At 62.8% G+C, this 55038-nt stretch carries 60 protein-coding genes, 3 tRNA genes and 4 pseudogenes (2 of these 67 cut by a window edge); 20 read left to right on the top strand and 47 right to left on the bottom strand.

What is annotated here, in order from left to right; all coding sequences use genetic code 11:
• The 16 genes from queE to L6D77_RS03800 all read right to left on the bottom strand — a co-directional run.
• Positions 1-274: the start of a 7-carboxy-7-deazaguanine synthase QueE gene (queE, locus tag L6D77_RS03725; RefSeq protein ID WP_232880578.1), read on the bottom strand. The gene continues 374 nt to the left of window position 1, outside the view; the window shows 274 of its 648 coding nt (coding positions 1-274); its start codon is at positions 272-274; its stop codon lies off the left edge, out of view.
• Between the two features lie 160 nt (positions 275-434).
• Complete coding sequence (ybgF, locus tag L6D77_RS03730; RefSeq protein WP_232880575.1) at positions 435-1247, bottom strand: tol-pal system protein YbgF; 813 nt, start codon at positions 1245-1247, stop codon at positions 435-437.
• A gap of 6 nt (positions 1248-1253) precedes the next feature.
• A complete protein-coding gene (gene pal / locus L6D77_RS03735; RefSeq protein WP_008090230.1) occupies positions 1254-1751 on the bottom strand; it encodes a peptidoglycan-associated lipoprotein Pal in 498 nt (165 codons plus the stop codon).
• Positions 1752-1805: 54 nt separating this feature from the next.
• Positions 1806-3056 (bottom strand): Tol-Pal system beta propeller repeat protein TolB, encoded by a 1251-nt coding sequence (tolB, locus tag L6D77_RS03740; protein ID WP_232881056.1) that lies wholly within the window; start codon positions 3054-3056, stop codon positions 1806-1808.
• 47 nt (positions 3057-3103) lie between these two features.
• A complete protein-coding gene (gene tolA / locus L6D77_RS03745; RefSeq protein WP_232880570.1) occupies positions 3104-4180 on the bottom strand; it encodes a cell envelope integrity protein TolA in 1077 nt (358 codons plus the stop codon).
• Positions 4180-4632, bottom strand: a complete 453-nt coding sequence (gene tolR, locus L6D77_RS03750; RefSeq protein WP_110992339.1) for a protein TolR — start codon at positions 4630-4632, stop codon at positions 4180-4182. The genes tolA and tolR overlap by 1 nt, the downstream gene beginning before the upstream one ends.
• A gap of 14 nt (positions 4633-4646) precedes the next feature.
• Positions 4647-5342, bottom strand: coding sequence for a protein TolQ (tolQ, locus tag L6D77_RS03755; RefSeq protein ID WP_110992340.1), 696 nt, complete (start codon positions 5340-5342; stop codon positions 4647-4649).
• A 2-nt stretch (positions 5343-5344) separates the two neighbouring features.
• Complete coding sequence (ybgC, locus tag L6D77_RS03760) at positions 5345-5797, bottom strand: tol-pal system-associated acyl-CoA thioesterase (protein ID WP_110992341.1); 453 nt, start codon at positions 5795-5797, stop codon at positions 5345-5347.
• A 125-nt stretch (positions 5798-5922) separates the two neighbouring features.
• Positions 5923-6969: a Holliday junction branch migration DNA helicase RuvB gene (gene ruvB / locus L6D77_RS03765; protein WP_232880567.1), complete on the bottom strand. Its 1047-nt coding sequence runs from the start codon at positions 6967-6969 to the stop codon at positions 5923-5925.
• The gene (ruvA, locus tag L6D77_RS03770) at positions 6966-7583 is read right to left on the bottom strand and encodes a Holliday junction branch migration protein RuvA (protein WP_232880565.1); all 618 of its coding nucleotides are present in this window, start codon (positions 7581-7583) and stop codon (positions 6966-6968) included. Before ruvA ends, ruvB begins: the two co-directional genes overlap by 4 nt.
• Positions 7584-7691: 108 nt before the next feature.
• A complete protein-coding gene (gene ruvC / locus L6D77_RS03775) occupies positions 7692-8216 on the bottom strand; it encodes a crossover junction endodeoxyribonuclease RuvC (RefSeq protein WP_125465144.1) in 525 nt (174 codons plus the stop codon).
• Positions 8217-8356: 140 nt separating this feature from the next.
• Complete coding sequence (locus tag L6D77_RS03780) at positions 8357-9109, bottom strand: YebC/PmpR family DNA-binding transcriptional regulator (protein WP_153789074.1); 753 nt, start codon at positions 9107-9109, stop codon at positions 8357-8359.
• A 99-nt stretch (positions 9110-9208) separates the two neighbouring features.
• Positions 9209-10984, bottom strand: coding sequence for an aspartate--tRNA ligase (gene aspS, locus L6D77_RS03785; protein ID WP_232880562.1), 1776 nt, complete (start codon positions 10982-10984; stop codon positions 9209-9211).
• Between the two features lie 94 nt (positions 10985-11078).
• Entirely contained in the window at positions 11079-11300 is a 222-nt protein-coding gene (locus L6D77_RS03790) for an FmdB family zinc ribbon protein (protein WP_003254776.1), read from the bottom strand.
• Between the two features lie 92 nt (positions 11301-11392).
• Positions 11393-11719 (bottom strand): ribbon-helix-helix domain-containing protein, encoded by a 327-nt coding sequence (locus tag L6D77_RS03795; protein ID WP_232881054.1) that lies wholly within the window; start codon positions 11717-11719, stop codon positions 11393-11395.
• 196 nt (positions 11720-11915) lie between these two features.
• Entirely contained in the window at positions 11916-12389 is a 474-nt protein-coding gene (locus tag L6D77_RS03800; protein WP_016392255.1) for a Dps family protein, read from the bottom strand.
• 301 nt (positions 12390-12690) lie between these two features.
• Here L6D77_RS03800 and L6D77_RS27270 point away from each other — a divergent pair, with 301 nt between their 5' ends.
• Entirely contained in the window at positions 12691-13281 is a 591-nt protein-coding gene (locus L6D77_RS27270) for a cold-shock protein (protein WP_269807350.1), read from the top strand.
• A gap of 18 nt (positions 13282-13299) precedes the next feature.
• Here the strand turns inward: L6D77_RS27270 and L6D77_RS03810 are convergent, their stop codons facing one another.
• Both L6D77_RS03810 and L6D77_RS03815 read right to left on the bottom strand, forming a co-directional pair.
• Positions 13300-13506, bottom strand: coding sequence for a SlyX family protein (locus tag L6D77_RS03810; protein ID WP_232880561.1), 207 nt, complete (start codon positions 13504-13506; stop codon positions 13300-13302).
• A gap of 3 nt (positions 13507-13509) precedes the next feature.
• Positions 13510-13929, bottom strand: a complete 420-nt coding sequence (locus L6D77_RS03815; protein ID WP_232880560.1) for an HIT family protein — start codon at positions 13927-13929, stop codon at positions 13510-13512.
• A 748-nt stretch (positions 13930-14677) separates the two neighbouring features.
• Here L6D77_RS03815 and L6D77_RS03820 point away from each other — a divergent pair.
• The 3 genes from L6D77_RS03820 to L6D77_RS03830 all read left to right on the top strand — a co-directional run bounded on the left by L6D77_RS03820 (position 14678) and on the right by L6D77_RS03830 (position 18806).
• On the top strand, positions 14678-15958 hold the full coding sequence (locus L6D77_RS03820) for an OprD family porin (RefSeq protein WP_232880558.1): 1281 nt from the start codon (positions 14678-14680) through the stop codon (positions 15956-15958).
• A gap of 157 nt (positions 15959-16115) precedes the next feature.
• The gene (locus L6D77_RS03825; protein WP_232880555.1) at positions 16116-17831 is read left to right on the top strand and encodes a proline--tRNA ligase; all 1716 of its coding nucleotides are present in this window, start codon (positions 16116-16118) and stop codon (positions 17829-17831) included.
• A gap of 21 nt (positions 17832-17852) precedes the next feature.
• Positions 17853-18806, top strand: coding sequence for a YceB family lipoprotein (locus L6D77_RS03830; protein WP_232880554.1), 954 nt, complete (start codon positions 17853-17855; stop codon positions 18804-18806).
• A gap of 49 nt (positions 18807-18855) precedes the next feature.
• On the opposite strand, the gene dinB is transcribed toward L6D77_RS03830, so the two are convergent.
• Positions 18856-19914, bottom strand: coding sequence for a DNA polymerase IV (dinB, locus tag L6D77_RS03835; protein ID WP_232881052.1), 1059 nt, complete (start codon positions 19912-19914; stop codon positions 18856-18858).
• A 210-nt stretch (positions 19915-20124) separates the two neighbouring features.
• Here dinB and L6D77_RS03840 point away from each other — a divergent pair.
• The 5 genes from L6D77_RS03840 (at position 20125) to L6D77_RS03860 (ending at position 24823) form a co-directional block, all read left to right on the top strand.
• Positions 20125-20201 (top strand) — tRNA-Met (locus L6D77_RS03840).
• 139 nt (positions 20202-20340) lie between these two features.
• Positions 20341-20417: transfer RNA gene (locus L6D77_RS03845), tRNA-Met, on the top strand.
• Positions 20418-20548: 131 nt separating this feature from the next.
• Positions 20549-20625, top strand: a tRNA-Met gene (locus L6D77_RS03850).
• 263 nt (positions 20626-20888) lie between these two features.
• Entirely contained in the window at positions 20889-23531 is a 2643-nt protein-coding gene (mprF, locus tag L6D77_RS03855) for a bifunctional lysylphosphatidylglycerol flippase/synthetase MprF (RefSeq protein WP_232880553.1), read from the top strand.
• Positions 23531-24823 (top strand): virulence factor family protein, encoded by a 1293-nt coding sequence (locus tag L6D77_RS03860; RefSeq protein WP_232880548.1) that lies wholly within the window; start codon positions 23531-23533, stop codon positions 24821-24823. The genes mprF and L6D77_RS03860 overlap by 1 nt, the downstream gene beginning before the upstream one ends.
• 37 nt (positions 24824-24860) lie before the next feature.
• Here L6D77_RS03860 and L6D77_RS03865 read toward each other — a convergent pair whose 3' ends face one another.
• Positions 24861-26771 carry a potassium transporter Kup gene (locus L6D77_RS03865; protein WP_232880546.1) on the bottom strand — a complete coding sequence of 637 codons (1911 nt, stop codon included), beginning with the start codon at positions 26769-26771 and terminating at the stop codon, positions 24861-24863.
• Positions 26772-27006: 235 nt separating this feature from the next.
• Here L6D77_RS03865 and rimO point away from each other — a divergent pair, with 235 nt between their 5' ends.
• The 5 genes from rimO (at position 27007) to tsaA (ending at position 30928) form a co-directional block, all read left to right on the top strand.
• On the top strand, positions 27007-28338 hold the full coding sequence (gene rimO, locus L6D77_RS03870; RefSeq protein WP_232880544.1) for a 30S ribosomal protein S12 methylthiotransferase RimO: 1332 nt from the start codon (positions 27007-27009) through the stop codon (positions 28336-28338).
• A 94-nt stretch (positions 28339-28432) separates the two neighbouring features.
• Positions 28433-28891 (top strand): GNAT family N-acetyltransferase, encoded by a 459-nt coding sequence (locus tag L6D77_RS03875; protein ID WP_232880541.1) that lies wholly within the window; start codon positions 28433-28435, stop codon positions 28889-28891.
• Positions 28892-29012: 121 nt separating this feature from the next.
• Positions 29013-29723: an rRNA pseudouridine synthase gene (locus tag L6D77_RS03880; protein WP_232880537.1), complete on the top strand. Its 711-nt coding sequence runs from the start codon at positions 29013-29015 to the stop codon at positions 29721-29723.
• Positions 29724-29771: 48 nt separating this feature from the next.
• Positions 29772-30233: a YehS family protein gene (locus tag L6D77_RS03885; protein WP_110992360.1), complete on the top strand. Its 462-nt coding sequence runs from the start codon at positions 29772-29774 to the stop codon at positions 30231-30233.
• Positions 30233-30928, top strand: a complete 696-nt coding sequence (tsaA, locus tag L6D77_RS03890) for a tRNA (N6-threonylcarbamoyladenosine(37)-N6)-methyltransferase TrmO (protein WP_232880536.1) — start codon at positions 30233-30235, stop codon at positions 30926-30928. Before L6D77_RS03885 ends, tsaA begins: the two co-directional genes overlap by 1 nt.
• A gap of 77 nt (positions 30929-31005) precedes the next feature.
• Here tsaA and fpr read toward each other — a convergent pair whose 3' ends face one another.
• Entirely contained in the window at positions 31006-31785 is a 780-nt protein-coding gene (fpr, locus tag L6D77_RS03895; RefSeq protein ID WP_110738446.1) for a ferredoxin-NADP reductase, read from the bottom strand.
• Between the two features lie 120 nt (positions 31786-31905).
• On the opposite strand from fpr, the gene finR reads away from it, so the two are divergent.
• Positions 31906-32832, top strand: coding sequence for a LysR family transcriptional regulator FinR (gene finR, locus L6D77_RS03900; protein WP_232880531.1), 927 nt, complete (start codon positions 31906-31908; stop codon positions 32830-32832).
• 3 nt (positions 32833-32835) lie between these two features.
• Here the strand turns inward: finR and L6D77_RS03905 are convergent, their stop codons facing one another.
• The 3 genes from L6D77_RS03905 to L6D77_RS03915 form a co-directional block, all read right to left on the bottom strand.
• Complete coding sequence (locus L6D77_RS03905; protein ID WP_011535182.1) at positions 32836-33201, bottom strand: diacylglycerol kinase; 366 nt, start codon at positions 33199-33201, stop codon at positions 32836-32838.
• Positions 33202-33276: 75 nt separating this feature from the next.
• Positions 33277-33927 carry a response regulator transcription factor ErdR gene (erdR, locus tag L6D77_RS03910; protein WP_125465164.1) on the bottom strand — a complete coding sequence of 217 codons (651 nt, stop codon included), beginning with the start codon at positions 33925-33927 and terminating at the stop codon, positions 33277-33279.
• A gap of 254 nt (positions 33928-34181) precedes the next feature.
• Positions 34182-34892, bottom strand: coding sequence for a tRNA-uridine aminocarboxypropyltransferase (locus L6D77_RS03915; RefSeq protein ID WP_232880527.1), 711 nt, complete (start codon positions 34890-34892; stop codon positions 34182-34184).
• Positions 34893-35104: 212 nt separating this feature from the next.
• Between L6D77_RS03915 and L6D77_RS03920 the strand changes: the two genes are divergently transcribed.
• The gene (locus tag L6D77_RS03920) at positions 35105-35530 is read left to right on the top strand and encodes a quorum-sensing-regulated virulence factor family protein (protein WP_232880526.1); all 426 of its coding nucleotides are present in this window, start codon (positions 35105-35107) and stop codon (positions 35528-35530) included.
• 1 nt (position 35531) lies between these two features.
• Here L6D77_RS03920 and L6D77_RS03925 read toward each other — a convergent pair whose 3' ends face one another.
• Entirely contained in the window at positions 35532-35732 is a 201-nt protein-coding gene (locus tag L6D77_RS03925; RefSeq protein ID WP_153787611.1) for a hypothetical protein, read from the bottom strand.
• A 306-nt stretch (positions 35733-36038) separates the two neighbouring features.
• Here L6D77_RS03925 and L6D77_RS03930 point away from each other — a divergent pair, with 306 nt between their 5' ends.
• The gene (locus L6D77_RS03930) at positions 36039-37157 is read left to right on the top strand and encodes an LOG family protein (protein WP_232880525.1); all 1119 of its coding nucleotides are present in this window, start codon (positions 36039-36041) and stop codon (positions 37155-37157) included.
• A 48-nt stretch (positions 37158-37205) separates the two neighbouring features.
• Here the strand turns inward: L6D77_RS03930 and recX are convergent, their stop codons facing one another.
• The 22 genes and pseudogenes from recX to L6D77_RS04040 form a co-directional block, all read right to left on the bottom strand.
• A complete protein-coding gene (gene recX / locus L6D77_RS03935) occupies positions 37206-37676 on the bottom strand; it encodes a recombination regulator RecX (RefSeq protein WP_232880524.1) in 471 nt (156 codons plus the stop codon).
• Between the two features lie 8 nt (positions 37677-37684).
• On the bottom strand, positions 37685-38752 hold the full coding sequence (gene recA / locus L6D77_RS03940; RefSeq protein WP_153787608.1) for a recombinase RecA: 1068 nt from the start codon (positions 38750-38752) through the stop codon (positions 37685-37687).
• A 104-nt stretch (positions 38753-38856) separates the two neighbouring features.
• A complete protein-coding gene (locus tag L6D77_RS03945; RefSeq protein ID WP_232880523.1) occupies positions 38857-39339 on the bottom strand; it encodes a CinA family protein in 483 nt (160 codons plus the stop codon).
• Positions 39340-39387: 48 nt separating this feature from the next.
• Positions 39388-39885 (bottom strand): lysis system spanin subunit, encoded by a 498-nt coding sequence (locus L6D77_RS03950; RefSeq protein WP_232880521.1) that lies wholly within the window; start codon positions 39883-39885, stop codon positions 39388-39390.
• The gene (locus tag L6D77_RS03955) at positions 39882-40433 is read right to left on the bottom strand and encodes a glycoside hydrolase family 19 protein (RefSeq protein WP_232880518.1); all 552 of its coding nucleotides are present in this window, start codon (positions 40431-40433) and stop codon (positions 39882-39884) included. The genes L6D77_RS03950 and L6D77_RS03955 overlap by 4 nt, the downstream gene beginning before the upstream one ends.
• Positions 40434-40467: 34 nt before the next feature.
• Positions 40468-40629: pseudogene (locus L6D77_RS03960) on the bottom strand (zinc finger domain-containing protein); the annotation flags it as partial.
• Positions 40630-40776: 147 nt separating this feature from the next.
• A complete protein-coding gene (locus tag L6D77_RS03965) occupies positions 40777-41811 on the bottom strand; it encodes a phage late control D family protein (protein ID WP_232880517.1) in 1035 nt (344 codons plus the stop codon).
• Positions 41812-41898: 87 nt separating this feature from the next.
• Complete coding sequence (locus tag L6D77_RS03970; protein ID WP_232880516.1) at positions 41899-42105, bottom strand: tail protein X; 207 nt, start codon at positions 42103-42105, stop codon at positions 41899-41901.
• On the bottom strand, positions 42080-42922 hold the full coding sequence (locus L6D77_RS03975; protein ID WP_232880515.1) for a phage tail protein: 843 nt from the start codon (positions 42920-42922) through the stop codon (positions 42080-42082). The genes L6D77_RS03970 and L6D77_RS03975 overlap by 26 nt, the downstream gene beginning before the upstream one ends.
• Positions 42923-42936: 14 nt before the next feature.
• Entirely contained in the window at positions 42937-44589 is a 1653-nt protein-coding gene (locus L6D77_RS03980; protein ID WP_236169970.1) for a hypothetical protein, read from the bottom strand.
• A 251-nt stretch (positions 44590-44840) separates the two neighbouring features.
• On the bottom strand, positions 44841-45143 hold the full coding sequence (locus tag L6D77_RS03985; protein WP_232880511.1) for a phage tail assembly protein: 303 nt from the start codon (positions 45141-45143) through the stop codon (positions 44841-44843).
• Positions 45144-45155: 12 nt separating this feature from the next.
• Positions 45156-45665 carry a phage major tail tube protein gene (locus L6D77_RS03990; RefSeq protein ID WP_232880509.1) on the bottom strand — a complete coding sequence of 170 codons (510 nt, stop codon included), beginning with the start codon at positions 45663-45665 and terminating at the stop codon, positions 45156-45158.
• A 13-nt stretch (positions 45666-45678) separates the two neighbouring features.
• Complete coding sequence (locus L6D77_RS03995; protein ID WP_232880506.1) at positions 45679-46845, bottom strand: phage tail sheath C-terminal domain-containing protein; 1167 nt, start codon at positions 46843-46845, stop codon at positions 45679-45681.
• An 86-nt stretch (positions 46846-46931) separates the two neighbouring features.
• Complete coding sequence (locus L6D77_RS04000; RefSeq protein WP_232880504.1) at positions 46932-47615, bottom strand: tail fiber assembly protein; 684 nt, start codon at positions 47613-47615, stop codon at positions 46932-46934.
• A 9-nt stretch (positions 47616-47624) separates the two neighbouring features.
• Positions 47625-49154 carry a phage tail-collar fiber domain-containing protein gene (locus tag L6D77_RS04005; RefSeq protein ID WP_232880503.1) on the bottom strand — a complete coding sequence of 510 codons (1530 nt, stop codon included), beginning with the start codon at positions 49152-49154 and terminating at the stop codon, positions 47625-47627.
• A pseudogene (locus L6D77_RS04010) lies at positions 49114-49761 on the bottom strand (baseplate assembly protein); the annotation flags it as partial. The pseudogene L6D77_RS04010 and the gene L6D77_RS04005, both read right to left, overlap by 41 nt.
• Positions 49758-50084, bottom strand: coding sequence for a GPW/gp25 family protein (locus L6D77_RS04015; RefSeq protein WP_232880500.1), 327 nt, complete (start codon positions 50082-50084; stop codon positions 49758-49760). The pseudogene L6D77_RS04010 and the gene L6D77_RS04015, both read right to left, overlap by 4 nt.
• Positions 50085-50197: 113 nt before the next feature.
• Entirely contained in the window at positions 50198-50383 is a 186-nt protein-coding gene (locus tag L6D77_RS04020; protein ID WP_232880499.1) for a Com family DNA-binding transcriptional regulator, read from the bottom strand.
• Positions 50384-50416: 33 nt separating this feature from the next.
• Positions 50417-50773 (bottom strand): annotated as a pseudogene (locus L6D77_RS04025) (phage baseplate assembly protein V); the annotation flags it as partial.
• A gap of 63 nt (positions 50774-50836) precedes the next feature.
• Positions 50837-52003 (bottom strand): phage tail sheath subtilisin-like domain-containing protein, encoded by a 1167-nt coding sequence (locus L6D77_RS04030; protein ID WP_232880494.1) that lies wholly within the window; start codon positions 52001-52003, stop codon positions 50837-50839.
• Positions 52004-52097: 94 nt separating this feature from the next.
• Positions 52098-52337: a hypothetical protein gene (locus L6D77_RS04035; RefSeq protein WP_232880491.1), complete on the bottom strand. Its 240-nt coding sequence runs from the start codon at positions 52335-52337 to the stop codon at positions 52098-52100.
• A pseudogene (locus L6D77_RS04040) lies at positions 52294-52608 on the bottom strand (head maturation protease, ClpP-related); the annotation flags it as partial. The pseudogene L6D77_RS04040 and the gene L6D77_RS04035, both read right to left, overlap by 44 nt.
• On the opposite strand from L6D77_RS04040, the gene L6D77_RS04045 reads away from it, so the two are divergent.
• The 3 genes in view from L6D77_RS04045 to L6D77_RS04055 are tightly spaced (each overlapping or abutting the next) and all read left to right on the top strand, a layout consistent with a single transcriptional unit that may run on beyond the window.
• Positions 52589-54193 (top strand): DNA cytosine methyltransferase, encoded by a 1605-nt coding sequence (locus L6D77_RS04045; protein ID WP_232880489.1) that lies wholly within the window; start codon positions 52589-52591, stop codon positions 54191-54193. The pseudogene L6D77_RS04040 and the gene L6D77_RS04045 overlap by 20 nt on opposite strands.
• Positions 54190-54711: a hypothetical protein gene (locus L6D77_RS04050; RefSeq protein WP_232880486.1), complete on the top strand. Its 522-nt coding sequence runs from the start codon at positions 54190-54192 to the stop codon at positions 54709-54711. Before L6D77_RS04045 ends, L6D77_RS04050 begins: the two co-directional genes overlap by 4 nt.
• Positions 54708-55038 carry the 5' portion of a hypothetical protein gene (locus L6D77_RS04055; protein ID WP_232880484.1) on the top strand. 212 nt of this gene lie beyond the right edge of the window, so 331 of the gene's 543 nt are visible here — the first part of the coding sequence; the start codon lies at positions 54708-54710; its stop codon lies off the right edge, out of view. Before L6D77_RS04050 ends, L6D77_RS04055 begins: the two co-directional genes overlap by 4 nt.

A 55038-nucleotide genomic window follows, 5' to 3' on the forward strand; every position in this document is an offset into this window, starting at 1 on the left:
CATCGCACAGGCTGCGCAGCAGCGGCAGCGCATTCGGCTGAGCCAAAGGCTCGCCGCCGGTGACGCACACGTAGCGCGGCTTGAAGCCGGCCACCTGCTCGAGGATCGAATCGAGGCTACGGATGGTGCCACCGGTGAAGGCATAGGCACTGTCGCAGTACTGGCAGCGCAGGGGGCAACCGGTCAGGCGCACGAATACCGTGGGCAGCCCAGCCGTTCGCGTTTCACCCTGCAACGAGTAAAAGACTTCGGTGATGCGTAATGTGTCTTGCATGATCGCCACGGGCGTGACAGCTGAACAGGCTGTCCGCCTCCGTCAGGCACTGTCGCGGACTCGACATGGCGTTATCCGCAGCAGCGTGTTTACGAAAAAAGGGCAGTGATTCTAACGAAAAAACCCGCGACAGGCGCGGGTTTCTTCATGAAGCATTGGCTCAGAGCTTTTGCAGGTCACGCTCGGCCAGTTTGGCGGCGGTGGTTTTCGGGTAGTCAGTGACTACTTTCTGCAGGATGCCCTTGACCTTGTCGGTGTGGCCCAGGCGGCGTTCGACGTCGGCCAGCTTGTACAGTGAATCCGGCACCTTGCTGTGCTCTGGATACAGCTGGCTGACCTTGGCAAAGGCCTGGCTGGCACCCTGCAAGTCGCCTTTGGCGAGGTTCACCTCACCCAACCAGTATTGCGCGTTACCGGCGTACTGGCTGTTGGGGTATTTGCGCAGGAAGGCGTTGAAGGCCTGGCTGGCCTTGTCGAAGTCCTTCTGCTTGATCAGGTCGAAAGCGGCATCGTAATAGAGCTTTTCTTTCGCCGGATCACCCGGCTCGCTGCTGTTGGCGGCCGGTGGCTGCGCGGCGCTGGCGCCGGCGGCGGCACCCGTGGCTGCGTTGTTCGCACCACCGGTGGAGGAATTATCGGGAGTCGCGGCAGGTGCCGTTCCGCTGCCAATGCGGCGGTCCAGGTCCTGATAGCGCTCGAGGTTTTCCTGCTTCATGCGCGACACATCGTTCTGCAGCTCTTCGATGATGCCTTGCTGGCGGGAAAGCTGGTCCTGCATCTGCTGCAGCTGCATGAACAGCTGGCCGTTTGCAGAAGCAGGGGCCGAAGCCCCTGCTCCGGCATAGGCGCCGCTCGTGCCATAACCCGCAGGTGGCAAACCACCTGCGTTGTCATCTACTACGGGAACCGCAGCCCACGCCGAAAGGGGCAGGCTGAGTGCGAGGACGGTTACTACACGGCGGCACATACGCATAGGAACTTACTTACGCAGTTCTACGCGACGGTTCTGAGCCCAGGACTGCTCGTCGTTGCCGGTGGCAACTGGACGCTCTTCGCCGTAGGAGACCAGTTCCAGCTGAGCAGGGGAAACGCCCTGCAGAACCAGGTAGCGCTGAACGGCCTTGGCACGACGCTCACCCAGAGCCATGTTGTACTCGCGGGTGCCGCGCTCGTCGGTGTTGCCTTCCAGGACAACGCGGTTGCCGTTGGACTTCAGGTCCTTGGCGTGAACGTCCAGAGCGCGCATGGCTTCTGGCTTCAGGTCCGAGCTGTCGTATTCGAAGTAGAAGGTGGTGATTGCGCGCAGGGCGGCTTCTTCGCTCAGGGAGCCGTCAACAGCGCCAGTGTTGGCACCGTAGCCAGCGTTCGGATCAACAGCGCCTTCACCAGCGTTGTCACCGCCTTTCGAGGAGCAACCTACAGCTACGGCCATGGCCAGAGCCAGCGCAGCGAATTTACCAAACTTCAGCATTTCCATCTTGAAACTCCTAATGAAACCCCAATGTGTTAAGCAAAACGTGTTACGCCGCAATCAGTTCAGGTAAGGGGACCAGGACGGTTCTCTGACTTCGCCTTGAGCGGTAGGAAGTGGGAGCCTCACGCGGCCGTTAAGCGACACGAGCATCAAGACTCCCCGGCCCTGCTGGCGGGTGGCGTAGATTAGCATGGTGCCGTTTGGCGCAACAGTGGGAGACTCATCAAGACTGGTCTCGGTGAGAATCTTTACACTTCCGCGCTGCAGATCCTGGGCAGCCACTTTGAAGTTGGTGAAACCCTGTTGGCGATGGATCATCACCAGGGTCTTTTCATCCGCCGACAGTTTCGGGTTGGCGTTGTAGTTACCCACGAAAGTTACTCGCTCGGCACCACCGCCACCGACCGACTGTTTGTAGATCTGCGGCTTGCCGCCACGGTCGGAGGTGAAGTACAGGGTGTTGCCATCCTTGCCCCAGAACGGCTCGGTATTGATACCGGGGCCGGCGGTGACACGGCTGATCTGACGCGAGGCGACGTTCATCACATAGATGTCCGGGTTGCCGTCCTTGGACAGCACGAACGCCAGGCGAGTACCGTCAGGCGACCAGGCAGGCGCGCCGTTCAGGCCTTCGAAGTTGGTGATCTGCTCGCGACGGCCAGTGTCGATGTGCTGGATGAAGATGCGCGGGCGCTTCTGCTCGAACGACACATAGGCGATGCGCTTGCCATCGGGTGCGAAACGTGGCGACAGGATCGGCTCACGCGACTGCAGCAGGGTCACTGCCCGAGCGCCGTCGTAGTCCGAACGCTGCAGGGTGTAACGGGTGTTGTTGGTCGAGAAACGCTCGGCGGTCACGTACAGCATGCGGGTGGAGAACGCACCCTTGATGCCGGTGAGCTTCTCGAACGACTGGTCGGCAATATAGTGGGACATGTCACGCAGCTGATCCACGCCGCCCGCGACGCTACCGGTCAGCACTTGCTGCTCGGTGGCGACGTTGAACAAGGCGTAGCTGACCTGCAGGCGGCCACCGGCCGGCACGATGCTGCCGACCATGACGTACTGCGCACCCAGCGCTTTCCAGTCGCGGAAGATGACTTCGCTGGCCTGGGTAGGCTGGCTGATCATGTTCTGCTTGGGAATGGGCGAGTAGTAGCCGGAGTTGCGCAGGTCATTGCCGATGATGTCGGCCATGTCTTCGGGCAGCACACTGCCGCCCTGCACGCCGAAGGGCACTACCGCGATTGGGGTTGCCCGGTCGCTACCGCTGGTGACCAGGATGTTCTTTTCCTCTGCCATGGCCATGCCTGCCACGCAGCAGAGCAAGACCAGGAGTCCTCTCAGACGTTTAATCACAACGCTAGATCCTCAGGTGTAAATGTCATCTTGAATGAACGATACGGATTGAATTCGTTCGGCTTCAAGCCCTGCATCTCGGTCAACCGGCCAATGTTCTTCACCGCGGCCACGGCCGAGCTGTCGAACGGACCGTCGCCGCTGGATTTGGCCACGTTCACGTTAGTGATGGTGCCGTCCGGCAACATGTTGATCTGCAGAACTACCGTCATGCCCTTGCGCGCAGAAGGCGGACGCGCCCAGCCTTCGGCTGCTCGCATACGAATCAGGTCGTCGAAATCACCGGCCACCTGATCACCCTGCTCATCGGCCAGTGCCTGCTGGCGCTCAGTGGTATCGGACAACAGCTCGGCCAGTGCCTGAGCCTTTTTGTCCTCCGCCGACTTGCGAGCCGCTTCCTGTGCCTTTTTCTTCTGGGCGTCTGCAGCGGCCTTTTTCTTGGCCTCTTCAGCTGCCTTCTTCTTCGCTTCCTCGGCCGCCGCTTTTTTCTTGGCGTCCTCGGCTGCTTTTTTCTTGGCGTCTTCGGCGGCTTTCTTCTTCGCCTCTTCCGCAGCCTGTTTCTTGGCCTCTTCTTCGGCCTGCTTTTTCGCTTCTTCCTCAGCCTTCTTCTTGGCGATGTCAGCCTGCTGCTTTTCAGCCGCCTTCTTCGCTTCTTCGGCCTTCTTGGCTTCTGCGGCTTTCTTCTGCTCGGTCGCCTTGGCGGCCTCTTCGGCCTTCTTGGCCTCGGCAGCTTCGCGGGCTTCCTCAGCTTTTTGAGCTGCGTCGGCTTTCTTTTGTTCCGCAGCCTTCACGGCTTCCTGCTCGACCTTCTTCTGCTCCAGCTGCTCGACTTCGGTCTGGCGAGACGCGGTCTTCTTCGCTTCCCCGGCAATCTTCTGATTGGTCTGGGTAGTCGCCTGGCTCTTGGACTTGAGCTGGTAGAGCGTGGCCTGGACGATCGGCTTGGAGGGCGGCAGCTCAGGCGTCATGGCAAAGCTGACGAACAACATGCCGAACACCAGCACATGCAGGCCGATGGCCCAGACACTGGGCCAGAAGTAGCTTTCCGAGGCGGATGGCTCTCGCTGCTGCATCAGGGCGCCTCGGTAATCAGGCCAACGTTACCGACACCGGCCTTCTGCAACCCGCCCATGGCACCCATGACCGCGCCGTAGTCGACGGACTTGTCACCACGAATGAAGACCTGGGTCTGCTTGCCCTGGTCGCGACCGGCGGCGATGATCTTGGTCACCGCACTGGTCATTTCCGGCAAGGTCATGGCCTTGTCCATCTGCTTGTCGGTGTCGACTTCGCTTCCGAGGTTCCAGAAGTAAGTCTTGTCGGCCTTGATCGAGATGGTCAGGATCTGCACGTTGTTGTCCTGCGGCAGCGCTTCGCTGGACACCTTGGGCAGGTCTACTTTCACGCCCTGGTTGAGCATGGGGGCGGTCACCATGAAGATGACCAGCAGCACCAGCATCACGTCGATGTAGGGCACCACGTTCATCTCGGCGACCGGCTTGCGTTTGTGGCGAACTCGGGCCATGGGTTTCTACCTGATCACTCTTCGCTGGTGTGTACTTTGCGGTGCAGGATCGCCTGGAACTCGTCGGCGAAGGTGTAGTAACGACCGATCAGTACTTCACTGCGCGCGGCAAAGCGGTTGTAGGCGATGACCGCCGGGATCGCGGCGAACAGGCCGATCGCGGTGGCAATCAGGGCCTCGGCGATGCCGGGGGCCACGGTGGCGAGGGTCGCCTGCTGGGCGCTGGCCAGGCCGCGGAAGGAGTTCATGATGCCCCAGACGGTACCGAACAGGCCGATGTACGGGCTGGTGGAACCGACGGTGGCCAGGAACGGCAGGCTCTGCTCGAGCTTTTCTTCCTCACGGGAGATGGCAACGCGCATGGCCCGACCAACACCTTCCATCACCGCGTCCGGGTCGACACCCGGTTGCTGGCGCAGGCGGGAGAACTCCTTGAAGCCGGCGCGGAACACCTGCTCGACACCCGAATCCGGGTCCGGGTTGCTGCCGGCCTGGCGGTACAGCTTGGACAGGTCGATACCCGACCAGAAGCGCTCCTCGAAGGCATCCAGGGCACGACGACCGGCACGCAGCATGGTGCTGCGCTGGAAGATCATGATCCAGGACATGACCGAGGCGGCCACCAGGGTGAGCATCACCAGCTGAACCACGACGCTGGCATTGGCGACCAGGCTCCACATGGAGGTATGGTCGACGACGTTTGCTTCCACGCTTATTCTCCTGCGTTGGATTGAGTACCCGTGCCGTCCGCCAGGAACGCGTCGCGCAGTTCTGGGGGAATGGCCCGGGGCTTGAAAGTGTCGGCACGCACCGCGGCCACAAGGAACTGCCCTTCACAGAGCAGCACTTCATCCTTTATTCGCCATACCTGCTGCACGAAGCGCAGGCTGGCGCGATTCAATTCAAGCACTTGCGCGGTGACCCGCAATTCGTCGTCCAGCCGCGCCGGCGCGTGGTAGCGCGCTTCGCTGGAGTGCACGACGAACAGAAGATTGTCACCCGCCAGTTGCGCCTGGGAAAAGCCCAGGTGGCGCAGGCGCTCGGTACGCGCTCGCTCCATGAACTTGAGGTAGTTGACGTAGTACACCACCCCACCCGCGTCGGTATCCTCGTAATAGACGCGACAGCGGTGTGCGAACGGTTCCAGCCCATTTTGCGCGCGCATACTCTAGTGCTTACTCCTGAACTTGCCAATCCGCCCAGGCAACTGTTTTTGCCGGGTTAATGTCGTATTGCCAGCGTTTGGTGGGCATGCCTGCGGTAGGACCACGAAATCGCCGGTTCGATCTGTCATTCGTCGTCCTGCGCGGAATATTCCCCACCTTCGCAGAAGCGCCCGGGAATGTTCAGGCCGAAATGCAGGTAGGCGTGGCGGGTGACCACCCGGCCTCGCGGGGTACGCATGATGTAGCCTTGCTGGATGAGGTAAGGTTCCAGCACGTCCTCGATGGTGTGCCGCTCTTCGCTGATCGCTGCGGCCAGGTTGTCCACGCCCACCGGGCCACCGTCGAATTTTTCGATCATGGTCAGCAGCAGGCGCCGGTCGGAATGGTCGAAACCACGCTCGTCGACGTCCAGCAGGTTGAGTGCCATGTCCGCCACGGCCTTGGTGATTTCGCCCTTGCCACGCACCTCGGCGTAGTCACGCACTCGGCGCAGCAGGCGGTTGGCGATACGTGGAGTTCCGCGCGCACGGCGGGCAATCTCGAAGGCGCCGCTGTCTTCGATCGTCAAGCCGAGAATGCCGGCCGAACGGCTGACGATGGTCGCCAGGTCGCGATCGCTGTAGAACTCCAGGCGCTGGACGATGCCGAAGCGATCACGCAGAGGGTTGGTGAGCATGCCCGCGCGGGTGGTGGCACCGACCAGGGTGAACGGCGGCAGATCGAGCTTGATCGAGCGCGCGGCCGGCCCCTCACCGATCATGATGTCCAGCTGGAAGTCTTCCATGGCCGGATACAGCACTTCCTCGACCACCGGCGACAAGCGGTGAATTTCGTCGATGAACAGCACATCGTGCGGTTCCAGGTTGGTGAGCATCGCCGCCAGATCACCCGGGCGCTCGAGGATCGGCCCCGAGGTGCTCTTGACCGATACGCCCATTTCATGGGCGATGATGTTGGCCAGCGTGGTCTTGCCCAGGCCGGGCGGGCCGAAGATCAGGGTGTGGTCGAGAGACTCGCTGCGACCGCGCGCTGCCTGGATGAACAACGCCATCTGCTCACGCACCACCGGCTGGCCGATGTATTCCTCCAGCCGCAGCGGACGGATTGCGCGATCCTGGACCTCTTCGCGGTCGCGTCCGGAGGCGGCAATCAGGCGGTCGGTCTCGATCACTTGGTAATCATCCCTTTAAGGCTGCGACGGATCAGTTCTTCACTGCTGAGGCTGGCCTTGCCTTCGATGGCAGAAATCGCCTTGCTGGCTTCCTGCGGCTTGTAGCCCAGCGATACCAGCGCGCTCACCGCGTCGGCCTCGGCCGTATTGACGCTGGCCACCGGTAGCGGGCCGTCGGACACCAGGGCGAACATCGCCGGCGAGGTTTCCCAGGCCTTGAAGCGGTCCTTGAGTTCGACCAGCAGGCGTTCGGCGGTCTTTTTGCCAACTCCCGGCACGCGTACCAGCACGGCAGCATCCTGGGCCTGCACACAACGCACCAGGTCGTCGACTTCAAGCCCGGACATCAGCGCCAGCGCAAGCTTGGGGCCAACGCCATTGAGCCGGATCAGCTCACGGAACAGTTCACGCTCGCGTTTTTCAGCAAAGCCATAGAGCAGATGGGCATCTTCACGCACCACCTGGTGGGTATGCAGGGTGACGACCTCCCCCACCTTGGGCAGGCGATAGAGCGTGGTCATCGGCACTTCGAGCTCATAGCCCAGGCCATTGACATCGACAATCAGGTGCGGCGGCTGTTTTTCCGCCAGGGTGCCGCGCAAACGTCCAATCACGTTCCGATCCTTTCTCTGGGGCGCCGGTCAGAAACCGCACAACCCTATCAGCTAATGCGTCCGGTGAACGGGCCACCCGGACAAAATGTGTATCAGCGCATGAAGCGGTTACAGACGCAAGCGCCCGCCGCGCCGACGCGCCGTGGTCAAGCCATGTGGAATCAGGCTGGAGCGGGTATGGGCATGACACAGGGCGATGGCCAGGGCATCGGAGGCGTCGACTTGCGGTTTCTGGGTGAGCTTGAGCAGGTGCATGACCATCAGCATCACCTGGTCCTTGTTGGCCCCGCCGGTCCCTGCCACCGCCTGTTTGACCTGGCTGGCGGTATATTCGGCGATCTCCAGGCCCGCTTCTGCGGCGGCAACGATGGCGGCACCACGCGCCTGCCCCAGTTTGAGCGCCGAATCGGCATTGCGTGCCATGAACACCCGCTCGATGCCCATGGTCACCGGGCCGTGCTGGCGAATGATCTCGCTGACGCCGCGAAAGACGACGAGCAGCCGATCGTGCAGTTCGCCATCACCGGTGCGGATACAGCCCGAGGTGACGTACTCGCAGCCGCGCGCGGTCTGACGGACCACACCGAAGCCGGTGATGCGCGAACCGGGGTCGATACCAAGAATCAGAGTCATAACGCCTGCATCAATTGCATTTCATATCGGTCTATTCGCGGGCAAGCCCGCTCCCACAGGTACAGCGCCATCCGGACGTACTGCGCACTACCTGTGGGAGCGGGCTTGCCCGCGAATAGGCCTGACGGTTACCGCCAACCTTAACCCAGCGCTTCCATGATCTCGTCGGAGATCTGTGCATTGGAGTAGACGTTCTGTACGTCGTCCAGATCCTCGAGCATGTCGATCAGCTTGAGCACTTTCTCCGCGCCCTCCTGATCCAGCTCGGCACTGGTGGTCGGCTGCATCACGATCTCGGCATCAGAGGCCTTGAAGCCCGCCTCTTCCAGCGCATTACGCACCGCGTAGAAGCTGTTGAACGAGGTGAACACATCGAAGGAGCCGTCGTCGTTGGCCACCACGTCGTCGGCATCGGCCTCCATCGCGGCTTCCATCAGCGCATCTTCGTCAACGGCCAGTTCGGCGGCGAAGCTGATCTGCCCCTTGCGCTCGAACAGGTAGGCCACCGAACCGTCGGTGCCCAGGTTGCCACCGCACTTGGTGAAGGCATGGCGCACGGCTGCGGCGGTACGGTTGCGGTTGTCGGTCATGGCTTCGACCATGATCGCCACGCCACCTGGGCCGTAACCCTCGTAGCTGAGCTCTTCGACGTTGTCGCTTTCGTTGGTGCCAGCACCCCGGGCCACGGCGCGATCGATGATGTCGCGGCTCATGTTGGCACCCAGGGCCTTGTCCAGCGCCAGGCGCAGACGCGGGTTGGACGCCGGGTCACCACCGCCTTGCTTGGCGGCGACGGTCAGCTCGCGGATCCACTTGGTGAAGATCTTGCCCCTTTTGGCATCCTGGCGCTCTTTGCGGTGCTTGATGTTCGCCCACTTGGAATGACCAGCCATAACGACTCCAAATCCTTGAAACAGAAACAGGTTCCGCCCCGAAGGGCGGAACGCGAAAAATACGTGGGCGCAGCGCTACCGTTGCGCCCAGGGTCGCTATTACTCGACCTTGGTCTGCTCGCGCAGACGAATGTGCAGCTCGCGCAGGGCCTTGGCGTCGACCAGGCCAGGGGCCTGGGTCATCACGCACGCGGCGCTCTGGGTTTTCGGGAAGGCAATCACTTCACGGATCGACTGGGCGCCGGTCATCAGCATGACCAGGCGGTCCAGGCCGAAGGCCAGGCCACCGTGGGGCGGCGCACCGAACTTCAGGGCGTCGAGCAGGAAGCCGAACTTCTCTTCCTGTTCCGCCGCTTCGATACCCAGCAGACGGAAGACCGCCTGTTGCATCTCTTTGCGGTGGATACGGATCGAGCCGCCACCCAGTTCGGTGCCGTTGAGCACCATGTCGTAGGCACGGGACAGTGCGGTGGCCGGGTTGGCCTCCAGCTCTTCGGGGGTGCACTTCGGCGCGGTGAACGGGTGGTGCAGCGCGGTGAAGCTGCCGTCTTCGTTCTCTTCGAACATCGGGAAGTCGACGACCCACATCGGAGCCCACTCGCAGGTCAGCAATTCGAAGTCGTGGCCCAGGCGGATACGCAGCGCGCCCAGGGCTTCGCTGACGACCTTGAACTTGTCGGCGCCGAAGAACACGATGTCGCCGTCTACCGCACCCACGCGATCGAGGATGTTGTTGAGGTTGGCCTCGGGGATGTTCTTGACGATCGGCGACTGCAGACCCTCGACACCCTTGGCGCGCTCGTTGACCTTGATGTAGGCCAGGCCCTTGGCACCGTAGATACCGACGAACTTGGTGTACTCGTCGATCTTGCTGCGCGGCATGCTTGCACCACCTGGCAGGCGCAGGGCGGTGACGCGGCATTTAGGATCGTTGGCAGGGCCGGCGAAGACCTTGAAGTCCACGTCCTTCAGCTGGTCGGCAACGTCTACCAGCTCCAGTGGGTTGCGCAGGTCGGGCTTGTCGGAACCGTAGCGACGCATGGCCTCTTCGAAGGTCATGTGCGGGAATTCGCCGAACTCCAGGTCCAGCACTTCCTTGAACAGCTTGCGGATCATGCTCTCGGTGAGGCCCATGATCTCGCTTTCGTCGAGGAAGCTGGTCTCGATGTCGATCTGGGTGAATTCCGGCTGGCGGTCGGCACGCAGGTCTTCGTCACGGAAGCACTTGGCGATCTGGTAGTAGCGGTCGAAGCCCGCGACCATCAACAGCTGCTTGAACAGCTGTGGCGACTGCGGCAGGGCGAAGAAGCTGCCGGCGTGGGTGCGGCTCGGCACCAGGTAGTCGCGCGCGCCTTCCGGGGTGGCGCGGGTCAGGATCGGCGTCTCGACGTCGAGGAAGCCATTTTCGTCAAGGAAGCGGCGGATGCTGGTGGTGATGCGCGAACGCAGGCGCAGCTTCTCGGCCATTTCTGGGCGACGCAGGTCGATGAAGCGGTAACGCAGGCGGGTTTCCTCGCCAACGTCGGAGAATTCGTTCAGCGGGAACGGCGGCGTCTCGGCTTCGTTGAGCACGGTCAGCTGGTAGCCGAGGATTTCGATGGCACCGGAGGCCATGTTGGCGTTGACCGCGCCATCCGGACGCTTGCGCACCTTGCCGGTGATCTGCACCACGTATTCGCTGCGCACGCGGTCGGCGGCGGCGAAGGTTTCGGCGCGATCCGGGTCGAATACGACCTGGGCCATGCCTTCGCGATCACGGATATCGAGGAAGATCACCCCGCCGTGGTCGCGGCGACGATGGACCCAGCCGCAAAGGGTGACTTCCTGGCCGTCCAGGCTCTCGTTCAGTTGGCCGCAATAATGGCTGCGCATCATGGTCGTGGTTTCGCTTCTCGTGATTCGTGTATTCGGTGGAGGTCTTCGCCGCCCAAGGGGCTAATACTGCAAGACCCGGTCGGTGCAATTCAACTCAGTCGGCCTTGTCGCCGCCTGCCAGATTCTTTTTTGCCCCGGTCTTGAAGTCGGTCTCGTACCAGCCGTTGCCGCTCAGGCGAAAACCGGGGACCGACAGCAGCTTCTTCAATGCCGGGGCCTGGCATGCCGGGCAATCGGTCAGCGGCGCGGCACTGATCTTCTGCAACACCTCCATGCGGTGTTCGCAGGATGCACATTGATAGTCGTAAAGGGGCATGGTGTCTCTCGTCAACCACATTGCAGGCTGCCCACGGCAGCAAAGAGCGGGATTATATATGGTTAACCGGAGCAGTGCAGCCCGCCCGGCGATCAGTGCGTATCCGGCGCATCCTGCAGCCATGCCACGCAGATCACCCGGATCAGGCCACTGAAGTTCCTCACACCGCCATGGCGCAGGTGCACCTCACGGTCCACGTAGGACAGCACGGCGCTCACCGAGCACCGATTGGCCCGGGCAATCCGCTCCAGGATCCGCCAGTAAACCGCCTCCAGGCGCAAACAGGTTGCAAAGCCATTAAGCCGCACCGATCGCGACACAGGCCCGGCCTGCTGCATGTCGAAATCCACCTTGAACGGGTCGATGCGCGGCCTGACGGCCCCCTGCCCTTGCCTGACACCCGTATTCACACTTTGCATAACACCGTGCATCGCATCGCTCCACCGTCACGAAGTTCTCCCCGTTGGTCGCAATAAACGGGGCCCGTGACGTCAATGAAGCGCTGGCACGCGTGCCGATAGCAGCGGCAAGGCTTTCCCCTCAAACGAACAAGGCCCGACACCCACAATGGCGCCGAGCCTTGCCTTCAATGCTTGCAGCATGATCAAGCGGCAATCACTTCCCGTCGAGCAACACCCGCAGCATCCATGCTGTTTTTTCATGCACCTGCATGCGCTGAGTGAGCAAGTCGGCGGTCGGCTCGTCGCTGACCTTGTCCACCACCGGGAAAATGCTGCGTGCGGTGCGCACCACCGCCTCCTGCCCCTGCACCAGTTGCCTGATCATTTCATCGGCGACGGGCACACCCTCTTCCTCCTTGATCGACGAATGGCGCGCATAAAAGGCATAGGAACCCGGCGCGGGAAAGCCCAGCGCCCGAATACGCTCCGCAATGGAATCCACCGCCAGCGCCAACTCGTTGTACTGCTCCTCGAACATCAGGTGCAGGGTGCGAAACGAAGGCCCAGTGACATTCCAGTGGAAGTTGTGGGTTTTCAGGTACAGCACGTAGGTATCCGACAGCAACCGGGACAACCCTTCGACGATGGACTTGCGATCCTCTTCGCTGATACCGATATCGATTGCCATGACATTCCCCTCTCCATAAGGCCTGGTTGACCGAGCGTGCGCCAGCCACTGCCAAGCGCACCTGCACGACGACCCTACCAACCCTAGCAAGAGATTCCACGCCACGCAGGACGCGATGGCCAGCCGGCGCACGCGGTTTGAGATGCCTGCGCCTTTGCTGTTAAATAGGCAGCGTGCCACCCGTGCGGACTGTTATTGCCGGGTGCATAGGCTGGGATGTCACGTTTTCGCGCCTACACCTCACGCGCACCGTGCAGCCAGCTCATCCTGTGATCGGCCTTATCAACGTGAGCCAAATCAAATGTTCAAGATCGTCCATCTGGTGACGGGCGTGGCTGCCTTGCTGCTATCGCTCATACCCAGCCTCAGAACCGACGCAACACCCCTGCTGCAACAACCCGAAGCCGTTTACCTGGCCTTGCTCGGGCTGCTGAACCTGATCCTGGCCCCCGCCCTGCCGCTGTATTACAACGGCATGCGCCAGCAATTGCAGCGCGCGACCAGCATCCTGCTGGTCCTGGCCGTAGCGCTGCAGACCCTCACCCTGCTGGCACGCCCGGAGCTGGGCAGCCTGCCTGCACTGGCCTGTGCACTTCTCGCCTGCGCCCTGCACCTGGCGGCAGGCTTTGCCCGCACCCCGCGCAAAGTCCGCAGCCAGGGCGCGGCGCAAGACGCAGGCCTGCGCGATACCGGTACGGTGAAGTGGTTCAACACCTCCAAGGGCTTCGGCTTCATTTCCCGCGACACCGGTGACGATATCTTCGTGCACTTTCGCGCCATCCGGGGCGAAGGCCACCGCGTGCTGGTCGAAGGCCAGCGCGTGGAGTTCTCGGTGATGCACCGTGACAAGGGCCTGCAGGCCGAAGACGTGGTCGCAGTCTCGCGCCGCTGACCACAAACTCCGCCGCTCTCAATAATGAGGCGGCGGAGCCTCCTCTCCCTCGCTGCCGTACTGGCCGACCATCTCTTCGTAACGCTTGATCAGCTCGGCCACCTGCAATTGCAGGCGTTCGATCACACGCCCCTGCTCGACCACCACGTCATTCAGCGCCTGGATGGTGTCATCCTGGAACGCCTGACGGGTTTCCAGCTCGACGATCTGCAATTCCAGCGACATACCTCAGGCCTCCTTGAAACTGTCGCCGAGCAGCGCACGCACACGCTGGCGAATGCCTTCCACCTGTTCCGGCGCATAGTCGATGGCCGGCACCTTGCCCCATACCGGCGCAGGCCAGGCGGCGTCGCCGTGGCGGCGGACGATGACATGCATATGCAATTGGCTGACAACGTTACCGAGCGTGGCGACGTTCATCTTGTCGGCAGCAAAAGCATCCTTGAAGGCTTCGGCCAAGGCATTGGTTTCCTGCCAGAGCTGCTGCTGATCAGCCTCCTCCAGGTCGAACAGCTCGCTGATGTCGGCACGACGCGGCACCAGGATGAACCAGGGGTAGTTGGCATCCTTGCTCAGCAGCAAACGGCATAGCGGCAGATCGCCCAGCACCAGGGAATCCTGTTGCAGGCGCGAATCGAGAGTGAACACGGCGTACCTCCAGAAAAACAATGACGCCCCACAGGGCGAAAACAGGGGCGAAGGATACCCTGCTTCCTCTATTGCCACATCAACGGGGGCACGCTTTGAACAGCTTCATGCACACGTTTGAACCCGCCGCGGTAACACCACGCTACTTTTCGCACCAAAATGATGCCAATCGTCACCGCACCACCACACTTTCTTCACACAAAACAGCCAGGATCAACAGTTGCCGGTAACACCTTGACTTTGAAGGCAACTGTCAGAGACGAGCAGGACATTGAACCCTGGCACACCATAAGACAGGCGCCGCCCCGTGTTTACGGCGATTTTCACCCTGCCGCTTCGGCGCACGTGAAAATTTCATGAAACGTTCGCGATTTTGAGCACGCTTGTTGCATTCGTTTGACGCCAAGTCGGCACGACACCTGCATTGTCGGGTGGACGCGACAAATAACAACAGCGGCATCGGATCCACCAGGGAGTTGGCAAGCCACAACTTTGTGATTACACATCCTTGATGGCTTGACAACAGCGCTGGCGTTGTACGCCCAACTAAACAGGGCGTGATTTGCGACATGGAAATAACTGTACGCGACACGGCCATAAAGTTATCGAAAGGTTGTTTTTGCCCGTATCGCCAAGAATAGTCAGCGTGATATACATTTTCGCCGACATAACAAGAAAGAGCTGCCCCGATAACTAAAACTCCTGGGCGCAGCGGTACTCTTCCTAAAAACCAAAGGAGCAAATCACGATGCGCGTGATGAAGTGGAGCATGATCGCCCTGGCCGTAGCAGCAGGGACCTCGCAGTTTGCCGTCGCCTCTTCGCAGGATGAGTCCAAGGGCTTCCTCGAAGACAGCAAGCTCAACGTCAAGACCCGGATGCTGTATTTCAGCCGTGACTTCCGCAACAACGAGCGTGACGAAGACGGCAACCGTCAAAGCCGCGTTGAAGAAACCGGCCTGGGCTTCCTCGGCACCTACGAGTCCGGCTTCACCCAGGGCACCGTCGGTGTTGGCGTCGACGCCATCGGCATGCTGGGCCTGAAACTGGACAGCGGCAAAGGTCGCGCCGGTACCGGCCTGTTCCCAACCGGCTCCGACGGCCGTTCGCAGGATGACTACTCCAAGGGCGGCGGCGCGGTCAAATTCCGCGTATCCGACACCGTACTGAAGGTCGGCGACCAGTTCACCGCACTGCCGGTCTTCGCCACCGACGACAGCCGCTTGCTGCCTGAGATCGCCCAGGGCGCCCTGATCACCAGCAACGAGATCAAAGGCCTCACCCTGCACGCCGGTCGCTTCACCAGCCTGACCGCGCAAGCCGAGACCAACCGCGACAGCCTGCACCTCAAGGAAGCTGACGTAATCGGCGGTACCTACGCCTTTACCGATACCCTGAGCACCAGCCTGTACTACTCCAAAGTTGAAGACTACTGGCGCAAATACTACGCCAACGTCAACTGGGCGCTGCCGATCTCCGACAAGCAAGGCCTGGTGTTCGACTTCAACATCTATGACACCAAGAGCGACGGCGCGGCCCTCTACAAGGCCTTCGACGGCGACAAACTGGACAACCGTGCATTCAGCCTGTCCGGCGCCTACAACATCGGCGCACACACCTTCACCCTGGCCTACCAGAAAGTTACCGGTGACGGCGACTACGGCTATGGCGTGGACGGCGGCGGCACCATCTTCCTGGCCAACTCCATCGCCCGCTCCGACTTCAACGCCGAAGACGAGAAGTCCTGGCAGGCTCGCTACGACCTGAACTTCGCCGAGTACGGCGTTCCAGGCCTGTCGTTCATGACCCGTTATGTCCGTGGTACCGGTGCCAACGTTGCCGGCACCGACAACGGCAAGGAATGGGAACGCGACGTGGACATCAAGTACGTCCTGCAGGAAGGCCCGGCTAAAGACCTGAGCTTCCGCGTCCGTCAGGCCACCTACCGCTCCAGCGATGGCGTGTACTACGGTTCGAGCTCGATCGACGAACTGCGCCTGATCGTCGAGTACCCGCTGAGCATCCTGTAAGCCAGTGCTTGCAACGCTCTGCGAATGAAGGAGCCCGGCCTAGGCCGGGCTTTTTCATGGCTGACACAAACACACGCGTGCTGCATTCTGTACGCTTTCGTCTCGCCCCCGTACAATGCGGGGTCATTTCACATTCAGGCAATCGACACGGCTCACCATGCGCACCAGTCAATATTTGCTCGCCACCCAAAAAGAAACCCCGGCAGATGCCGTGGTCATCAGCCACCAGCTCATGCTGCGCGCCGGCATGATCCGCAAGCTGGCCTCCGGCCTGTACACCTGGCTGCCGATGGGCCTGCGGGTGATGCGCAAGGTCGAGGCCGTGGTCCGCGAGGAAATGAATGCCGCCGGTGCCCTCGAAGTGCTGATGCCCAGCATCCAGCCCGCCGAACTGTGGCAGGAATCCGGCCGCTGGGAACAGTACGGCCCTGAGCTGCTGCGCCTGAAGGACCGCCACAACCGTGATTTCTGCGTCGGTCCGACCCACGAAGAAGTCATCACCGACCTCGCACGCAACGAGCTGTCGAGCTACAAGCAGTTGCCGCTGAACATGTACCAGATCCAGACCAAGTTCCGTGACGAGATCCGTCCGCGCTTCGGCCTGATGCGTGGCCGCGAGTTCATCATGAAGGACGCCTACTCCTTCCATGCCGACCAGGCTTCCCTGCAGGAAACCTACGACCGCATGCACCTGGCCTACAGCAACATCTTTACCCGCCTGGGCCTGGACTTCCGTCCGGTGCAGGCCGACACCGGCTCCATCGGTGGCAGCTACTCCCACGAATTCCACGTGCTCGCCTCTTCCGGCGAAGACGACGTGATCTTCAGCGACAGCTCCGACTACGCCGCCAACATCGAGAAGGCCGAGGCCATCCCGCGCGAAACCGTGCGCCCTGCCCCGACCGAAGAGCTGCGCCTGGTCGACACCCCAGACGCCAAGACCATCGCGCAACTGGTGGAAAACTTCGGCCTGGCGATCGAGAAGACCGTCAAGACCCTGATCGTGCATGGCGCCGAAGAGGGCAAGCTGATCGCCCTGATCGTCCGTGGCGACCACGAACTCAACGAAATCAAGGCCACCAAGCTGGAACAGGTTGCCGAGCCACTGGTCATGGCCAGCGAAGCCGAATTGCGCGACGCCATCGGCGCCGGCGCGGGCTCGCTCGGCCCGCTGAACCTGCCACTGGAGTGCATCATCGACCGCTCGGTCGCCCTGATGAGCGACTTCGGCATCGGCGCCAACATCGACGACAAGCACTACTTCGGCGTGAACTGGGAGCGTGACCTGCCGGTTCCACAGGTCGCCGACCTGCGCAACGTCGTCGAAGGCGACCCGAGCCCGGACGGCCAAGGCACCCTGGTGATCAAGCGCGGCATCGAAGTCGGCCACATCTTCCAGCTCGGCACCAAGTACAGCGAGGCACTCAAGTGCCAGGTACTGGGCGAAAACGGCAAGCCGGTGGTGCTGTCGATGGGCTGCTATGGCATCGGCGTATCCCGCGTGGTCGCCGCCGCCATCGAGCAGAGCTACGACGACAAGGGCATCATCTGGAACGACGCCCTGGCACCGTTCCAGATCGCCCTGGTACCGCTGCGCTACGAAACCGACGTGGTGCGCGAAGCCACCGACAAGCTGTACGCCGAACTGACCGCCGCCGGTTTCGAAGTGCTGCTGGACGACCGTGACAAGAAAACCAGCCCCGGCATCAAGTTCGCCGACATGGAGCTGATTGGCATCCCGCACCGCATCGTCGTCAGCGATCGCGGCCTGGCTGAAGGCAACCTGGAATACAAGCACCGCACCGAGCAGGACGCCCAGGCGTTGCCGCTCAATGAAGTGCTGAGCTTCCTGCAGGCCCGTATCCGCCGCTGATAAACCGTTGCGCGAGTGATCATGTCCAAGCGAAGTACCTACACCCTGGGGGGCGCCGCACTGTGCGGCGCCCTGCTCCTCAGCGGCTGCGCCAACCAGATGTCCCAGCGCAGCGACCATGAAGAGCGCGTCGAGCGCAAGCTGCTCGAACACAGTCTGCAGATCGATGTCGGCGAGCCCAAGGTGATGGAGCTTCCGCAGCGGCGCGTGCGCATTCACGAACAGCAGCGTTTCGAAGTCACCGAGTTCGAAGTCACCCGCCGCTACGACCGCTATACGCCCTACCAGCCCTGGCGGGAGATCTACGAAATCCCGCTGGGCGCGGTTGCCGTGGTCGCCGGTGTTGGGGCCAACGTGGCCAACGTGTTCGCCCTCGGCAACCTGCCCGAGAGCATGACCCACGACTGGCTCAGCTATGGCATTGACGGACTCAACCCGTTCATGAACACGCCGTCCAACGGCCGCGCGCAACAGAACCTCGCTGGCATCAGCGAAGTCGAGAAAGGCAAGCGCGAAGAATTCACCAGCGTGCCCTGGAACGAGCGCCTGGTCGAGGTCAAGGCCGGCAAGATGACCCACGAACTGACCACCGATAAAAACGGCGTTCTACGCCTGAACCTGCTCGACAGCCCGTTCTCCGAGCAGAACCTCAAGCACGTAGGCACCCTGCATTTGCAGGTGGTCGACGAGGACAACGGCGTGCGTGGCGATGCCAGCCTGCTGATCAGTGGCAACCTGCGCGGCAAGTTGCTGGAGGCACACGAGCTGATCTTCGATGACCTCGAAGACGACGATGTCGGGCAGTGGGTACATCGGGTCAAGCGCCTCTCGGAGCTAGGCCTGGAAGAAGAAGCCAGCGAGCTGGAGCAGAGCCTGATCGAGCTCACCCGCAACGATCCGGAGCTGCAGCAGGACTTCCTCAAGACCTTGACCAAGGAAACCGGCCGCCTGGTCGCCGACCCTGGTGCGCAATAGTTAGCTTGACGCAATAACCGCAAGGGGCGCATATCGCGCCCCTTCCTTATTATTTGTCTTCGAACAGCTCCAGCTGTTCATGGGCACCGCGCAAATCGCGCAACCTTACCCCTACGCCCAGCAAGCGCACGGGCCTGGCTCCGCGCGCGAACGCCTGACTGAGCAACTGCCGATAACTCTCAAGGTCACGCCCTGCCCCCGCCTGTTCCAGGGTGGTCTGACTGAAGTCATGGAACTTCACCTTGACGAACGGCTTGTCGGGCCGATAGCTGCTATCCATCCGGGCAATCCGCTCATTCAGGCTGGCCAGCAGGTCGGGGAGTTTCTCCAGGCAACTGGACAGGTCCGGCAGGTCATGGTCGTAGGTGTTTTCCACGCTTACCGACTGGCGCCGGCTGTCATTTTGCACCGCACGCTCATCAATACCCCGCGCCAGCCCCCACAATCGCTCCCCGAAGCTGCCGAATTCACGAACCAACGCCAGGCGCGACCAGTCACGCAAGGATAGGCAGGTATCGATGCCCAGCCGCGACAGCTTGTCCGCCGTGACCTTACCCACCCCGTGCAGGCGAGCGACCGGCAGCGCGGCAACGAACGTCTCCACCTGATCCGGCGTGATCACGAACAAACCGTTGGGCTTGCGCCAGTCACTGGCAATCTTGGCCAGGAACTTGTTCGGCGCCACGCCGGCAGACACCGTGATATGCAACTGCTGGGCGACACGCCTGCGGATATCTTCAGCGATACGCGTGGCACTGCCGGCAAACCACTGGCTGTCACTGACATCCAGATAAGCCTCGTCCAGCGACAAGGGCTCGATCAGCTCGGTGTAGTCGCGGAAAATCGCGTGTATCTCGCGCGAGGCTTCACGGTAGGCCTCGAAGCGCGGCTTGACGATCTGCAGGTCCGGGCACAGCTTCATGGCATGCCCCGAAGACATCGCCGAGCGCACGCCATAGGCGCGCGCCTCATAATTGCAGGTGGCAATCACCCCACGCTGCCCAGGCTGCCCACCCACCGCCATGGGGCGCCCCACCAGGCGCGGGTCATCACGCATTTCTATGGCGGCGTAGAAGCAGTCACAGTCGACATGGATGATCTTGCGCAAGGACATGGACGACAGCCAGTACTGTAAATTCATACAGATAGTACCCCAACCCCCATCGACGGAGACAGCCTGCACACGACAATCGGCCTGGAACCCCCGCCAATACTGAGCCTGGCGTCAATTTGGCACGCTAAGAGTCTGAACGGGAAAGGTTTTTTTGATTTAAATGTTGACATCGGGAAGGAATTCCGTAGAATTCGATCTCACAGGCGCGGGATGGAGCAGCCTGGTAGCTCGTCGGGCTCATAACCCGAAGGTCGTCGGTTCAAATCCGGCTCCCGCAACCAGATTCAATAAAAAAGGCCACTGTTTCGACAGTGGCCTTTTTTATTGAGCTGTGAAAAGCATCGCGGAAACCCACGTAAAGAATATCGAACATTTAATGCTTGACAGCTTGCTGGTAATCCGTAAAATGCGCCCCTCTGACGCGGGATGGAGCAGCCTGGTAGCTCGTCGGGCTCATAACCCGAAGGTCGTCGGTTCAAATCCGGCTCCCGCAACCAGATTCTAGAAAGGCCACTGTTTCGACAGTGGCCTTTTTTATTGCCCGTGCTCTGGCATACGGAAAATTTTAGCTAAATCAGGCATTTACGCTTGACAAGCATTCGATAATCCGTAAAATTCGCACCACTGACGCGGGATGGAGCAGCCTGGTAGCTCGTCGGGCTCATAACCCGAAGGTCGTCGGTTCAAATCCGGCTCCCGCAACCATATTCGTCAGAACAAGCCCCGCCTATCGAAAGATAGTGCGGGGCTTGTTGCATTCAGGCCTATCGTTCTCAACCACCCAGGCCAAGCGCAGCGCGCATCCCGCTTCCCCCGCCCCTGCTCCACATAGCTGAATGAACTATCTTTAACTATCCTGAAACAGATTAACTACATGGGCCGGAGTAATATCTGGACACGTTTTTCCAAAGGGACTTTCACTTGGCCGTAGCTTGCTTTCACCTCGCGCTGACCGCACGGGGCACCCCATGACCGCCCCCACTCCCGAAACCCAGGCACCGCTGACTGCGGCCTTGCCTACGGCTGCGCAACGCCTGCCTTGGCTGGAACGCCTGAGCAAGTACCGCCAACCCTTGGGCCTGGCGCTGACCCTGGTGCTGTTCGCCATGGGCCTGATTGCCTGCCGCCACCTGTTGAGCGAACTGGACATCTACGCGCTGCATGACGCCATGCTCAGCGTGCCGTCCCACGCCTTGCTCGGGGCGCTGCTAGCCACCGCAGTCGGTTTCCTGATTTTGCTGGGCTACGAATGGTCAGCCAGCCGCTTCGCGGCCGTGCAGTTGCCGCCGCGCACCCTGATACTGGGTGGCTTCAGCGCCTTCGCGATTGGCAATGCCATCGGCCTGTCGATGCTCTCCGGTGGCTCGGTACGTTATCGTCTGTATGCCCGCCAAGGGCTGAGCGCTGCTGAAGTCGCGCGCATGACCGTGTTCGCCAGCCTCTCGCTGGGCTGTGCGCTGCCGCCGCTGGCGGCTCTGGCCACCCTTAGCAACCTGCCGGCAGCCGCCACTGCATTGCGCCTGCCTGCGCCGCTGCTGGGCGGCATTGCCGTGGCGGTCCTGGTCATGACCGCTGCGCTGGTGATGGGCCTGTACCGTCGCCGCCTGGCCGAGCAACCGCTCAAGGACAGCCTGCTGGTTCAGTTCGGCCGCCGCACCCTGCGCCTGCCGAGCGCTCGCCTGGCCGGCCTGCAACTGCTGATCACCGCGCTGGACGTTGCCGCCGCCGCCACCGTGCTGTACCTGCTGCTGCCGGAAGCGCCGCCTTTCGGTGCCTTCGTACTGGTCTATCTGCTGGCACTCGCTGCAGGCGTGCTCAGCCACGTACCGGGCGGTGTCGGTGTATTCGAGGCGATCCTGCTAGCCGCCTTTGCCAACCAGCTGGGTGCCGCACCACTTGCTGCCGCGCTGCTGCTGTACCGCCTGATCTACGTGGTACTGCCGCTGCTGTTGGCTTGCGTACTGCTGTTGGCCAACGAAGCGCGTCGCCTGCTGTTCGCCCAGCAAGCCATCCGCGCAGCTTCCGGGCTGGCCGCACCGGTTCTGGCAATCCTGGTATTCCTCTCCGGTGTGGTGCTGCTGTTCTCCGGCGCCACCCCCGAAATCGACAGCCGCCTGGAACACATGGGCTTCCTGATCCCCCACCGGCTGATCGATGCGTCGCACTTCGGCGCCAGCCTCATCGGCGTACTGTGCCTGCTGCTGGCCCAGGGCCTGCGCCGCCGCCTGTCAGCTGCCTGGCTGCTGACCACCGTACTGCTGCTGGTAGGTGCAGTCCTGTCGCTGCTCAAGGGCTTTGACTGGGAAGAGGCCACGCTCATGTGCCTCACCGCCGCCCTGCTGGCACTGTTCCGCCGTTCGTTCTATCGCCCCAGCCGGCTGCTCGAACTGCCATTCTCGCCGGTATACCTGGTGGCCAGCGCGTGCGTGGTCGGTGCCTCGATCTGGCTGCTGCTGTTCGCCTATCAGGACGTCCCCTACACCCACAAACTCTGGTGGCAGTTCACCCTCGATGCCGATGCCCCACGTGGACTGCGCGCGGCCATGGGCAGTGCAGTACTGCTGGTGATCGTCGCCCTGACCTGGCTGCTGCGCACCGCCCGCCCGGTGATCCATCTGCCCACCGAAGACGAACTGCAGCGCGCCAACCGCATCCTGCTGGCCTCCGACCAGCCCGACGGCGGCCTGGCGCTGACCGGCGACAAGGCGCTGTTGTTCCACCCCAGCGACGACGCCTTCCTCATGTACGCCCGCCGTGGCCGCAGCCTGGTGGCCTTGTACGACCCGATCGGCCCGGCCCAGGAGCGCGCCGAAATGATCTGGCAGTTCCGCGACCTGTGCGACCTGCACCATGCCCGCCCGGTGTTCTACCAGGTGCGCGCGGAGAACCTGCCGTTCTACATGGACATTGGCCTGACCGCGATCAAGCTCGGCGAAGAAGCCCGCGTCGACCTGCGCCGCTTCGACCTCGAAGCCAAGGGCAAGGAGATGAAGGACCTGCGCTATACCTGGAACCGCGGCGGGCGCGACGGCCTGGCCCTTGAGGTCCACGAGCCCGGCCAGGCGCCGCTGGCGGAGCTCAAGGAAATCTCCGATGCCTGGCTCGAAGGCAAGAACGTGCGTGAAAAAGGCTTCTCGCTCGGCCGCTTCAGCCCCGAGTACCTGCAGCATTTTCGCATCGCGCTGATCCGCTTCCAGGGCCGCCCGGTGGCCTTTGCCAACTTGCTGGAAACCCACAGCAACGAGCTGGCCAGCCTGGACCTGATGCGCGCCCACCCGGACGCGCCGAAGCTGACCATGGAATTCATGATGGTTGGCCTGATCCTTCACTACAAGAGCCATGACTATGGCCGTTTCAGCCTGGGGATGGTCCCCCTTTCCGGCTTGCAGCCGCGGCGCGGAGCACCCTTGACCCAACGCCTGGGTTCGATGGTGTTCCAGCGTGGCGAGCAGCTGTACAACTTCCAGGGCCTGCGGCGCTTCAAGGACAAGTTCCAGCCGGACTGGGAACCCCGTTACATGGCCGTGCCGGCCGGGCTCGACCCGCTTGTGGCACTGGCTGATACCGCCGCCCTGATCGCTGGTGGCCTGACTGGATTGGTGAAACGTTGATGATCCGACGCTATTGGCTGTACGTACTGATTCCCCTGCTGCTGGCCGCCCTGGCCGGTGGCGTGGCCTTCTGGCTTTGGACCCGCCCTGCCCCAGAGGCACGCCTGGACCATCTTACCCTGGGTGAGGGCAGCAGCCTGACCCGTGCCACCCCTGGCGTACACGCCAAGGCCCGGGTAGCCATCGGCGTGCCGCAGGACCAGGCCTTGAGCGACAAGCAGCTGCTGGACCTGAGCCAGGCCGGTGAAGCCCAGCTGGTGCAGGTAATCCTGCCGCCGGCCGACTGCGGCAAGCAAAAGGCAGCCATGGATGAGGCGCTGGCCCAGCTGTCCGACAAACCCACCGTGGTCGCCGGCATCGGCCCCGGCGCCGCCCAGGCTTGGCGCTGGCTGGCCACACAGAATGATGACAAGGCCCGTGCCATCTCGGTGGACTTCACCCTCGAGCAACCGGGCTGTCAGGCTGAGCTGCCAAAATCCGCGGCCCACGGCCACTGGAGCGTGGCCTGGAACGATAACCCGGACGATGCCAGTGCCGCCTTCGTGCGCGACCAGGCCAACGCCGAGACCAGCATTGCCGACTACGACATCCACCTGCCCCAGGTACTCAAGGCCCAGCTCACGCAAGCCTTGGTCGGCCAGGACGGCAATGCCCTGGCGATCCCGGTAGTGGAAGTACCCGCCGGGCAGACCACCGACACTGTCACCCTGTTCCTCTCCGGTGACGGTGGCTGGCGCGACCTGGACCGCGACGTCGCCGGCGAGATGGCCAAGCTCGGCTTCCCGGTGGTGGGCATCGACACCCTGCGCTACTACTGGCAGCACAAGACGCCGGAACAGAGCGCCGCCGACCTCTCCGAGCTGATGCAGCACTACCGCCAGAAATGGGGCACCAAGCGCTTCGTGCTGACCGGCTATTCGTTCGGCGCCGACGTACTGCCGGCTATCTACAACCGCCTGCCCGAAGAGGACCAGAAGCGCATCGATGCCGTGATCCTGCTGGCCTTCGCCCGCAGCGGCAGCTTCGAGATCGAGGTCGAGGGCTGGTTGGGCAAGGAAGGCCAGGAAGCCCCGACCGGGCAAGAGATGGCCAAGCTGCCCGCCGCCAAGGTGGTGTGCGTGTACGGTGTCGAGGAAACCGACGAAAGCGGCTGCACCGACAAGACTGCCGTGGGCGAGCGCATGAAGCTGCCCGGCGGCCACCACTTCGACGAGAACTACCCGGCACTGGCCAAGCGCCTGATCAACGAGATCGAGACCCGCCAGGGGAAGTCCAGCGTCGCTGAGAAGTGAAATGAAAAAGGGGCCGCTATGCGGCCCCTTGCAGTTTCTAGATCTCGACCTGGGTTCCCAGTTCGATCACCCGGTTCAACGGCAGGTTGAAGAAGCGCAAGTTGCCGTTGGCGTTCTTGAGCAGGAACGCGAACAGGTTGCCGCGCCAGCGCGACATCCCCTCCAACCGCGAAGCGATCACCGTTTCCCGGCTGAGGAAATAGGTGGTGCGCATCGGGCTGAAATCCAGCTCGTCCAGGTGGCACAGCTTCAAGGCCGCCGGCACGTCAGGCTCATCCATGAAGCCGAAGTGCAGCAACACGCGGAAGAACCCGTCGCCATAGGCCTCCACCTCGAAACGCTCGCTCTCCGGTACCCGCGGCCGGTCCTCGCTGACCACGGTCAACAACACCACCTGGCTGTGCAGCACCTGGTTGTGCAACATGTTGTGCAACAACGCGTGGGGCACGGCGTCCGATCGCGCGGTAAGGAACACCGCTGTGCCCTCGACCCGGTGCGGTGGCTGCACACGGATGCTGCCGATGAACAGCGGCAGCGGCAACGCACCTTCATCGATGCGGTCGACCAGGATCTGCTTGCCGCGCTTCCAGGTACTCATCAACACGAACAGCACAATCCCCGCCAGCACCGGGAAAGCACCGCCCTGGACGATTTTCGGCACGTTGGCGGCGAAGAACAGCCCATCCACCAGCAGAAAGCCCACCAGCAGTGGCACTGCCAGCACCGGCGGCCACTTCCACAGCAGCAGCATCACCACCGACACCAGGATCGTGGTCATCAGCATCGTGCCAGTCACCGCCACACCATAGGCCGCAGCCAGGGCGCCAGAAGACTCAAAGCCGATCACCAGCAGCACCACGCCAACCATCAGCGTCCAGTTCACTGCGCCGATGTAGATCTGCCCCTGCTCGTCGCTGGAGGTGTGCTGGATCTGCATCCGCGGGATGTAACCGAGCTGAATGGCTTGACGGGTCAGCGAGAACGCGCCGGAAATCACCGCCTGCGAAGCGATTACCGTGGCCATGGTGGCCAGGCCCACCAACGGCAGCAACGCCCAGCTCGGCGCCAGCAGGTAGAAGGGGTTGCGGGCCGCTTCAGGGTTCTGCAGCAGCATCGCGCCCTGACCAAAGTAGTTGAGCACCAGCGCCGGCAGCACCAGGATGAACCAGGCGCGGGCGATCGGCTTGCGGCCGAAGTGCCCCATGTCGGCGTACAACGCCTCGGCACCGGTCAGCGCCAGCACCACCGCCCCGAGAATCGCCACGCCCATGCCCGGATGAACGATGAAGAAATTCAACGCCCAGCCTGGGTTGAAGGCCTTGAGCACTTCCGGGCTCTGCGAGATGCCATGCACCCCCAACGCCCCCAGCACCACGAACCAGGTGACCATGATCGGGCCGAACAGCTTGCCGATGGTCTCGGTGCCGTGCTTCTGCACCAGGAACAGTGCCACCAGCACCACCAGCGAGATCGGCACCACCCAGTGGTCGATGCCGTCGAACGCCAGGCCCATGCCCTCCACCGCCGACAGCACCGACACCGCCGGGGTGATCATGCTGTCGCCATAGAACAGCGAGGCGCCGATCAAGCCGCAGATGACCATCAGCGCACGCAGTTTCGGGTGGCTGGCCGTGGCCCGCCGCGCCAGCGCTGTCAGCGCCATGGTGCCACCCTCGCCCTGGTTGTCGGCACGCAGGATGAACATCACGTACTTGAACGACACCACCCACAGCAGCGACCAGAGAATCAGCGACAGAATGCCCAGCACCCCGTCGTGGTTGACCGGTACGCCATAACCCCCGGTGAAGACCTCTTTGAGGGTGTACAGCGGGCTGGTGCCGATATCGCCATAGACCACCCCAACAGCTGCCACGAGCAGGCCCAGCGACCGCGTCGCGCCCTGCTTACCCTCGTGCCCGCCCTCGGCGTGACTGCTTGCCTGAACCATCGACCACTCCCGCAGAAGGCCTGTTAGACCGATTGAATTCCCATCCGCGTCGAGGCATCCCGTAGGCCCCCGCGCAACGGCGCGAAGCATAGCGCAGCGTTCGTCGTATTTCTGCTGGTCAAGCGACCTTGCGCTCGCTAGAATTGCGCACTTTTTGATCAGAGGCGCGAAAAGCGCCCGCCAGGATCGCCCCCGTTACCGGCCGGGCGGCCTGTATTCAATACCGAGGTTAGCCATGTCCACCACTCCCGCCACCCCTAAGGTCGGCTTCGTTTCCCTGGGTTGCCCCAAGGCCCTGGTCGATTCCGAGCGCATCCTGACCCAGCTGCGCATGGAAGGCTATGAAGTCGTGCCGACCTATGAGGACGCCGACGTGGTGGTGGTCAACACCTGCGGCTTCATCGACAGCGCCAAGGCCGAGTCGCTGGAAGTGATCGGCGAAGCCATCAAGGAAAACGGCAAAGTCATCGTCACCGGCTGCATGGGCGTCGAAGAGGGCAGCATCCGCGACGTGCACCCGAGCGTGCTGTCGGTCACGGGGCCCCAGCAGTACGAGCAGGTGGTCAACGCCGTGCACGAAGTGGTGCCGCCACGTCAGGACCACAACCCGCTGATCGACCTGGTGCCGCCACAGGGCGTCAAGCTGACGCCGCGCCACTACGCGTACCTGAAGATTTCCGAAGGCTGCAACCACAGCTGCAGCTTCTGCATCATCCCGTCGATGCGCGGCAAGCTGGTCAGCCGCCCGGTCGGTGAAGTGCTGAGCGAGGCCGAGCGCCTGGTCAAGGCTGGCGTCAAGGAAATCCTGGTGATTTCCCAGGACACCAGCGCCTACGGCGTCGACGTCAAGTACAAGACCGACTTCTGGAACGGCCGCCCGGTCAAGACCCGCATGCTCGAGCTGTGCGAGGCGCTGAGCAGCCTGGGCGCCTGGGTGCGCCTGCACTACGTCTACCCGTACCCGAACGTGGACGACGTGATCCCGCTGATGGCCGCCGGCAAGATCCTGCCGTACCTCGACATCCCGTTCCAGCACGCCAGCCCCAAAGTGCTCAAGTCGATGAAGCGCCCAGCCTTTGAAGACCGCACCCTGGCCCGTATCAAGAACTGGCGTGAACAGTGCCCTGAGCTGGTGATCCGCTCGACCTTCATCGTCGGTTTCCCTGGCGAGACCGAGGAAGACTTCCAGTACCTGCTGGACTGGCTGACCGAAGCCCAGCTCGACCGCGTCGGCTGCTTCCAGTACTCGCCGGTAGAAGGCGCCCCGGCCAACGACCTGGGCCTGGACGAGGTACCGGATGACGTCAAGCAGGAGCGTTGGGACCGCTTCATGGCCCACCAGCAGGCCATCAGCACCGCCCGCCTGCAACTGCGCATCGGCAAGGAAATCGAAGTGCTGATCGACGAAGTCGAAGAGCAGGGTTCGGTAGGCCGTAGCTTCTTCGACGCGCCGGAAATCGACGGCAGCGTGTTCATCGATGGCGACCACGGCTTCAAGCCGGGCGACAAAGTGCGTTGCCGTATTGTCGATGCCGATGAATACGACATGTGGGCAGAGCCAATCTGACAGTCCCCTGCACTGAAAATACCCCGCCCACTGGCGGGGTATTTTTTTGCATCTATGTTTGTGCAGAGGCCAACGCACACCGGAGCCGCCGAGGATGAAGCCGACGCTGACACTGCACACCCCCCGCTACGCCGACTACCCGGAACTGGTGCGGATCTGGGAGGCGTCGGTCCGGGCCACCCATGATTTTCTCCCAGAAGCCTACATCCAACTGTTGCGTGAGCATGTGCTGGCCCGGTACCTGGATGCGGTGATGCTGGTCTGCTGCAAGGACCGCGACCGGCGCATCCTTGGCTTTGCCGGAGTGGCCAACGGTCGCGTCGACATGCTGTTCGTCGCGCCCGAACATTTCGGCCGGGGCGTTGGCCAACGGTTGCTGCGCCACGCAGTGGCGGAGCTGAATGCCGAACGCCTGGATGTCAACGAACAGAACCCCCAGGCCCTTGGCTTCTACTTGCACGAAGGCTTTGAAATCATTGGCCGCTCGGAAACGGATGGCCTGGGCCAGCCTTATCCGCTACTACACATGCAACGGGTCCGTGCAACGCCCTGAAACGGCTGCCGCTGACGTAACCGCGCATTGCCGAAATGGCGCAAATGACACCAATTTGCAGCCCCAAACCTATCGGGGCAGGTACAATGAGCGCTTTCCCTGCCCTGCGAACTCATTGTCCATGTCCGAGCCTATCCGCCTGTCCAAACGCCTCATCGAACAGCTTGGCTGCTCGCGCCGAGAGGCCGAACTGTACATCGAAGGAGGCTGGGTCACGGTCGATGGCGAAGTGGTCGAACAGCCGCAGTTCAAGATCGTCGACCAGCGCGTGGAGCTACTGCCTGGCGCCCGTGCCGAAACCCTCGAACCGGTCACCTTGCTGCTCAACCAACAACCCGGCCAGAACGTGGCAACCGCCCAGGCAGGCATGTCCATGGCCAGCCTGAGTGAAGCGCACCGTGAAGGCGTGCGCCCGCTGCACGGCCACTTCAACCGCCAGGACTGCATCGCCCCACTGCTGCCGGGCGCCAGCGGCCTGCAGGTGTTCACCCAGGACTGGCGCGTCACCCGCAAGATCGACGCCGACCTGCGCCGCCTTGAGCAGGAGTACATCGTCCAGGTCAGTGGCGAGGCCAAGCCTGGTGCACTGGAGCGCCTGGCCCGGGGCGTGGAACGCAAGGGCGTGGAGCTACCCAAGGCCAAGGCCAGCTGGCAGAACGAACAGCACCTGCGCATGGTGCTGAAGAACCCGCAGCGCGGGCAGATCGAGGCTCTGTGCGAAACCGCCGGCCTCAAGGTGCTGGGCATGCGCCGCATCCGCCTGGGCGGTGTGTCCATGGGCAAGCTGCCAGCGGGGCAATGGCGCTACGTCGCTGCCACAGAACGTTTCTAGCATTATTGCCGCGCGCACAGGTGCGGCTCTTGAACAGGATTTGCTGCAATGAACCACAACGACGTCATGCGTAGCCTGCGCTACATGATCAAAGCCAACGACCAGAAAATGGCCGAGATCATCGGCCTGGCCGGCCTGCAGGTGAACGCAGAAGCGATTGCCGGCTACGTGAAAAAAGAAGAAGAGCCGGGCTTCGTACAGTGCCCGGACAAGGTCATGGCCTATTTTCTCGATGGCCTGGTGATCCATCGCCGCGGCCGCGATGACAGCCGCCCGCCACAGCCTGTCGAGCTGCCGGTGACCAACAACACCATCCTCAAGAAACTGCGAGTGGCCTTCGAGCTGAAGGAAGACGACCTGCACGCGGTGCTCAAGGCGGTCAACTTCCCGGTGTCCAAGCCCGAGCTGAGTGCGCTGTTCCGCAAGGTTGGCCATGACAACTACCGCCCTTGCGGCGACCAGTTGCTGCGCAACTTCCTCAAGGGCCTCACCCAGCGCGTGCGTGGCTGATGCAACACACCGTCTCGCCGGTCGGCATCGTCCGCTCCTGCTTCAAGGAGAAGTTCGCCATCCCGCGCCAGCCACAACTGGCGCCGGCAGCGCGAGGCGTGCTCGAACTCCTGCCACCTTTCGACCAGGGTGATGCGGTAGAGGGGTTGGAGCAGGTCAGCCATGTGTGGTTGCTGTTCCTGTTCCACGAAGCGCTGGAGGACAAGCCACGGCTGAAGGTGCGCCCACCGCGCCTGGGTGGCAACAAGAGCATGGGGGTGTTCGCCACCCGGGCCACCCATCGGCCCAACGGCATCGGCCAGTCAGTGGTGCGCCTGGAAGGTGTCGAGCCCGGGCGTCTGCTGCTTTCAGGCATCGACCTGCTCGACGGCACGCCGGTGCTGGATATCAAGCCCTACGTGCCCTATGCCGACAGCATTCTGGAGGCGACCAACCAGATGGCTGGCGCCGCACCAGCGCCCATCGCCGTGCAGTGGAGTGAAAGCGCCCTGCCCCAGGCTCGCGAACATGAACTGCGCCTGGATGAGCCGCTGGTGGCGTTGATCGAGCAATGCCTGGCGCAGGACCCAAGGCCCGCCTATCAGGTACCGCCCGCCGAACGGGTGTACGGGGTGAAGTTCTGGGATGTGCAGGTGCGCTGGCACTATCCTCAGCCGGATCAGATCCGGGTGCTGGAGGTCGTACGGGATTGCTGAGCCATCACCGGCTTTGCTGGATCCAGGCATAAAAAAACGCAGGCCAAGGCCTGCGTTTTTTGTTTGCCGCGCTCGCCTTATTTCTCGACGAAGGCGCGCTCGATCAGGTAGTCACCCGGCTCGCGCATGCGCGCAGAGATCTTCAGGCCGAAGCTGTCCAGCACTTCGCTGGTTTCATCGAGCATGCTCGGGCTGCCGCAGATCATCGCGCGGTCGTCCTGCGGGTTAATCGGTGGCAGGCCGATGTCGCTGAACAGCTTGCCGCTGCGCATCAGGTCGGTCAGACGGCCCTGGTTCTCGAACGGCTCGCGGGTCACGGTCGGGTAGTAGATCAACTTGTCACGCACGGACTCGCCGAAGAACTCGTTCTGCGGCAGGTGCTCGGTGATGAACTCGCGGTAGGCGACTTCGTTCACGTAGCGCACGCCGTGGACCAGGATCACCTTCTCGAAACGCTCGTAGGTCTCAGGGTCCTGGATGACACTCATGAACGGCGCCAGGCCAGTGCCGGTGCTCAGCAGGTACAGGTGCTTGCCCGGGTTCAGGTCATCGAGCACCAGCGTGCCGGTAGGCTTCTTGCTGATGATGATCTCGTCGCCTTCCTTCAGGTGCTGCAGCTGCGAGGTCAACGGGCCGTCCGGCACCTTGATGCTGAAGAACTCCAGGTGCTCTTCCCAGTTCGGCGACGCGATGGAGTAGGCGCGCATGAGCGGGCGGCCGCTTTCCTGCTGCAGGCCGATCATCACGAACTGACCGTTCTCGAAGCGCAGGCCCGGATCGCGGGTGCACTTGAAGCTGAACAGGGTGTCGTTCCAGTGGTGCACACTGAGGACACGTTCGTGGTTCATGTTGCTCATCGATGGGGCTCCTGAAGAAAAACGCAGCGCGCACAAGGCGCACAGTTGCGCGATAGTTTAGGGGCAGCGACAATATCTGTTAACTGAATTATCAAGATATGTGTTATCGGTTATATAGATATGCGATTTACACTTCGTCAACTTCAGGTCTTCGTCGCCGTCGCCCAGCACCAGAGCGTGTCCCGGGCCGCGGGGGTGCTGGCCTTGTCGCAATCAGCCGCCAGCACTTCGATCACCGAACTGGAGCGTCAATCCAGCTGCCAACTGTTCGACCGCGCCGGCAAGCGCCTGAGCCTCAATGCCTTGGGCCATCAATTACTGCCCCAGGCAGTGGCCCTGCTCGACCAGGCAAAAGAGATCGAGGACCTGCTCAATGGCAAGTCCGGGTTCGGCTCGCTGGCGGTTGGCGCCACCCTGACCATCGGCAACTACCTGGCCACCCTGCTGATCGGCAGTTTCATGCAGGTACACCCGGAGAGCCAGGTCAAACTGCATGTGCAGAACACTGCGCATATCGTGCAACAGGTCGCCCATTACGAAATTGATCTGGGTCTAATCGAGGGTGACTGCAACCACCCCGACCTCGAGGTGCAGCCGTGGGTGGAAGACGAGCTGGTGGTGTTCTGCGCACCGCAACACCCGCTGGCCAAGGTCGGCCACGCCGGCATCGAGCAGCTTGCCAATGAGGCCTGGATCTTGCGGGAACAGGGCTCTGGCACGCGCCTGACCTTCGACCAGGCCATGCGCCACCATCGCGCCAACCTCAATATTCGCCTTGAGCTGGAGCACACCGAAGCGATCAAGCGCGCGGTGGAGTCAGGCCTGGGGATCGGCTGCATCTCGCGCCTGGCCCTGCGCGACGCCTTCCGCCGCGGCAGTCTGGTACCGGTGGAAACCCCGGCCCTGGACTTGGCGCGGCAGTTCTATTTCATCTGGCACAAGCAGAAGTACCAGACCTCGGCCATGCGCGAGTTCCTCGAACTGTGCCGCAGCTTCACCGCAGGCGTACAGCGCAGCGACGAAATCGTCCTGCCGCCGATCGCCTGAAGGTCAACCCAGCAGGATCACGCCCCACACCACCGCCACCATGGACATTGCCACCAGCTGCGCAGCGCTGCCCATGTCCTTGGCGTTCTTCGACAGTGGGTGGCGCTCCAGCGAGATGCGATCGATGGCCGCCTCCACCGCCGAATTGAGCAGTTCGACGATCAATCCCAGCAGGCACACGGCAATCAGGATCGCCCGCTCGACACGGCTAACCGGCAGCCAGAAAGCTGTCGGGATCAGCAGCACATTGAGCAACACCAGTTGGCGGAAAGCGGCTTCGCCCTTGAAGGCGGTGCGCAGGCCGTCCAACGAGTAGCCGGCGGCATTGAAAATCCGTTTGAGGCCGGTCTGGCCCTTGAATGGCGACATGTGTCACTCACTTCATCGATGAAAGCCTGGCAGGCTAGTGCAGTTCTGGTCAAAAAAGCGTGAAGGCGCGGGGACTTAGCTGGCCGAAACCGATTCAAGTTGTTGCAGCAGTAATGCTGCCTGCGTGCGCGTGCGCACCCCCAGCTTGCGGAAGATTGCAGTCACGTGGGCCTTGATGGTCGCTTCCGACACGCTCAGCTCATAGGCGATCTGCTTGTTCAGCAGGCCTTCGCAGACCATGGTCAGCACCCGGAACTGCTGCGGTGTGAGGCTTGCCAGGCCTTCGCTGGCGGCCTTGGCTTCAGCCGATACATCGACTTTCTCGAATGCCTGGGGTGGCCACCAGACATCGCCATCGAGCACATTGCGCACCGCTTCCTGGATCTTGCTCAGCTCGCTGGACTTGGGGATGAAACCACTGGCGCCGAATTCACGGGATTTCACCACCACTGCCGCTTCTTCCTGCGCCGACACCATCACCACCGGGATTTGCGGGTACTGCCCACGCAGCAGGACCAGGCCAGAGAAGCCATAGGCACCGGGCATGTTGAGGTCCAGCAGGACCAGGTCCCAATCGGACTTTTCCGTCAGGCTGGCTTCCAGCTCGGCGATGCTCGCCACTTCAACCAACCGCACGTCCGGCCCGAGACCGAGGGTAACGGCTTGGCGCAGTGCGCTGCGAAACAACGGGTGGTCATCGGCAATCAGGATTTCGTATGTGGCCATCGATCTATGGATCCTGTTCTGTGCCAGGCGCGAGGATACGGGATACGCCTGGCAGGCAACTCAAGGCGCGAACGGCAGGGCCGCCGGCCGGGACGGCACGGCGAAGACCGGGGTAACAGCAGCTTCGTCGTGCCCGAATCGGCGCCAAGGATGACGAGCACGCACCGAGTGGTCAAGCCAATTGCCCGGTCGTACCACCTCCCTGGCTGCCAGCCCCGTCAGTATGAACCAATCCGTTGCGCCCGCCCCTTGGACTATAGGAAGGTATGCAAACGCTGGTGGACCTCATCCTGCTCATCGAGCGGCAGGCGCCGCTTGCCACTGAGGTAGTGCAGGCTGAACACATCCAGATAGGCATCCAGGGCCTGCGAAGCCCGGCTGTCGCCGGCCAGGTCCAGGCACATGGCCGCCACTTCGGCGGTGCAGAAATGGTCGTCGCGCTTGGAACGACGCAGGCGATAGCGCGACATCTGTTCGGCTTGCAGGCTCAGTACCGGGAACTTGTCGAGGTACGGGCTCTTGCGGAACATCTTGCGCGCTTCGGTCCAGGTGGCATCCAGCAGGATGAATAGCGGGCGCTTGCCCGGTGCGCAGGCGACCTCGCTGACCACCCGCTCCTGGGCAACGAACTCACCGGGGAACACGATGTAGGGCTGCCACTGCGGATGTTCGAGCAGCGCCAGCAACCCTTCGTCCACCGACGTGCGCAGCCAGCCAAAGGCCGAGGTGTCCTCGATCAGGTCGGCGATCAGCCAGCCTGTATTGGTGGGCTTGAGTGGCTCGGTGTCATGCATCAGCAGGCACATGCCGGATTGGGCCTGTACCCTGGGTTTCCAGGCGCACAGGCAATGCGTGGCGATGACCCGACACTGCGGGCAGCGTTCGGCACGCGAGCCACGGGCGACGAAAGGTTTGATGCTGCGGGCCAGGCGCTCGGCGCGCAGCCGCGCTACCGCGTGGCTCATGGCTGCAGGCCTTGGCATTGAGAAGGGACGAACACAAGAACGACTCGACGGATGACAAAGCGCCAGTCTACCAGAGGCCGCGTCATTTGCCGTGCAGCCCTGCCTGCGGCTCCCTTATAATCGCCGGTTGTGGCGGCCGGAAATACCCAGTTTCAGGGAACGCCGCCTGCCGGCGCTGGTCAAAGCGCCAGTCATCGAACCAGGAGAGATCCATGCTGCGTCTAATTGTCCCGACCCTGAGCCTGCTGCTCGCCCTGCCGCTGGCTGCCCAGGCCGCTTCCAAGCAGGAATACGAGCTGAATCAGACGCTGGAGAAGGTCGCCAAGGAAAGCAGCGTCGGCACCCCACGCGCCATCAACGAAGACATCCTCGACCAAGGCTACACCGTCGAAAAAGGCAAGGCGCTGGTCAACCACCTGAGCGTGCGGGAAAGCCATGCCGAACGCATGCGCGCCAACCCGCAGCAAGTTCGCAGCCAGCTGGGCGACAGCGTTTGCCGCAATAACGGCTACCGCCAGCTGATGTCCAAAGGGGCAGTGCTGGTCTATCGCTTCACCGTCTACAAGACCAACCAGCCCATCATGGACCAGGCCTTCGATGCCGCCAGCTGCATGGCCGGCAACAACAAGAAGAAGTGATTCAGGCCACCTGATCGCTGGCGCGCCGTTGCTCTTCCTCGGCGCGCAATTCGGCCAGCAAGGCCTGTAGATACCGTGATTGCCGCTCTGTACCTTGCAGACGACGCAGGCATTCACCTTCAAGGCTCAGGTGATGGGCCTGCGCCTCGCGCGCCAGCAACTGAAACAGCTGCCCATCCACCTCGATCACCAGTCGATGCATACGGCCACCTCCCGCATCGCGCTTTATTGCCCTTCCAGTAGACCAAAACGCCGTAAAGGCTGGGCCTGACCTGACCGACGGCCCGCTCGCAGGCCAAGCGGCGCAATGGCGCGCCAGCGTCTAGATTGATAACGAGACCCACAACAACGACAACAAGATGGAATTGCCACTGCATCATGGCCTTGAAGGCCTACTGCAATGCTCGAGATGCACACTCGAGCCGTAGCAGCCAGCGGCACACGCAGTGCCGCGGCCGGGACACACCATCGACCCGGTCAGAGGTTTTGCTGCAGAAGGAGACGTTGAATGCCTTACCAACCGAATGAGCTTCTGTTCAACCACTTCAGGGATCAGGGTATCGACCTGGGCAACATCGACAAGCAACTGCAGCTGGTCGCCCCCAACAGCCCCAACCTGCCGCTGTACCGCGACATGATGCTGACCATCCTGCGCATGGCGCATGACGACCGCAACCGCTGGAACGCCAAGATCACATTGCAGGCCCTGCGTGAGCTCGACCAGTCGTTCCGCACCCTCGAACGCTACAAGGGACGGCGCAAGGTGACGGTGTTCGGCTCGGCGCGCACCCCGCTGGAACACCCGATGTACGCCCTGGCCAGGGAGCTGGGCGCAACACTGGCACGCTCCGACCTGATGGTCATCACCGGTGCCGGGGGCGGCATCATGGCGGCGGCCCACGAAGGCGCCGGCGCCGACCACAGCCTGGGTTTCAACATCACCCTGCCTTTCGAGCAGCATGCCAACCCCACGGTCGATGGCACCGACAAACTGCTACCGTTCCACTTCTTCTTCATTCGCAAGCTGTTCTTCGTCAAGGAAGCCGATGCGCTGGTGCTGTGCCCCGGTGGTTTCGGCACCCTCGACGAAGCCCTGGAAGTGCTGACCCTGATCCAGACCGGCAAAAGCCCGCTGGTGCCTGTGGTACTGCTGGACTCGCCCGGCGGCAGCTTCTGGCGCGACTGCCTTGATTTCATCAGCCGCCAACTGGAAGAGAACCGCTACATCCTGCCCAGCGACCTCAAGCTGGTGCGCCTGGTGCACAGTGCCGACGAGGCCGTGGATGAAATCAACCAGTTCTACAGCAACTACCACTCCAGCCGCTGGTTGAAGAACCAGTTCGTCATTCGCATGCACCATCCACTCAGCGAAGCGGCATTGCATGACGTGGAGGAAGGTTTCGCTGACTTGCGCCTGAGTGGCCGTTACCACCAGCAACCGGACAGTGGCGCCGAACATGAGGAGGGGAACTTCAGCCACCTGACGCGCCTGACGTTCGCGTTCAACGGCCGCGATCAGGGGCGCCTGCGAGAGCTGGTGGACTTCATCAACTTGCCGGAGAACTGGGCCAAGCCCCAGCCGATGCACACCACCCAGCGGGCGCGAGAAGCCTTGAAGGTGAGCTGAACGCAAAATGCCCTGCATGGCTCCCCTTTCGGGTGGCCATGCAGGGCATCAGTAGTCGTCGAGATCCCGGCCGCTGAGCAGCCGCCCGATCATTTCCATGGGAAAACCACGGTAGGCGAGAAAACGCGTTTGCTGCCCACGGCTACGTGGGTCATGTGGGCGCTGGCCGGCGAACTTACGTTGCCAAACATCTTGTAACTGCGCTGCCCAGTCCACCTCGCTTTCCCGCAAAGCCTGGTCGATATCACTGCGGGCGAGCCCACGCTGCCCCAACTCCTCGCGAATACGCGCGGGGCCGTAGCCAGCACTGGAACGGTAGCGGATGAAACTTTCGAGATAGCGGGCTTCGCTGAGCAGCCCTTCTTCGGCAAGCCGATCGAGCGCGGGCTCGATCAGCTCATCCGTTGCGCCGCGCTGACGCAATTTGCGCGTCAGTTCCACGCGACCATGCTCGCGGCGTGCAAGCAAATCCATGGCTGTCCGCCGCACGGCGACCGGGGTGTCGAGTACGGCGGACATAGGGCAGATCAATAACCGGCGTCGGCGTCAGCCATGTCGTCGGCATCGGCTTCAGCGGCAGCGGTCTTGCCAGCGGCAGCGACAGCGCTGGTGGCGAGCAGCTTATCGCGGATCTGCTTCTCGATCTCGGCGCCGATGGCCGGGTTCTCTTGCAGGTACTTGGCAGCGTTGGCTTTGCCCTGGCCAATCTTGTTGCCTTGGTAGGCGTACCAAGCACCGGACTTTTCCACCAGCCCTTGCGAAACACCCAGATCGATGATCTCGCCGTTACGGTAGATGCCTTTGCCGTAGAGAATCTGGAACTCGGCCTGACGGAACGGCGGCGAGACCTTGTTCTTGACGATTTTGACGCGGGTCTCGCTACCAACCACCTCGTCGCCTTCCTTGACCGCGCCAGTGCGGCGAATGTCCAGACGTACCGAAGCGTAGAACTTCAGGGCGTTACCGCCGGTGGTGGTTTCCGGGCTACCGAACATCACGCCGATCTTCATACGGATCTGGTTGATGAAGATGACCAAGCAGTTGGCGTTCTTGATGTTACCGGTGATCTTACGCAGCGCCTGGGACATCAGGCGCGCCTGCAGGCCGACGTGCATGTCGCCCATTTCGCCTTCGATCTCGGCCTTGGGTACCAGTGCCGCCACGGAGTCGACGATGATCACGTCAACCGCGTTGGAACGCACCAGCATGTCGGTGATTTCCAGCGCCTGTTCGCCAGTGTCCGGCTGCGAAACCAGCAGGTCATCGACGTTGACGCCCAGCTTGCCGGCGTATTCAGGGTCGAGGGCGTGTTCGGCGTCGACGAAGGCGCAGGTGGCGCCGTTCTTCTGGGCTTCAGCGATGACCGACAAGGTCAGCGTGGTTTTACCGGAGGACTCGGGACCGTAGATCTCGACGATACGGCCTTTTGGCAGGCCGCCAATGCCGAGGGCGATGTCCAGGCCCAGGGAGCCGGTGGAAATGGCGGGGATGCCCTGGCGCTCGTGGTCGCCCATGCGCATGACCGCGCCCTTGCCGAATTGGCGTTCGATCTGACCCAGGGCCGCAGCCAAGGCGCGCTTCTTGTTGTCGTCCATTGAAATCCTCACGTGTTCGACTTGGCCCTGACGGCCGGAATAACTGTATAAGTAGCCAGTATTATTCCACAGGGATTCGTTTCCGCAAACCCCCGCTTGGCGATTTACTCCGCGCCAAGCTGTAACAAGCCGTCTAACGCGGCGATCACCGTTTGTCGGCGCACCGCTTCGCGGTCACCGTCGAAGTGACGCCGCTCGCTGCTTACATGGTCCCCATCGGCCCAGGCCAGCCACACCGTGCCCACCGGTTTGGCGGGCGATCCACCGTCAGGGCCGGCCACACCACTGACCGCGACGGCAAAGCGCGCGCCGCTGGCCTGCCGGGCACCGCGCACCATCGCCTCCACCACCTCCTGGCTGACCGCGCCCACCTCGGCGAACAACGGCTGCGGCACACCCAGCTGCAGGGTCTTCTGCGCATTGGAGTACGTGACATAACCCGCCTCGAACCAGGCCGAGCTGCCGGGGATGCGGGTGATGGCTTCGGCGATGCCGCCACCGGTGCAGGATTCGGCGGTGGTCACCTGGGCATTGAGGCGCCGCAGGTGCTCACCCAGGCGGGTGGAAAGCGCGGTGATCGGGTCCATGACGGGCTCCTGAGTGAATTGCGCCCTACCCTAACACCCGGCAAGGGCTCACTGCGACAGGGCACGAACATAGTCCTGACAGGCGCGCAGGGCGATCAGTCCGCGGTCACCGCTGTCGGTGATGGCGATAATTCGTCGAGCATGCGCTGGGTCAAGTCGGGCGCGTACGGAGCCATGATCCAGGCCGCCGGCGGCGGTGGCGGCAGGCATTGCGCTGCAACTGGCGTCGCGCTCGACCAGGACCGACAGGCGCAGATCGGCAGTAGCAAGGCGGTCACGCAGGCGAGCCTGAGTCTGTTGCGCATCGGTAAGCTCCTGGAAATGTCTCGATTCACTGTCGTGCAGCCGCTGCTCCACGCCCTGGCGCTGTTCACGCTCGGCGAGCAGCAGGCCATGCAGTGCCTCGGCCTGGTCCAACCGTTGCTGCACCAGCTGCTGCTCCTGCTCGGCCAGCAACCGCCCATAGCGCCAGGCCTGCAGTTGCCAGGCCAGCGCCGCCCCCACCAACAGCAGCAGCGCGCAAAGCCCGAGTTGCCAGCGGCTCAACAGAGCACCTCACGGGCTCGCTGCCAAAGCTGCAACCGCTCGGAAAGGCCATTGAGGCCACCATTGATATGGCGCGTGATGCGATTGAACTCACCTTGATCGGCCAGTGCGTTAAGCCCTCGCGAGTGCCAGAACCAAGCCGCCGATTCACAGGCCCAACGCGGCTGCTCGAGCATCTGTGGCTGCGCCAGCAGGCGTTCGTCACCGAACAACGCGCGGCTGCAAGCCTGGTAGTTGTTGCGCCCGGTCACCTGGATCAGACCACGGCCGCAATAGCGCTGGCCGTCGCCATCGGCCTCGGGCGTGTTGCCCAGGCGCAGGGCCAGGCTGCCGGTGTCGTAGCGCGCCAGGTAGCGCTCGCTCCCCAACTCCTTCACATAGCGCAACTGCCCGGATTCATGGCCGACCTGGGCGAGAAACGCAGCGATACGCTTTGGATGGTCGATTTCCCAACGAGCCATGGCCTCATTGAGTGCCGCCAGGAAGACGGATACCCGCTGGCCGGCAGCGGGATAGATTTCTTTCAATTGCGGTTCGGTTAACAACATTGACGGCGACTCCATTGCTGTCTGATCGAGCGGCGGCCGATGCCGCCGGTGGTTCGCTCAGGGGCGATGGCTCGAAGCACGTGGCTTTCACATGATTCAGGGTGCGGCAACGACCACACTTGATCTGGAGCTCGGAAGCGGGCGTGATGCGGGCCAGCAACTTGCGGCACTGGCCACAGCGAAAGTCGATGAGCATGCGGCGGTATTCCTTGCGATCGCTTGGCCAGAAAAGCCCGGCACAGGGGGGCATCGACAGCGAGGTAAAGCCCCATCACCGCGCTATCTGGGCCGACTATAGAAAGCACCTTCAGCCACAGGCAGCGGGAAACCTTGTCCCACACCCTCAGGCCTTGAGCGCTCCCGCGCGACGCGGTGCCGCCCCCTTGGCATTGGCCTTGCCCTGGCGACCGCCATTGCACTGCACGGTGGTACGCCAGCCACTGCTGGTGAATACCTGCTCGACCGACTCGATCAGGTAGGCGCCATCGAGCCCGGCAAGAAAGCCGGACACTTCGATGCTGCGCTCGGCAAACAAGTCGGTGCGCCCAGGCATGTCCAGGCGCACGCTGGCGGTGTCGCGGTTGAAGCTGGCCAATCGTGCACGGGCAGCGTGTTCGGCGGCCGCACGATTGGGGTACAAATGACGGTCGGTGTAGACCGGTTGCAGGCCGTCCGGGGCATCGACGTTGGCCAGTTCCACCGCCTGCAGCTGACCACTGGCGCTGTCCTGATGGCGGGTCCTGACCGCCTTGTGGGTGCTTTTGTCTGCCAGGCGAAATTGCCACTGGCTGACATCGGCGCGGGCGATACTCACCACGCCCAACGCCTTGCCGCTGGCGCTCTGGCCGCCCTGGCGCGGCATGACCAGCAACTGGCCGTTGGCCAGCTTGGCAGTGCAGTCATGCTGGCGGGCCAGGCGGGTGATGAAGTTGAAATCCGACTCGCTGTACTGGTCCACACGCGGCACCTGGACAGCCACCGGGCACACCGCTTGCCAGCCGTTGCGGGCGGCGATCTCGACGACGATGCGTTGCAGCGTCACCTGCTCCCAGCTGCCGCTGCGGATGGTTTTGCCGGTGCCGCGCAGGTCGCTGGCCTTGCCGCGGATCACCAGGGTATCGGGTGGGCCGGACAGCTCGACTTCGTCAACGCTGTAGCGCCCCAGGCGGCTCAGGGGCTGACCCGCATGGCCCAGTTGCACTTCGAGCAGCGCGCCACGGGCTGGCAAGGCCACAGCACCATCGCGGGCGTCGATGCGCAGTTCGAATTCGTCGGCCTCAAGGCCGGGTTTGTCGGTGGTGCGTAACAGCAGCAGGCGGTCGTTGATCAGCGTGGTGATGTCGTGGCCGTCCGCGGTGATGCGAAATTGCGGTTGCATGGTCTGGGCTCCGCTGGCGGTTGGGGTGGCAATCAAGTTCACGGGCGCGGTGTGACCATCGCTGGCAAGCCAGCGATGGTCACACCATCATTCCCACAGCTGCAGCGTGTTGCTCGCCACTACCGGCAACGTCGGCAGCACGATACGCACGCCTGCCCGAAATGGCTGGGCTTCATCCGCCAGCCCCTGGTTGGCATCCAGTACCGCTTCAACCACGCCTGTCAGATGCCCGTAGTAGTGCTGACAAAGGGTGTCGAGCACATCCCCCTCAGACGTTGTGCAGGTCTTGGCCATAGCTCACGAACTCCAGTGAAAAGCCTTGTTTGCGCGGAATACCGCCCGCCAGCAGGACACTCTGCTCTTCCTCGATACTGGTCAGGCACCAGGTACCCAGCACTTCGCCGTAACCGGTAGTCAAAGACAGCGGCAGCAACTGGCGTCCGATGCTGCGCAGTGTCTGCAACTGGCCGAGGCCGCCTTTGAAACCGGGGAAGATCGCCCCACGCAGGGTGATGCTCTCCTCGCCCAGGCTGACGGCCTGCTGGGCGCTGTCGCGGCCCAGCCGTTCCTGGCCGGCCCAACGGAAGCGCGTTTGCCGGCGTAACTGGTCGAAGGCGGCGCTGTCGAGGTTGAAGTAATAGGGCGAGGCACCGGCCTTGAGTGGCTGCAGCACCAACAGGTGAGGGAAGGGCTTGACCGCCTCGGGAGCGGGGGTGGCTTGCGGCGCGAAGCCCAGGGTCGAGAGTGCGCCAGTGAGGGTAGCGCTCACCTCTCCCGCTACCCGGCGTATCGCTGCCACCGCCTTGGCCGCGAAACCGGCGAAGCGCTCGAAACGTTCGCTCACCTGGCGCACTTCAGCCAACGCCTGGTCGAAACGCTCCAATACCTTCGCCACCCGTGCCTGAGCGGCAGTGATCGCCCGAATCGAGCGTTGCAGCCTGGCAGCGACGATCGGACCGGCTCGCGTCACTCCCTCCAGCTCGCCAACCGCATTCTTGACATGCTCGATCGCCTCATTCATTGGCTCGAGCATGGCGTCGGCACGCCGGCGCCCCGCCTCTCCCGCCTTGACCAGAGCCTGCAGCGTGGTTTGCAACTCCTGATAGATCATGCAGGGTCTCCTGTTCAGAAGGGTTGTGGTTGATCCGCCAATTGCACCGAGCGCGCCCGCAGCATCAGCTCCTCCAGCTGGCGACGCGCGATGGCTTCGAGCTGTTGCAGGATGTTCGGGTCGTCAAGGCTGTTGGTGAAGGTGACGGGCATGTTGGCGGTGAAGGTGAACTGCTGATTGATTGGCGCTGGAGCCGCAGGCGTCGAGGTCGACGATGCATTCAGTACCGGCGCGACCGCGCCCAGGGATGGTTCGCCGGCCTCCTTGCCTGCGGACGGCTGTGCCTCACCGGTTTGCACGCCCATGGCCTTGCCCAACCAACCTCCGATGCTCTCCCCGCCCATGCTGCCAAGCACGCCACCAAGCAGGCCACCGATCGCCGTGCCGATCACCGGCACCACCGAGCCGATCGCCGCGCCAGCGGCAGCACCGGCCAAGGTTCCGCCCAGGCCGCCGACCGCGCTGGCGTAACCTTCGAGTTTTTGCGCCGTTGGCGCATCGCTGGTGTAGGTTTCAGCCAGTTGCAGGCCCGTATCCAGCAGGCCAACGCCAGGCACGCGCCTGAACGCCTTTCTTGCCAGGGAAGTACTCGCGCCCGCCCTGCTGGCCAGGCCTGCAAACGAAGCAGAGCCCAGTTCCCCAACGGAGCTTTGCGTTGCCCGTTCAGCGCTGGCTGGCCGTTCCTGGGCTGCGTAGTAAGCCTCGTCTTCCTGCGCCTCTTGCTCTTCTTCCTCCTCTTCTTCCTCCTCTTCTTCCTCCTCTTCTTCCTCCTCTTCTTCGACTTCCTCCTCTGCGACGTCACCATCGGAAAACCGCGCATCGTCCACCGCGCTTCTTTCACTTCGGCTGCGCAGGCTGGAACCGGCACGTTCAACGGCAGGTGCCGGCGATGTCGAGCCATCGCCGGAGACGCCATCTTTGCCGGCCGGTTTGTCGGAAAACCAATTGAACACCGACTTGCCCAGTGCGCCGCCGACGCTCTCGCCCGCCATCCCACCAAACAGGCTGAGGTATTCCGCGGCGTGCTTGTTCTTGGTCAGCCCACCCAGCAACGCACCGCCGAGCGAGCCCACCAGTTCACCCAGTGCGCCACCGACCCCTTCGGCCTGATCCTGGCCATCCTCTTTGTTGAATGCCAGCATGCCCTTGGTGAGCGCCGTAACCACCGACACGCCGGTTTTTTCCCTGACGGATTTAGTCGCCTCGCGCCGACGGTCTTCTGGCAGTCGCCGATAACCCTTGTAGAGCGCCACCGTTCCACCAACAGTGGCGGCGCCTGCCGCCACCGCGCCCACAACTCTCAACCCCGAAGTCGCCTGCTCCAGTGGCACCCGCCCCTGTTCCGGGCTGCGTGCCAGGGGTGGATCATTCACAGCAGGCCTGGGCTGTGGCGTCACACCGTCCAGCAACGCCGCTTTGCGCTCCTCGAGCGAATAACCGGGTGCAGGACGCTCAGCCGCCTTGGCGGCGCCCGCCTGATCGGGCGTCGCCAGAGGCCGGCGCCCAAGGGACAGATACAGCCCACGCAAGCGCTGGACCTCATCGCCCTCACGGCGCAGTCGGTCGATCTGCGCCTCATGGCCCTCTGCCTGGTCGAGGGCCAATTGCCGATCGACCTGGCGCACCTTGTCCAACTCCAGCCCCAGGCGAATGACTTCGTTGACCATCCGCCCAAGCCGGGTGTCGTCAGCCTGCCTGCGCAGTTGCACAAGCGACTGGCGCAGAGCATCGAATACCCTGCCGGACGGTTGGCTAACGGTGACGCCTACGGTGAACACCTGTGTGTTCGCCATGTGCTCCTCCTTGTCAGTCCGAGAGCCACCAGACCATGTCGCTGAACGACATGGTCATGATTTCGCTCGCGGAAAAGTTCAGCTCCCTGGCCAGCCGCCGTGCGGCGGCCTTCTGCCGGGCTGGATCAAAGCTCGTCGTCCTGCACCAGGCGAAAATAGCCGCTTTGCAGGCGGCTGTAGTCCTTCAGTGCCAGGCCTTCGAGGTCCTTGACGCCCACCTCGGCGAGGGAGGCGAACAGGTTCAGCTCACGCTGCTCGTCATCCTTGGCACCGCCGATCTGTGCGTTACGAATGTCACGCACGGTCGGCGCGCGCAGCGACAGGCTGTCCACCTGCAGGCCATTGGCCTCGCTGGGACGCGACAGGCGCACGGTCACCCGTTCGGCGCTGAGCATCATCCATTGCGGCAACTTCTTCGCTTGAGCCATTGCAGGTTCTCCTTACAAACCAAGGGCGGCGCGCTGGGCGGCCAGTTGGTCGACGCCATCGATCACCCGCTTCATACCCAGGGCGTCGATCTCGTACACCAGACGACCGTCGACTTCGAGCTTGTAGTAGGTAACGCCAACACTGTGCTTGATCTCAGCCTTGTCGCCGGACTTCCAGTCGCCCATGTCGATCTCCTTGAGCGAGCCACGCAGGGTGACGATCACCGGGCTGACCTTGCCCTTGAGGCCCTTGAAGGCACCCCGGAAGGTGCCGTTGAAACCGGAACCATCGGCCAGGCCGAAAAACTTCAAGGCATCTCGGCGTACGCCGGTGGTGGTGAAAGCGGCTTCCTGCTTTTCCATGCCCAGATCCATCTCGACCGGCATGTCCATGCCGCCCGGGCGGTGCTCCTCCATTTTCAGGGTGAGTTTGGGCAGGGTCAGGCTGGGTACATCGCCCTGGAAGCTGATGCCATCGACGAACAGGTTCAGGTTGGCCAGGGTTTCGGGAATCATTGCCATGTGAATGCGCTCCTTAAGCGGCGGAATCGAGGACTTCGGTCAGCCACTGGTTGGTGACTTCGACGCGGAAATTGGGGTTTTCGGCAGGCGGGACGTCGGTGAAGCGGATGTTCCAATACACCTTGCCCTGCTCGAGTGCGCTGACGGTGTTCAACTCAGGATCCGCATACACCTCGAAGTTGATGATCGCGCCCTGGTTCTTCAGGTCGCGCATGAAGGCCTGCAGGCCCTCGGTGACATCCTTGACGTAGGTGGCGGTGATGGAACGATCGACGGCCCACTTGTGGCCATAGAGGATCGCGTCCATGACGATGTCCATGGTCCGTACCCGGGTGACGAAGGCCCATTTCGGGTCGCTGGACAGGGTACGGTTGCCCCACAGGCGGAAGCCGTCGTCACGGATGATGGTGGCGATGTTGGCGTTGTTCAGCACGTTGGCGCGGCAGCTGTCGTCGCCATCGAGGAACTCCACCGCACGGCTGGTACCAGTGATGCCAACGAACGCCTTGTTCGAAGGCGATGCCCAGAAACCGTATTCGCGGTCGGTGAAGGCGAACAGGCCAGCGACCCAGGCAGAACCCGGCGCATCGACAGTGGCTTCCTCACCGTTGTCCCAGTAGCGTACGCCCGGGTCGACCAGGAAGGCGCGCTTGGCGCCGTAGTGCTTCGCGTAGGCGATGGCTGCTTCATCGGTGGTGTTCGGGCCGTCGATGAGGGCGATGCCGCGCAGCTTGTCGGCCAGGGCGACCAGGGCGGTGCCGACGGCTTGGGTGGCACTGTGTTTCGGCGTGACCAGCAGGCGTGGCTGGGCGTTGAAACGGCTCTTGCCGTCGAGCAGTGCCTGCAGGCCGGTACGCTTGCCGTCCGCCAGCACGGTGCCGATGATCGCCGAAGTCTGCTCGGCGGCGTCTTCGAGCTTGGCCACGCCGCAGGCGACGATAACGGCCTTGGCACGGCTGTAGATGGCCCGGCAGGCCTTGGTGATCGCCGCATTCTGGCCAAACGCTGCAACCGCTTCGCGCTCGCTGGTGATCAGCACCAGGTCATTGGCCTTGGCGGTGACGCCCGGGCCTTCGGTAAAGGTATCGACCAGGCCGATGATCGAGGAAGACGGCAACGCGATGCTGCGCGAGCCGGTGTCGACGTTGGTCACGGTGACGCCGTGGAAGAATCCACTCATAGAATCAATCTCCAGATATAAGTAAGCCCCGTGAACGGGGCCTTGGGGTGCAGCGGATAAGAAGACGCCCCGACGGTGCGGGGCGTTTATGAAAGGTCGGCTTGCTCGAAGCCTTGGGCAGTCAGCCAGTCGTTGGCGGCGGCTTCGTCCGGACTGGTCGGCCAGGCGTCGGCCGCTGTGGCCTGGGCGCTGACATCAAGCCGGTTCAGTTCGACTCGGTAGCGTTTCCAGGCCGTGAGCGTGGCCGCCTCGTCAGCGCTGGCCATGTCTAGGGCGACAGCGTCTTGCAAGGTGGCGATGCGCAGTGTGGCGTAGCGCACCAGCAACGACTGTTTACGCGCGCTCGCCAGACGCAGCGCCTCGTGCCGGGCTGCCTCGTCGATGCCCCACTGGCCGTCCTGCCAGATCGCGAAGCGCAAGGGCGGCGCCTGCAGCGTCAAGCCTTCGGGCAATTCGCCCAATGACGTCCAGGTAATGGCCTCGCCATTGTCAGTGCGATACACCGGTGCCCCTCGGTGATCGGCAACCAGTGCCCAACGGCTGCCACCTTGGGCAGCCACGGCAGCAAAGCCTGGCTTGATGTTCGGCGGCTGGATCGGATAACTGTGGGCCGCAAGCAGCCACACCCCGGGTTCAAGCGGGCTAGGGTCTGCCGCAGAGGTGCCCAGGAATTCGCCACTGTCGGGGTGTACGTTGCACACCGTCGGCGCGATGACGCTGGTGTGCTGCCACCATGGCGCCGCAGCGCCGTTGTTGATTTCATCGGTCATGGGTCACTCTCAATACTTGATGCAGGCCAGATAGGCCCGGTTGAACGGCCTGGCTTCGTTGCCACCGCTGGGGTTGGTTACGAAGGTGTGGGCATGGGCCGGCGCCGTGTCGGAAATGGCGGGTGCGATGCCATCGCCCATTTCGTCGCCCAGCACGGCATTGCCGCCGGTAGTCACCATGGCCGCAGTGATTCGCTCGCGCGTCAGGTATGTCACGTGCGAGTGCGCGCCCGCCGCCGAGGTCCCCCCGGAGTGAGCGTGTTCGATGTTCTGGCTGCCCTGGTCGGTGAACAGGAGGCGACCGGGGTCGACGTTGCGGCCATCGGACCAGCCGCGATCGAAGTAGCCCCGGTCATCGGGCAGGTTGAAGGTGGTCGAGCCATCACCGGCGCCGAACTGGGTACCGATGACTGCAAACAACCGTGCATAGGTCACCCGCGACACTGCCGCGCCATTGCGCTTCAGCCAGCCTGCCGGCGGCGTGCTCATGGCGAAGTGGGCGACATGGCCAGCGGTCAGGCCGGCAATGGCGTTCACCTGTTCGACGGTGGCCTTCCTCGACAACTCGTTGACCATCGTGGCGGCAAAATTCGGGTCATTGCCGATGGCCGCCGCCAGTTCGTTGAGCTGATCCAGCGCCGCCGGCGCCGACCCGACCAGGGCTGCCACCGCATCCGTCACGGCCTTGGAGACTTCACCCTTGGTGAAGACTTCGCTCTTGGTGTACACATCAGTGATGCCATAACCCGCCACGGTGCTCGGATTGCTCGCCGCCACAACCCGACCGTACTTGTCGACCTGCACACTTCTGTAGGTATCTGCTGTTACCCCGGTACGACCGAAGGCCATTTCGAAGGCCAGCGCCGACACACCCAAGGTAATCGGCGCATCGCTCACCAGCTGCCAGGCACTGTCAGCGTTGGCCATGCCCTTTTCGACCAGTACGAACAGGCCCGGGTTGACCTTGGCGCCGGTGTCCGCATCAGGGCAGCGGGTCCACGGGCCACCCGCAACGACCTGATACAGCCCGTTGTCCTTGGCCGCTGCCTGGTCCTTGACCAGCACTCGAGCCCCTGCCTGCAGCGCAATGCCGTCCACCGCCTGCAGCCCGCTCAGGGTGATGGCCGCGGTGGTCGCAACCAGCACCGAGTGCTTGAAGTCCTGCTTGGCCAATTCCTCGGTCACCCACTCTCGGGTGGCGAGGACCACGGCTGGGTCGATCTTCAGCTGCACGTTGCTGGCACTGCTGACCACCAGGTTCATGCGAACGACCTGAGTCCGCCCCGAGCCCTGGTTGAGCAGCGGCTTGTAGGTGGGCGCGCAGTTGGCCACGGCAATCATGTCGCCATCGGAGTCATACAGCGCGATCTCGCGGATCCAGCGGCCACCGACCTCAGCCGGGATGACCTGCTCGGCGATGATGATTGCGCTGTTCTTGTCATCCACCTTGAGCTGGTTCAAGGGGGCACGGCGCCATTCGTTGATCAGGCTGGTCTGGGTGGCGTTGGGCGTGGGGTCGGTACGGCAGGATCTCGGCACTGCGCACCGTCACCCGGTCGGCGACCGGGCGAACATCATCGTCGCTGAGGTAGGCCGCGACCTGGGCCAACAGTCCGGGGCTGGCGGTGCCGTCACCGTCCAGGCTGAGCACGGTGATGTCCACCACCGCGGGCGACGGGCTTTCCGCGGTGGCGTCGGCCACCTGCCCCGATGCGTTGCGGGCATGCAGGATGTAGCTGTTGCGCGGGCCGGCGGTAGTCAGGCCTTCATAGACCAGCTGCACCCGCTCGCGCAGGGCATCGTCGGACTCGAACGCCGCCTCGACCGGTGGCACACTGCTCTGGTTCGCCGCCCGGATCACCAGCCGTTGCAGGCCGACATTGGCGGCCAGGTGTTCAAGGTCGCTGCCTTCGGCGTAAGCCAGCAGCAACGCCTTGGCGGCATCGTTGATCCGCGCCCGATTGAGCAGCGTGCGGTAGGCCCCCACCTCCAGCAGCTTGGTGACCGGATCGCTTTCCAGGGAGGCGGTCCAGCGTTCGCCCAACAGGGTACGAAAGCTGGTCTGGTCCTCTCTGTACACCGCCTCGAAATCAAGGTCTTCAAGCAGTTGCGGGGCTGGCAGTTTGGACAGGTCGACCTGGCTCATACGGTCACCTCCACCAGCACTTCGTCACCCAGATAGCGACCGCCCAACGCCAGGTTGACCTGGCCGTCGAGCACTGCCACCACCCTGACCCGCTCCAGTGCCAGGCGGGGTTCCCAGCGACCGAGCGCCCGGGCGACTTCGGCCTGCACGGCGCTTTTCCAGCCGTCATTGACCGGCAGGTCGACGTAGCGGCGCAACTGGCTGCCGTAGTCGGGGCGCATGCGTCGGCTGCCCAGCGGCGTGCCGAGGATGTCTTCGATGGATTGACGCAAGTGAGCGATGCCGCTCAAGGGCTGCCCCGTTCGGCGGTCCATGCCGATCATGGTGCACCTCCGGTATCGGGCACATCCCGCAGTTGGATATGCATGGCGTTCTCCAGATGTGAGAAAGCCTGCGTCGTTGCTTGCAGTGCAGGTGAGCACACAAGGCCGGCAGGCTATCGAGTCGAAAGAAGGGGCGCAGCGGGCTGCGCCGGCAAGTCGCTCCCAGGCGATCGCTCGAGGCTCGTGGCCTTCGCATGATTGAGTGTTCCGCAACGGGAACATTTGATCTGGAGCTCGATGAAGCCAGCGGTACGGGCGAGTAACCGCGCGCAGTTGCCACAACGAAAGTCCTTGAGCATCGGTGTGCCTCCCTGGCAGCGGTTGGAGTGGATTCAATGCTTGTGATTGGCGGTATTGCCCGCCGTATCGATGATTCGCCCGCCACCGTTGATATCGCCGCTGACCGTCAACGCGCCGTTGATGGCGACAGTGCCGGTCAAGGTGATCGAGGCGGCATCCAGCGTAATGGCGTTGTCGCTGACCACGAGCGTGGTTGCGCCGACCTGGACGGTTGCCTTGCCACTGGGCAACTGAATGTCGTAGCGCCGGGCCTGCCAGTCGTAGCTCAGTGAACCTCCGTCGTCGAAACGCCAGACCTCGACGTGCTCGCGGTTGTCCGGGGCCCCGCCGGCGTTGCCATACAACCCTGGCACGAAGGTGCCCTGGGCCGGCTCGCCCTGAAAGCTAACGCCATCCACGAACAGGTTCAGGTTGGCCAGGGTTTCGGGAATCATTGCCATGTGCTTCGCTCCTTAAGCGACGGTGTCGAGGACTTCGGACAGGAATTGCTTGGTGATCTCGACGCGGAAGTTGGGGTTCTCAGCCGGCGGCACGTCGGTAAAGCGGATGTTCCAGTACACCTTGCCCTGCTCCAGCTGGCTGGCCGTGTTGAGCACTTGGTCGGCGTAGACTTCAAAGTTGATGATTGCGCCCTGATTTTTCAGGTCGCGCATGAACGCCTGCAGGCCCTCGGTCACGTCCTTGACGTACGTGGCCGTGATGGAGCGATCGACCGCCCACTTGTGCCCGTAGAGGATCGCGTCCATCACGATGTCCATGGTCCGCACGCGGGTGACGAACGCCCACTTCGGATCGCTCGACAGCGTGCGGTTGCCCCACAGGCGGTAGCCGTCGTCGCGGATGATGGTGGTCACGTTGGCGTTGTTCAGCAGGTTGGCGCGGCAGGTCTCGTCGCCATCGAGGAACTCGATGGGCCGCGAGGTACCGGTGATGCCGACGAACTCCTTGTTCGAGGGCGAGGCCCAGAAGCCGTACTCGGCGTCGGTCCAAGCGAACAGGCCGGCAACCCAGGCCGAGCTGGGCGCGTTCACCGTCGCGCTGACGTCGGTGTCCCACAGCTGCACGCCAGGATCGACCAGGTAAGCACGCTTGGCACCGAATTCGCCGGCATAGGCGATCGCCGCCTCGTCGGTGGTGTTCGGGCCATCGATGATGGCGATGCCGCGCAGCTTGTCGGCCAAGGCCACCAGCGCGGTGCCGACGGCCTGGGTGGCGCTGTGCTTCGGCGTGACCAGCAGCCGCGGCTGGGCGTTGAAACGGCTCTTGCCGTCGAGCAGTGCCTGCAGGCCTGTACGCTGCCCGCCCGCCTTCACACCGCCGATGATCGCCGAGGTCTGCTCGGCAGCATCTTCGAGCTTGGCCACACCGCAGGCGACGATCACCGCCTTGGCGCGTGTGTAGATGGCGCGGCAGGCCTTGGTGATCGCGGCGTTCTCGCCAAAGGCTGCCACCGCCTCGCGCTCGCTGGTGATCAGCACCAGGTCGTTGGCTTTGGCGGTGACGCCAGGCCCTTCAGTGAAGGTATCGACCAGGCCGATGATCGAGGACGACGGCAACGCGATCGAGCGCGCTCCGGTGTCGACGTTCGTTACGGTAACGCCGTGGAAAAAACCGCTCATACAAAGTCTCCAGATACGAAAAAGCCCCGCAATGCGGGGCCTGGGTGCAGCGGAAAAGAAAACGCCCTGTCAGTGCAGGGCGTCATTGAACCCACTACAAGGCAAGCGCCTGGTCGAGCGTGAGGGCCGACAGCTCAACGAACGAAAGCCCACTCAAATCGCACTCCGGCACATCACGCAAAGCCTTCTTCTGCTCAGCAATGACAGTGGTATCGCTCCCAGTTTCCAGCGCACGCACATATGCAATGTCCAGCTCAGCAAGCCTAGGGTCACGCTCCTGGCGAAGCCGGTCACGCACGATGGTTTCGGCCTTTTCGCGGTTGATCGTGATCACGCCTCACCCCCTTGGGTAGTTGCGCCCTGACCTTCTCCGGCTCGTCATCGGCCGGCGGCAAACTGTTGTTGATCTCGAAGCCCTTGCCGGCGCTGACCAGCTTCTCGAACAACCGCGCCCGCACCGCTTCGGCATCCAGGCCGGCGGCTACGTATTCCTTGGTCAATTCAGGCAAGCGCGCCGCGACGCAGAGATCGTGAACCCCCTTGGCCTTCGTCAGCGCGGCTTGCACCGTCGCCTTGTCGGCCAGCTTGGTCGAAGCGATCGTCGGCAACCTGCAGGCCGACTGGCAGTGCATTGGCGGCGTCGATGTCGACCCCGCCGGGCTGGCTGACTTCGAGCGCTTGTCTGGCGTGAAGGGAACACTGATCGATCTTTTCACCCGCGACCAATACATCCGCTTCCATGGCAAAGAACCGCCACCAGGATGGCGGGAAGCCACGCCGGAGGACATCCGCCGCGCTGCTGGCGGACAGCGTCCCGATGCCGTGTTCATCAGCTCTCCGTGCAAGGGCGCAAGTGGCCTGTTGTCCGAGTCGATGAGCCTCACTCCCAAGTACCAAGCCCTGAACGAACTGACCTTGCGCTGCATCTGGCTGTTCGGCGAGGCCTGGAAGGATGACCCCGTGCCGCTGCTGGTGTTCGAGAACGTCCCCCGCCTGGCCAGCCGCGGCCGACACCTGCTGGACCAGATCGGCGCACTGCTCAGCCACTTCGGCTATGCGGTTGCCGAGACTACCCACGACTGCGGGGTGATCGGTGGTCTGGCTCAGAGCCGCAAACGCTTCCTGCTGGTAGCTCGCCACGTCGAGAAAGTGCCACCGTTCCTGTACGAGCCAGAGAAGAAGAACCTACGCGCTGTCGGCGATGTCCTCGGGCGCATGCCGCTGGCCGGCGATATCGAACAGGCCGGCCCGATGCACCGGGTACCGGCCCTGCAGTGGAAGACCTGGGTTCGCCTGGCCCTGGTCGAAGCAGGCAAAGACTGGCGCAGCCTGAACGACCTGTCGATCGAGGATGGCTACCTGCGCGACCTGATCATCGTGCCCCAGTTTCGCGACGGCTTCCTGGGCGTACACGACTGGGCCGAGTCGGCTGGCACCGTGGCGGCCCGCAGCGGGCCAACCAATGGCAAGTTCTCGGTTGCCGACCCGCGAGCCAAGGCCGGGGCCCTGCAGTACCAGCAGTACGGCGTGCGGCGCTGGCAAGACACCAGCGGCGCTGTGATAGGCGTCAAGAGCCCAGGCCAAGGGACGTTCAGCGTTGCTGACCCTCGGCGGGCGGGTAACGGCTTCGGCAAGTACCTGGTAACACCATACGCCAGCTCGGCCGGCACAGTGATCGCCGGAAGCACCACTGGGCAAGGCGCATTCGCTGTTCAGGACCCGCGCCCGGGCATGCGTCGCACCAAGGGAGATGCCTACCTGACCGGTGGCCATTACGGCGTGGTCCCATGGTCTGGCCCGGCCGGCGCGGTCTCCGCCAGCGCCATGCACGACAACGGGCGCTGGAGCGTTGCAGATCCACGCCTACCAGAAGCAAACGACCGCCTCACCTGCGTTATCGAATCGCTCGACGGCACCTGGCACCGGCCTTTCACCACCCTGGAACTGGCTGCTCTGCAAAGCCTGGTGGAGCCCGAGGAACAACTGGAACTCGATGGCCTGAGTGATCAGGCCTGGCGCGAGCGAATCGGTAATGCGGTGCCGCCGGCCGCAGCGGAAGCAATTGCCCACGTGATGGGCACCACCTTGCTCCTGGCTGCCCAGGGCGAAACCTTCATGCTCAGCAGCATACCGATCTGGGTCCGCCCCATTGCCGTGGGCCTGAGCGTCGCACAGCGGGAGGCAGCATGAGCCGCACTCAACACATCATCTTCACCGCGACCTCGCTTGAGCACGCACTTTCATCAGTTCGCCACCTCCACGACATGAGCACAGAGCTGATCGCCCAAGAGGTGTTCCGGCAGATGTCGGAGCTAGCCGCTTATCGACTGACACCAATGACCATCTGGTGTGGCTCAGGCGGGCTGTACCAATCAAAGCTAGATGCGACCCGTAACGGCGAGCAACAGATCGACTCAGCCATTCTGGTCGAAACTCCGGATCTCGCAGATCTGGCCGTCGACATGAACGACGCGCAGGACGCCATGAGGGCAGCTGACTTTGCCAATCGCCGATACTCCGCAGCAGTCCAGCACACATACCCCAAGGGGGCCAAAGTGCTGGCCGATGTAGGAGGCCATCTCATTACCGTGGAAATCACTGGTCACGGTGCTTATTGGAGCAGGCCAGGCGAGCTTTTCGGCACCAATGTGAAAACCGGGAAGGCCAGGCACTTCCACCATAGACATGTTCTGGAGGTGCAGCCATGAACAACACCAATCAAATGCTCTGCGTGCCCCGCGAACTTTTGGAGCAAGCCCTCGACGCAGCAGCTGCAGTTGGCATGCAGGACGTTGCTGACGAACTGGATCGCATCCTGACGCCAACGGCCAAGCAGCACGGGGTAGGGCCAGTGGCGTTGCCTGCGCGAATGCCAACCGGAAACATCACAGAACCCCACCATCCGTGGGCGCCTGGCGTGCGTGAAGGCTGGAACAAGTGCTTGGATGAAGTCGCCAAACTCGGGCCACTCTTCGCCCGCCCCCATCTCGCCGAGCAGGATGCGCTGCTGCCACCGGTGGAGGGCAACCTTCTCC

This window comes from Pseudomonas parasichuanensis, from assembly GCF_021601385.1.
In the GTDB taxonomy this organism is placed as follows: domain Bacteria; phylum Pseudomonadota; class Gammaproteobacteria; order Pseudomonadales; family Pseudomonadaceae; genus Aquipseudomonas; species Aquipseudomonas parasichuanensis.

Bases quoted from the DNA above. Each gene is read 5' to 3' on its own strand.
- L6D77_RS03985 (WP_232880511.1), bottom strand. From the start codon at position 45,143: ATGGCTCAAGCGAAGAAGTTGCCGCAATGGATGATGCTCAGCGCCGAA.
- L6D77_RS03995 (WP_232880506.1), bottom strand. From the start codon at position 46,845: ATGAGTGGATTCTTCCACGGCGTCACCGTGACCAACGTCGACACCGGC.
- erdR (WP_125465164.1), bottom strand. From the start codon at position 33,927: ATGGCCACATACGAAATCCTGATTGCCGATGACCACCCGTTGTTTCGC.
- L6D77_RS03860 (WP_232880548.1), top strand. From the start codon at position 23,531: ATGATCCGACGCTATTGGCTGTACGTACTGATTCCCCTGCTGCTGGCC.
- ybgC (WP_110992341.1), bottom strand. From the start codon at position 5,797: ATGCGCGCGCAAAATGGGCTGGAACCGTTCGCACACCGCTGTCGCGTC.
- L6D77_RS03880 (WP_232880537.1), top strand. From the start codon at position 29,013: ATGTCCGAGCCTATCCGCCTGTCCAAACGCCTCATCGAACAGCTTGGC.
- L6D77_RS03795 (WP_232881054.1), bottom strand. From the start codon at position 11,719: ATGCAAAGTGTGAATACGGGTGTCAGGCAAGGGCAGGGGGCCGTCAGG.
- L6D77_RS03925 (WP_153787611.1), bottom strand. From the start codon at position 35,732: ATGCATCGACTGGTGATCGAGGTGGATGGGCAGCTGTTTCAGTTGCTG.
- L6D77_RS03800 (WP_016392255.1), bottom strand. From the start codon at position 12,389: ATGGCAATCGATATCGGTATCAGCGAAGAGGATCGCAAGTCCATCGTC.
- L6D77_RS03920 (WP_232880526.1), top strand. From the start codon at position 35,105: ATGCTGCGTCTAATTGTCCCGACCCTGAGCCTGCTGCTCGCCCTGCCG.
- L6D77_RS04030 (WP_232880494.1), bottom strand. From the start codon at position 52,003: ATGAGCGGTTTTTTCCACGGCGTTACCGTAACGAACGTCGACACCGGA.
- ruvC (WP_125465144.1), bottom strand. From the start codon at position 8,216: ATGACTCTGATTCTTGGTATCGACCCCGGTTCGCGCATCACCGGCTTC.
- L6D77_RS03955 (WP_232880518.1), bottom strand. From the start codon at position 40,433: ATGTTGTTAACCGAACCGCAATTGAAAGAAATCTATCCCGCTGCCGGC.
- L6D77_RS03790 (WP_003254776.1), bottom strand. From the start codon at position 11,300: ATGCCCCTTTACGACTATCAATGTGCATCCTGCGAACACCGCATGGAG.
- L6D77_RS03820 (WP_232880558.1), top strand. From the start codon at position 14,678: ATGCGCGTGATGAAGTGGAGCATGATCGCCCTGGCCGTAGCAGCAGGG.
- tolA (WP_232880570.1), bottom strand. From the start codon at position 4,180: ATGCAGCAGCGAGAGCCATCCGCCTCGGAAAGCTACTTCTGGCCCAGT.
- aspS (WP_232880562.1), bottom strand. From the start codon at position 10,984: ATGATGCGCAGCCATTATTGCGGCCAACTGAACGAGAGCCTGGACGGC.
- rimO (WP_232880544.1), top strand. From the start codon at position 27,007: ATGTCCACCACTCCCGCCACCCCTAAGGTCGGCTTCGTTTCCCTGGGT.
- L6D77_RS03865 (WP_232880546.1), bottom strand. From the start codon at position 26,771: ATGGTTCAGGCAAGCAGTCACGCCGAGGGCGGGCACGAGGGTAAGCAG.
- L6D77_RS03875 (WP_232880541.1), top strand. From the start codon at position 28,433: ATGAAGCCGACGCTGACACTGCACACCCCCCGCTACGCCGACTACCCG.
- ybgF (WP_232880575.1), bottom strand. From the start codon at position 1,247: ATGCGTATGTGCCGCCGTGTAGTAACCGTCCTCGCACTCAGCCTGCCC.
- L6D77_RS03915 (WP_232880527.1), bottom strand. From the start codon at position 34,892: ATGAGCCACGCGGTAGCGCGGCTGCGCGCCGAGCGCCTGGCCCGCAGC.
- L6D77_RS03930 (WP_232880525.1), top strand. From the start codon at position 36,039: ATGCCTTACCAACCGAATGAGCTTCTGTTCAACCACTTCAGGGATCAG.
- L6D77_RS03975 (WP_232880515.1), bottom strand. From the start codon at position 42,922: ATGATCTATCAGGAGTTGCAAACCACGCTGCAGGCTCTGGTCAAGGCG.
- L6D77_RS04000 (WP_232880504.1), bottom strand. From the start codon at position 47,615: ATGACCGATGAAATCAACAACGGCGCTGCGGCGCCATGGTGGCAGCAC.
- L6D77_RS27270 (WP_269807350.1), top strand. From the start codon at position 12,691: ATGTTCAAGATCGTCCATCTGGTGACGGGCGTGGCTGCCTTGCTGCTA.
- L6D77_RS03990 (WP_232880509.1), bottom strand. From the start codon at position 45,665: ATGGCAATGATTCCCGAAACCCTGGCCAACCTGAACCTGTTCGTCGAT.
- L6D77_RS03945 (WP_232880523.1), bottom strand. From the start codon at position 39,339: ATGGACCCGATCACCGCGCTTTCCACCCGCCTGGGTGAGCACCTGCGG.
- L6D77_RS03905 (WP_011535182.1), bottom strand. From the start codon at position 33,201: ATGTCGCCATTCAAGGGCCAGACCGGCCTCAAACGGATTTTCAATGCC.
- L6D77_RS03825 (WP_232880555.1), top strand. From the start codon at position 16,116: ATGCGCACCAGTCAATATTTGCTCGCCACCCAAAAAGAAACCCCGGCA.
- L6D77_RS04020 (WP_232880499.1), bottom strand. From the start codon at position 50,383: ATGCTCAAGGACTTTCGTTGTGGCAACTGCGCGCGGTTACTCGCCCGT.
- pal (WP_008090230.1), bottom strand. From the start codon at position 1,751: ATGGAAATGCTGAAGTTTGGTAAATTCGCTGCGCTGGCTCTGGCCATG.
- L6D77_RS03810 (WP_232880561.1), bottom strand. From the start codon at position 13,506: ATGTCGCTGGAATTGCAGATCGTCGAGCTGGAAACCCGTCAGGCGTTC.
- L6D77_RS04050 (WP_232880486.1), top strand. From the start codon at position 54,190: ATGAGCCGCACTCAACACATCATCTTCACCGCGACCTCGCTTGAGCAC.
- tsaA (WP_232880536.1), top strand. From the start codon at position 30,233: ATGCAACACACCGTCTCGCCGGTCGGCATCGTCCGCTCCTGCTTCAAG.
- tolR (WP_110992339.1), bottom strand. From the start codon at position 4,632: ATGGCCCGAGTTCGCCACAAACGCAAGCCGGTCGCCGAGATGAACGTG.
- mprF (WP_232880553.1), top strand. From the start codon at position 20,889: ATGACCGCCCCCACTCCCGAAACCCAGGCACCGCTGACTGCGGCCTTG.
- L6D77_RS03980 (WP_236169970.1), bottom strand. From the start codon at position 44,589: ATGGTCAACGAAGTCATTCGCCTGGGGCTGGAGTTGGACAAGGTGCGC.
- L6D77_RS03830 (WP_232880554.1), top strand. From the start codon at position 17,853: ATGTCCAAGCGAAGTACCTACACCCTGGGGGGCGCCGCACTGTGCGGC.
- L6D77_RS03780 (WP_153789074.1), bottom strand. From the start codon at position 9,109: ATGGCTGGTCATTCCAAGTGGGCGAACATCAAGCACCGCAAAGAGCGC.
- L6D77_RS03965 (WP_232880517.1), bottom strand. From the start codon at position 41,811: ATGCAACCGCAATTTCGCATCACCGCGGACGGCCACGACATCACCACG.
- fpr (WP_110738446.1), bottom strand. From the start codon at position 31,785: ATGAGCAACATGAACCACGAACGTGTCCTCAGTGTGCACCACTGGAAC.
- L6D77_RS03970 (WP_232880516.1), bottom strand. From the start codon at position 42,105: ATGGCCAAGACCTGCACAACGTCTGAGGGGGATGTGCTCGACACCCTT.
- L6D77_RS03885 (WP_110992360.1), top strand. From the start codon at position 29,772: ATGAACCACAACGACGTCATGCGTAGCCTGCGCTACATGATCAAAGCC.
- tolB (WP_232881056.1), bottom strand. From the start codon at position 3,056: ATGGCCATGGCAGAGGAAAAGAACATCCTGGTCACCAGCGGTAGCGAC.
- recX (WP_232880524.1), bottom strand. From the start codon at position 37,676: ATGTCCGCCGTACTCGACACCCCGGTCGCCGTGCGGCGGACAGCCATG.
- L6D77_RS04015 (WP_232880500.1), bottom strand. From the start codon at position 50,084: ATGATCGGCATGGACCGCCGAACGGGGCAGCCCTTGAGCGGCATCGCT.
- finR (WP_232880531.1), top strand. From the start codon at position 31,906: ATGCGATTTACACTTCGTCAACTTCAGGTCTTCGTCGCCGTCGCCCAG.
- recA (WP_153787608.1), bottom strand. From the start codon at position 38,752: ATGGACGACAACAAGAAGCGCGCCTTGGCTGCGGCCCTGGGTCAGATC.